Source organism: Streptomyces sp. ATexAB-D23 (assembly GCF_000373645.1).
Taxonomy (GTDB): Bacteria; Actinomycetota; Actinomycetes; order Streptomycetales; family Streptomycetaceae; genus Streptomyces; species Streptomyces castrisilvae.
Window position 1 is genome coordinate 173,015 of record NZ_KB892003.1, and the last position, 57,671, is coordinate 230,685.

At 72.3% G+C, this 57,671-nt stretch carries 44 protein-coding genes (1 of these 44 cut by a window edge); 27 read left to right on the forward strand and 17 right to left on the reverse strand.

All coding sequences use genetic code 11. The features are described from left to right. The 9 genes from B082_RS0105570 to B082_RS0105610 form a co-directional block, all read right to left on the reverse strand. On the reverse strand, positions 1-511 hold the start of the coding sequence (locus B082_RS0105570) for a phosphomannomutase/phosphoglucomutase (RefSeq protein ID WP_051094583.1). The gene continues 896 nt to the left of window position 1, outside the view; the window shows 511 of its 1,407 coding nt (coding positions 1-511); its start codon is at positions 509-511; its stop codon lies off the left edge, out of view. Next, positions 492-2,114, reverse strand: coding sequence for an alpha-amylase family glycosyl hydrolase (locus tag B082_RS0105575; RefSeq protein WP_018550817.1), 1,623 nt, complete (start codon positions 2,112-2,114; stop codon positions 492-494). The genes B082_RS0105570 and B082_RS0105575 overlap by 20 nt, the downstream gene beginning before the upstream one ends. Beyond that, complete coding sequence (locus tag B082_RS0105580) at positions 2,111-3,352, reverse strand: Gfo/Idh/MocA family protein (RefSeq protein ID WP_018550818.1); 1,242 nt, start codon at positions 3,350-3,352, stop codon at positions 2,111-2,113. Before B082_RS0105580 ends, B082_RS0105575 begins: the two co-directional genes overlap by 4 nt. Beyond that, positions 3,349-4,428: a glycosidase gene (locus tag B082_RS0105585; RefSeq protein ID WP_018550819.1), complete on the reverse strand. Its 1,080-nt coding sequence runs from the start codon at positions 4,426-4,428 to the stop codon at positions 3,349-3,351. The genes B082_RS0105580 and B082_RS0105585 overlap by 4 nt, the downstream gene beginning before the upstream one ends. 5 nt (positions 4,429-4,433) lie before the next feature. Continuing rightward, positions 4,434-5,291 (reverse strand): carbohydrate ABC transporter permease, encoded by an 858-nt coding sequence (locus tag B082_RS0105590; protein ID WP_018550820.1) that lies wholly within the window; start codon positions 5,289-5,291, stop codon positions 4,434-4,436. A gap of 1 nt (position 5,292) precedes the next feature. Beyond that, on the reverse strand, positions 5,293-6,228 hold the full coding sequence (locus B082_RS0105595; RefSeq protein WP_018550821.1) for a carbohydrate ABC transporter permease: 936 nt from the start codon (positions 6,226-6,228) through the stop codon (positions 5,293-5,295). After that, positions 6,225-7,517, reverse strand: a complete 1,293-nt coding sequence (locus B082_RS0105600) for an extracellular solute-binding protein (RefSeq protein ID WP_018550822.1) — start codon at positions 7,515-7,517, stop codon at positions 6,225-6,227. Before B082_RS0105600 ends, B082_RS0105595 begins: the two co-directional genes overlap by 4 nt. Positions 7,518-7,607: 90 nt before the next feature. Continuing rightward, positions 7,608-8,627 carry a LacI family DNA-binding transcriptional regulator gene (locus B082_RS0105605; RefSeq protein WP_018550823.1) on the reverse strand — a complete coding sequence of 340 codons (1,020 nt, stop codon included), beginning with the start codon at positions 8,625-8,627 and terminating at the stop codon, positions 7,608-7,610. Positions 8,628-8,860: 233 nt separating this feature from the next. After that, positions 8,861-9,559, reverse strand: coding sequence for a ScbR family autoregulator-binding transcription factor (locus B082_RS0105610; protein WP_026249455.1), 699 nt, complete (start codon positions 9,557-9,559; stop codon positions 8,861-8,863). A 551-nt stretch (positions 9,560-10,110) separates the two neighbouring features. Here B082_RS0105610 and B082_RS0105615 point away from each other — a divergent pair. Then, entirely contained in the window at positions 10,111-10,791 is a 681-nt protein-coding gene (locus B082_RS0105615; RefSeq protein WP_026249456.1) for an HAD family hydrolase, read from the forward strand. Between the two features lie 38 nt (positions 10,792-10,829). Here B082_RS0105615 and dhaL read toward each other — a convergent pair whose 3' ends face one another. The 3 genes from dhaL to B082_RS0105630 form a co-directional block, all read right to left on the reverse strand. Next, positions 10,830-11,492 (reverse strand): dihydroxyacetone kinase subunit DhaL, encoded by a 663-nt coding sequence (gene dhaL / locus B082_RS0105620; protein WP_018550826.1) that lies wholly within the window; start codon positions 11,490-11,492, stop codon positions 10,830-10,832. A gap of 55 nt (positions 11,493-11,547) precedes the next feature. Next, positions 11,548-12,546, reverse strand: a complete 999-nt coding sequence (locus B082_RS0105625; protein ID WP_018550827.1) for a dihydroxyacetone kinase subunit DhaK — start codon at positions 12,544-12,546, stop codon at positions 11,548-11,550. Between the two features lie 218 nt (positions 12,547-12,764). Continuing rightward, positions 12,765-13,709 carry an aldo/keto reductase gene (locus B082_RS0105630; RefSeq protein ID WP_018550828.1) on the reverse strand — a complete coding sequence of 315 codons (945 nt, stop codon included), beginning with the start codon at positions 13,707-13,709 and terminating at the stop codon, positions 12,765-12,767. Positions 13,710-14,078: 369 nt separating this feature from the next. Here B082_RS0105630 and B082_RS0105635 point away from each other — a divergent pair, with 369 nt between their 5' ends. From B082_RS0105635 to B082_RS0105650, 4 genes are all read left to right on the forward strand, one after another. Beyond that, positions 14,079-14,441 carry an ArsR/SmtB family transcription factor gene (locus B082_RS0105635; RefSeq protein ID WP_026249458.1) on the forward strand — a complete coding sequence of 121 codons (363 nt, stop codon included), beginning with the start codon at positions 14,079-14,081 and terminating at the stop codon, positions 14,439-14,441. A gap of 7 nt (positions 14,442-14,448) precedes the next feature. Then, positions 14,449-17,019 carry a magnesium-translocating P-type ATPase gene (gene mgtA / locus B082_RS0105640; RefSeq protein ID WP_234018117.1) on the forward strand — a complete coding sequence of 857 codons (2,571 nt, stop codon included), beginning with the start codon at positions 14,449-14,451 and terminating at the stop codon, positions 17,017-17,019. A 97-nt stretch (positions 17,020-17,116) separates the two neighbouring features. Next, positions 17,117-17,311: a Sec-independent protein translocase subunit TatA gene (gene tatA / locus B082_RS0105645; protein WP_018550831.1), complete on the forward strand. Its 195-nt coding sequence runs from the start codon at positions 17,117-17,119 to the stop codon at positions 17,309-17,311. A gap of 168 nt (positions 17,312-17,479) precedes the next feature. After that, a complete protein-coding gene (locus B082_RS0105650; RefSeq protein WP_026249460.1) occupies positions 17,480-18,550 on the forward strand; it encodes a glycoside hydrolase family 43 protein in 1,071 nt (356 codons plus the stop codon). A 76-nt stretch (positions 18,551-18,626) separates the two neighbouring features. Here B082_RS0105650 and B082_RS0105655 read toward each other — a convergent pair whose 3' ends face one another. Next, complete coding sequence (locus B082_RS0105655) at positions 18,627-19,121, reverse strand: NUDIX hydrolase (RefSeq protein ID WP_018550833.1); 495 nt, start codon at positions 19,119-19,121, stop codon at positions 18,627-18,629. Between the two features lie 129 nt (positions 19,122-19,250). On the opposite strand from B082_RS0105655, the gene B082_RS0105660 reads away from it, so the two are divergent. After that, positions 19,251-20,351 (forward strand): DUF5954 family protein, encoded by a 1,101-nt coding sequence (locus B082_RS0105660; protein ID WP_026249461.1) that lies wholly within the window; start codon positions 19,251-19,253, stop codon positions 20,349-20,351. Positions 20,352-20,411: 60 nt separating this feature from the next. On the opposite strand, the gene B082_RS0105665 is transcribed toward B082_RS0105660, so the two are convergent. Then, positions 20,412-23,303, reverse strand: coding sequence for an AfsR/SARP family transcriptional regulator (locus B082_RS0105665; RefSeq protein ID WP_018550835.1), 2,892 nt, complete (start codon positions 23,301-23,303; stop codon positions 20,412-20,414). 516 nt (positions 23,304-23,819) lie between these two features. On the opposite strand from B082_RS0105665, the gene B082_RS35650 reads away from it, so the two are divergent. From B082_RS35650 to B082_RS0105700, 7 genes are all read left to right on the forward strand, one after another. Further along, positions 23,820-24,674 (forward strand): ParB/RepB/Spo0J family partition protein, encoded by an 855-nt coding sequence (locus tag B082_RS35650; RefSeq protein ID WP_018550836.1) that lies wholly within the window; start codon positions 23,820-23,822, stop codon positions 24,672-24,674. A gap of 256 nt (positions 24,675-24,930) precedes the next feature. Beyond that, positions 24,931-26,196: an MFS transporter gene (locus tag B082_RS0105675; RefSeq protein ID WP_018550837.1), complete on the forward strand. Its 1,266-nt coding sequence runs from the start codon at positions 24,931-24,933 to the stop codon at positions 26,194-26,196. 16 nt (positions 26,197-26,212) lie between these two features. After that, positions 26,213-29,716: an AMP-binding protein gene (locus B082_RS0105680; RefSeq protein WP_018550838.1), complete on the forward strand. Its 3,504-nt coding sequence runs from the start codon at positions 26,213-26,215 to the stop codon at positions 29,714-29,716. Between the two features lie 80 nt (positions 29,717-29,796). After that, positions 29,797-31,581 carry a 2-isopropylmalate synthase gene (locus B082_RS0105685; protein WP_018550839.1) on the forward strand — a complete coding sequence of 595 codons (1,785 nt, stop codon included), beginning with the start codon at positions 29,797-29,799 and terminating at the stop codon, positions 31,579-31,581. Further along, the gene (locus tag B082_RS0105690; RefSeq protein WP_018550840.1) at positions 31,578-33,155 is read left to right on the forward strand and encodes a condensation domain-containing protein; all 1,578 of its coding nucleotides are present in this window, start codon (positions 31,578-31,580) and stop codon (positions 33,153-33,155) included. The genes B082_RS0105685 and B082_RS0105690 overlap by 4 nt, the downstream gene beginning before the upstream one ends. Then, a complete protein-coding gene (locus tag B082_RS35655) occupies positions 33,152-34,240 on the forward strand; it encodes a S66 family peptidase (RefSeq protein ID WP_018550841.1) in 1,089 nt (362 codons plus the stop codon). Before B082_RS0105690 ends, B082_RS35655 begins: the two co-directional genes overlap by 4 nt. Then, positions 34,237-36,186, forward strand: coding sequence for a hypothetical protein (locus B082_RS0105700; RefSeq protein ID WP_158688858.1), 1,950 nt, complete (start codon positions 34,237-34,239; stop codon positions 36,184-36,186). The genes B082_RS35655 and B082_RS0105700 overlap by 4 nt, the downstream gene beginning before the upstream one ends. Here the strand turns inward: B082_RS0105700 and B082_RS0105705 are convergent. Next, positions 36,146-37,165, reverse strand: a complete 1,020-nt coding sequence (locus B082_RS0105705; RefSeq protein ID WP_018550843.1) for a hypothetical protein — start codon at positions 37,163-37,165, stop codon at positions 36,146-36,148. The genes B082_RS0105700 and B082_RS0105705 overlap by 41 nt on opposite strands. Before the next feature lie 267 nt (positions 37,166-37,432). Here B082_RS0105705 and B082_RS38800 point away from each other — a divergent pair, with 267 nt between their 5' ends. From B082_RS38800 to alaS, 5 genes are all read left to right on the forward strand, one after another. Further along, positions 37,433-39,568, forward strand: a complete 2,136-nt coding sequence (locus tag B082_RS38800) for a hypothetical protein (protein ID WP_018550844.1) — start codon at positions 37,433-37,435, stop codon at positions 39,566-39,568. Beyond that, positions 39,565-40,737, forward strand: coding sequence for a cytochrome P450 (locus B082_RS0105715; protein WP_018550845.1), 1,173 nt, complete (start codon positions 39,565-39,567; stop codon positions 40,735-40,737). The genes B082_RS38800 and B082_RS0105715 overlap by 4 nt, the downstream gene beginning before the upstream one ends. 28 nt (positions 40,738-40,765) lie before the next feature. After that, positions 40,766-42,553, forward strand: a complete 1,788-nt coding sequence (locus B082_RS0105720; protein WP_018550846.1) for a B12-binding domain-containing radical SAM protein — start codon at positions 40,766-40,768, stop codon at positions 42,551-42,553. Next, the gene (locus B082_RS0105725) at positions 42,550-43,869 is read left to right on the forward strand and encodes a diaminopimelate decarboxylase family protein (protein ID WP_018550847.1); all 1,320 of its coding nucleotides are present in this window, start codon (positions 42,550-42,552) and stop codon (positions 43,867-43,869) included. Before B082_RS0105720 ends, B082_RS0105725 begins: the two co-directional genes overlap by 4 nt. A gap of 97 nt (positions 43,870-43,966) precedes the next feature. Continuing rightward, positions 43,967-46,549, forward strand: a complete 2,583-nt coding sequence (gene alaS / locus B082_RS35660) for an alanine--tRNA ligase (RefSeq protein WP_018550848.1) — start codon at positions 43,967-43,969, stop codon at positions 46,547-46,549. A gap of 51 nt (positions 46,550-46,600) precedes the next feature. Here the strand turns inward: alaS and B082_RS0105735 are convergent, their stop codons facing one another. Next, positions 46,601-47,512, reverse strand: coding sequence for a hypothetical protein (locus B082_RS0105735; protein WP_018550849.1), 912 nt, complete (start codon positions 47,510-47,512; stop codon positions 46,601-46,603). Positions 47,513-48,114: 602 nt separating this feature from the next. Between B082_RS0105735 and B082_RS0105740 the strand changes: the two genes are divergently transcribed. From B082_RS0105740 to B082_RS0105780, 9 genes are all read left to right on the forward strand, one after another. Next, entirely contained in the window at positions 48,115-48,663 is a 549-nt protein-coding gene (locus B082_RS0105740) for a hypothetical protein (protein ID WP_158688859.1), read from the forward strand. Positions 48,664-48,693: 30 nt separating this feature from the next. Then, the gene (locus B082_RS0105745; protein ID WP_018550851.1) at positions 48,694-49,500 is read left to right on the forward strand and encodes a class I SAM-dependent methyltransferase; all 807 of its coding nucleotides are present in this window, start codon (positions 48,694-48,696) and stop codon (positions 49,498-49,500) included. Positions 49,501-49,511: 11 nt separating this feature from the next. Continuing rightward, positions 49,512-50,429, forward strand: a complete 918-nt coding sequence (locus B082_RS38635; protein ID WP_018550852.1) for a hypothetical protein — start codon at positions 49,512-49,514, stop codon at positions 50,427-50,429. Beyond that, positions 50,426-51,466, forward strand: a complete 1,041-nt coding sequence (locus B082_RS0105755) for an amino acid--tRNA ligase-related protein (protein ID WP_018550853.1) — start codon at positions 50,426-50,428, stop codon at positions 51,464-51,466. The genes B082_RS38635 and B082_RS0105755 overlap by 4 nt, the downstream gene beginning before the upstream one ends. 22 nt (positions 51,467-51,488) lie before the next feature. Then, positions 51,489-53,138, forward strand: a complete 1,650-nt coding sequence (locus B082_RS35665) for a B12-binding domain-containing radical SAM protein (RefSeq protein ID WP_018550854.1) — start codon at positions 51,489-51,491, stop codon at positions 53,136-53,138. Next, positions 53,138-54,205 carry an NAD-dependent epimerase/dehydratase family protein gene (locus tag B082_RS35670; RefSeq protein WP_018550855.1) on the forward strand — a complete coding sequence of 356 codons (1,068 nt, stop codon included), beginning with the start codon at positions 53,138-53,140 and terminating at the stop codon, positions 54,203-54,205. The genes B082_RS35665 and B082_RS35670 overlap by 1 nt, the downstream gene beginning before the upstream one ends. Next, entirely contained in the window at positions 54,202-55,197 is a 996-nt protein-coding gene (locus tag B082_RS35675; RefSeq protein WP_018550856.1) for a phosphotransferase, read from the forward strand. The genes B082_RS35670 and B082_RS35675 overlap by 4 nt, the downstream gene beginning before the upstream one ends. Positions 55,198-55,279: 82 nt before the next feature. Further along, positions 55,280-55,858 (forward strand): TetR/AcrR family transcriptional regulator, encoded by a 579-nt coding sequence (locus B082_RS0105775; protein ID WP_018550857.1) that lies wholly within the window; start codon positions 55,280-55,282, stop codon positions 55,856-55,858. A 120-nt stretch (positions 55,859-55,978) separates the two neighbouring features. Beyond that, positions 55,979-56,836: an alpha/beta fold hydrolase gene (locus B082_RS0105780; protein WP_018550858.1), complete on the forward strand. Its 858-nt coding sequence runs from the start codon at positions 55,979-55,981 to the stop codon at positions 56,834-56,836. 98 nt (positions 56,837-56,934) lie between these two features. Here B082_RS0105780 and B082_RS0105785 read toward each other — a convergent pair whose 3' ends face one another. Continuing rightward, the gene (locus B082_RS0105785) at positions 56,935-57,519 is read right to left on the reverse strand and encodes an SMI1/KNR4 family protein (protein ID WP_018550859.1); all 585 of its coding nucleotides are present in this window, start codon (positions 57,517-57,519) and stop codon (positions 56,935-56,937) included. Positions 57,520-57,671: the final 152 nt, after the last annotated feature.

The window sequence follows — 57,671 nt, forward strand, 5'->3', positions numbered from 1 at the left end:
GGTACGCGGCGTAGCCCGCCAGGGTGTCCCGCGTGGTGACGGCACCCGCGCGGCCGGCCGGGGCCGGCGCCCCATGGTCCGACCACCGCTCGACCAGGGCGCGGATCTCGGCGAGACCGGTGTCCTGGCCCACCGGCTCCGCGCCGGCCCGGCACAGCTTGATGCCGTTGTACCGGGCGGGGTTGTGCGAGGCGGTGAACATCGCGCCGGGCAGCGAGAGCGAGCCCGAGGCGTAGTACAGCTGGTCCGTCGAACAGAGGCCGATCCGGGTGACGTCGGCGCCCTGCGCGGTGGCGCCACGGGCGAAGGCGTGGGCGAGACCCGGGGACGAGGGCCGCATGTCGTGGCCCGTCACGATCGCGTCCGCCCGCGTGACCCGGACGAAAGCGGCACCGAACAGTTCCGCCGTCGTCTCGTCCCACTGGTCGGGCACCACGCCGCGCACGTCGTACGCCTTGACGAGTCCGGACAGGTCGGTGCGGGGCGGCGGGTCAGTCACGGGCGTTGTCATCGGTGTCTCCTCGGGCGGGACGGGAAGGGGGCGCGGCAAGGAACCACGCGGCGGTGTCGGGCGGCAGCGCGTCGCCGTCGAGCGGACCACTGCTGAGCAGCGGACGGCCGGACACGCCGAGCGCGGCGGGACGTACGGGCTCGGAGCCCGCATTGACGACACACGTCAGCTCACCGCGCCGGAAAGCGATGACGGGTGCGTCCGGGGCCGAGAGCCAGACCGGCGGGGCCGCCGGGTCCGGCGCCGGATGGGCACGCCGCAGCCGCAGCGCCGCCCGGTAGAGGGAGAGCGTGGAACCGGGGTCCCGGTCCTGCGCGGCGACCGTGAGCCCGGCCCAGCCGGCGGGCTGCGGCAGCCAGGTGTCCTCGGGCGCCGCCGAGGTGAAGCCGTACGGCGGGTTTACACCGGACCACGGAAGGGGCACTCGCGCCCCGTCGCGGCCGGCCTCCGTGTGGCCCGAGCGCTCCCACAGCGGGTCGCGGACGCGGTCGGCGGGGACCTCGGCCTGGGGGAGGCCCAGCTCCTCTCCCTGGTAGAGGTACGCGGATCCGGGCAGCGCCAGCATCAGCAGCGCGGCCGCACGGGCGCGGGCCGTGGAGCCGTAGCGGGTGACGGGACGCACCGCGTCATGGCTGGAGAGCAGCCAGGTGACCGCGGCGCCCGGCACGGCGAACGAGCCGTCGATGACCCGGCGCAGCTCCGCCGCGTCCCAGGCCGCCTCCAGGAAAGCGAAGTTGAACGCCTGGTGCATCTCGTCGGGGCGGATGTAGCGGGCCAGCCGCGCCGGGTCGAAGACGGCCGACTCCGCGACCATCACCCGGTCGCGCGGGGCGACGGCCCCGGCCGGCGCCGGATGGGTATCGAGCAGCGCCCGCCACTCCCGGTAGAGCGGGTGCAGCTCCTCCTGGTCGTAGTACGGCATCAGGTGGTTGCGCAGGGGGTCGGTGTGCTGCCCGGGGCCGGCGTCCGGCAGCCCCTCCGCCTTGAACAGGGCGTGTGCCACATCCACCCGGAAGCCGTCCACGCCCCGGTCGAGCCAGTGGCGGAGGACTTCGGTGAAGGCGTCGCGCACCTCGGGGTTGCGCCAGTTCAGGTCGGGCTGCTCGGGCGCGTGGAGATGGCAGTACCACTCACCGTCCGCGACCCGTGTCCAGGCCGGTCCGCCGAAGGCCGACCGCCAGTCGTTGGGCGGGAGTTCACCCGCGGCGCCACGGCCGGCGCGGAACAGGTACATCTCCCGCTCGGCCGTCCCGGGGCCCGCCGCGAGCGCGTCGAGGAACCACGGGTGACGGTCGGAGGTGTGGTTCGGGACGAGATCGACGATCAGCTTGAGGCCCAGCTCGTGGGCGCGGGCGGTCAGCCGCCCGGCATCGGCGTCGGTCCCCAGATCCGCGGCCACCCCCGTGTGGTCGGAGATGTCGTAGCCGCCGTCGGCCAGCGGGGACGGGTAGAAGGGTGTGCACCACACGGCGTCCGCGCCCAGCTCGCTGATGTGCCCCAGGCGCGCGGTCAGCCCCGCCAGGTCACCGGTCCCGTCCCCGTCCCCGTCGGCGAAGGCCCGCGGGTGGACCTCGTAGCAGACCATGTCCTGCCACCAGCTCATGCCGGCACTCCTTCGGACGGGACCCGGCCGGCCGCGGCCAGGGCCGGTCCCGGGGCGAGGACGCTCTGTTCGGCGCCGGTCGCGGCGGCTACGGTGGCCGCCTCGGTGACCGCCACCGCGGCGAACCCGCTGACCGCGTCGGCCACCGGACGCGTGCCGTCGCGGGCCGCCCGGACCAGGTCGGCCATGGCCGCGCGCACGCTCTGCGCGTACACGTACGGCTTGCGGGCCTCGCCGCCGAGGTCGAGGACGGCACGCACGCGGTGCGGAACCGAGCGCTCCTCGCCCCGGCCCCGGGCCGGCGCGGCGGAGCCGGCGTTCCGCTCGACGCGGACGGCGATCCGTTCGCCGCCGTGCGGCCGGAACCCCTCGACGGCCAGCAACTCGTCCTGGAGTCCTGGGAGTTCCTCCCAGGCGCGGGCATCGTCCTCGTCGGCCCACGCAGTGATCTCCGCGTGGACGGGAATCCAGCCGCTGATCCGGGTCTCGGCGAACCCGTGGTCCAGGCGCATGAGCTGGCGCTCCGCGCGATGGGCATGGGTGAAGGAGTGCAGATGCGAGGCGAGCACACCTCCGGGGTGCACCACATCGGCACTCACCAGGTCGACCGGGCCGCCGGGGCGGCCGACGGCCGTGGCCCGCACGGAGACCGGGTCGGACCCCAGCAGCGCGCGGGCGGCGTCGAAGAAGTGGACGCCGTGCTCGATGAAGATGCCGCCGCTGTGCGCCTGGTCCCAGAACCAGTGGCCGGCCCCCAGATCCTCGTCCGACGCGTCGTTCTCGAAGAGGAACCGGCGAGGGCGCGCGAGCAGCCCCCGCCCGGTCAGCCGCTCCACGGCCCGCAACAGCGGGTTGTACCGCAGTACATGGTCCACGACCAGGGCCCGCCCGGCGAGCCGCGCCTCGTGGGCGACCGCCGACGCGTCCTCGGTCGTGGTGGCGAGCGGCTTCTCGCAGAAGACATGGCGCCCGGCCCGCAGCGCGGCTGTGGCCAGCGCTGCATGGGTGGCCGGCGGCGTGGCGATCAGCACGGCCGCCACGTCGTCCCGCTCCAGCAGCTCGCCGAGCGAGCCGAGTGCCGGGACGCCGTGCCGCGCCCCGAGCCGCCGGGCACGCGCCGGCGACGGGTCGGCGACGGCCGCCAGACGCAGACCGGGCAGACCGGCCACGGCGTCCAGGACGAACCCGGCGAACCCGCCGCAGCCGACCAGGCCGACACCCAGGGCGCCGCCGGTCACGCCGTGCGCTCCAGGAGGGCGACGCCGATGTGCGCGTCGGCCATCCCGTAGAACACGTACAGCAGGCCGTCGACCTCCTCGATGGCCGTCGGGAACACGACGTTCGGCACGGTGCCCGAGACCTCCTCCTCGGTCTCCGGCGCCATCAGCGGCTGGTCCGAACGGGCGATCACCCGCGAGGGGTCCGCAGGGTCGAGGATCATCGCGCCGGCCGCGTACGACACGCCCTGGTTCTGGGCCCACGGGTCCTCGATGGAGCCGGACACACCGTGGTGGATCAGCAGCCAGCCCTCGGGTACCCGGATCGGGGCGGGGCCGCCGCCGATCTTCAGGGACTCCCAGGGGAACTCCGAGAGCGCCAGCAGACGGTGGTCGCGCGGGCGGGTCAGGGCGCTGATGTCCGCCTCCACCTCGGCGACGGGCACGTAGCTGATCCAGATGCCGGGCCGCTCGTCGGTGACACCGGCGGGCAGGTGCACACCCTCACCCGGCCGGAACCAGCCCAGGTCCCACATCGGACGGTGCAGCATCGCGTACGCCATCCCGCCGTCCGGGCCCGGGACCGGCTCGGGGAAGTGGACGACGTCCTTGTTCGGGAAGAGGTTGAGGTCGGTGTCCAGATCCGGCTGGTACGCGAACTGGACCGGGCCGAGCCGCGTCCAGTCGGTGAGGTTCTCCGAGACGGCCAGCGCCGGCTTCGGGCCGAGCGGGCCGTAGGCGACGTAGCTCATCACGTGCTTGCCGAGTGAGGGGACCCAGGTGACGCGGGGGTCCTCGACCCCGGCGTTGTTCTTGCCGCGCTCCCAGCCCTCGTCGGGGGCGAGGACGGTGCCGCGCCGCTCGACGCCGCTGGGCACGCCCGCCTCGTCGAAGGCGACCTCGGCGAGGCCGACGCGGGAGACGTTGCCCTCGGCGACCAGGCGCGGCAGCAGGTGCAGCCTCCCGTCCGGGGTGCGGCCGGAGGCGGGGTTCAGCACACCCTCGACCTCGTTCGCCTCACCGGCCAGCGGGGACATGACCACACCCTTGCGCACCATGCGGTAGGGGATGAGGGTGGCGGTGGTGGTGTTGCTCATGGCTTTCAGCCCTTTACTCCGGAGTCGATGTCGGTAGAGGTGAAGTGGCGCTGGAACAGCAGGAACAGGACCACCGCGGGGAAGGCCAGCACACAGGCGCCGGCCAGCAGGGCACCGGCCGGGTTGGCCACCGTGCCCTGAAGATTGGAGAGGAAGCTCGCGAGGGAGACGGCCAGCGGCTGCATGTCCGCGTCCTTGGTGACCAGGAACGGCCACAGGAACTCGTTCCACGGACCGATGAATGTCAGCAGCAGCGCGGTCAGCACGGCGGGTCTGGCCATCGGCAACGCGATCCTCCACAGGATGCGCAGCTCGCTCGCGCCGTCGATCCGGGCCGCCTCGAACAGCGACTGCGGCATCTGGGCGAAGAACTGGCGGAAGAGGAACACCGCCGTCGAGTTGATCGCGAAGGGAAGGATCATGCCGAGGTAGTTGTCGCCGAGCCCGTAGTCGCGGACGACGAGGACGTACAGCGGCAGGGTCAGCAGCTGGAACGGGATCATCTGGACGAGGAGCAGGGCCGCGAAGACCGCCCCCTTGCCGCGGAAGCGCAGCTGCGCCAGCGCGTATCCGGCGAGCACCCCGAAGACGAGCGTGCAGATCAGCACGCCGATGGTCATGATCCCCGAGTTGAGCAGGGACCGGCCCAGCGAGATCGCGCTGTTGACCGCCGCGTAGTTGTCGCCGGTCAGGCCGGACGGGACGGCCGCGGACAGGTCGCCGACCGTCGTCCCGCGCAGCGAGCCGACGATCATGTAGTAGAAGGGGAACAGGAAGGCTACGGCTCCGAGCGACAGCAGGACGTAGCGGACCGCGCCGCCTGCCCGGAAGCGGCGGGCGGGCCGGGATGTGGTGGCGCTCATGTCAGTCGCCCCTCTCGGTGAGCTTGCGGGCGGCGAGCGACACGATCATCACGAAGGCGACGAGAACGACGCCGAGAGCGGCCGCGAAGTCGGGGTGGCCCTGCTCGATGCCCTTCTGATACATCAGCAGGACGGGCGAGGTGGAGGAGTGGTCCGGGCCGCCGCCCCCGGTCAGCAGATACGGCTCGCTGAACAGATTGGCGCCCGTGATGATCGCGTAGATCACGACGAGCGTGGTCGCCGGCCGCACGCCCGGCACCGTCACCGAGAAGAACTGCCGCACCCGCCCGGCGCCGTCCATGGCGGACGCCTCGTACAGCTCCTTGCCGACGTTCTGCAGCGAGGCCAGATACAGCATCACGAAGAATCCGAGCTGCTTCCAGGTCACGAAGACGGCGATCATCGGCATCGCGAGGTGCGAGTTCACCAGCCACGAAGGGTCCGGAGCGTGCGATCCCAGCAGGTGGTTGACGAACCCGTCCGAGCCGAAGAGGAACTGCCACACGGCCACCAGGGCGACGCTCGCCGTCACGTACGGGACGTAGAACGCCGCACGGAAGAACGAACGCCCCCGGATCTTCGCGTTCAGCGCGGTCGCCAGGACGAGCGAGAGGCCCACCGTCAGCGGCACGTTGATGACCAGGAAGACCAGGATGTTGAGGAACGCCTGGCCGACGACGGGATCGGTGAACACGTCCCGGTAGTTCGACAGACCCACCCAGGGCGAGTCGATCTTCGTGCCGGGCGCGGTGAAGTAGAAGCGGTGGAAGGAGATCCACACCGTGTAGACCAGCGGCACGGCGAAGACCACCACGATGAACAGCACGTACGGCGACACGAACAGCGCCCCGGCCCGGGAGAGACCGCGGTCCTTGCGGCGCGGGGCGGGCCCGCTCGTGCGCACGGCGCCGGGCGCCGCGTCCAGGTTCACGCTCATGACGGGTCCCCGTACTCGTTCAGCAGGTCGGTGATCTCGGACGAGGCGTTGCGCAGCCCGGCACGCGTCGACTCGCGGCCGAACACGACCGACTTCGTCCACTCGTCGCGGAAGGCCTGCCAGATGTCGATGGAACCCGGCACGTTCGGCACCTCGACGACGCGCTGCGCCTGGTCGGCGAAGGCCCGGTACGTCGGGTTCGCCTCGAAGTAGCCGGCGTACTCGGAGGTCAGGTCCTCGCGCATCGGCATCTGGCCGGTCGCTTCGAGGAACTTCCCGTCCTGCGCGGTGGAGGTCGCGAACTTCAGCACGTCCCAGGCGGTGGCCCGGTTCTCGCAGGAGCTGAACATCGCCGCGGACTTCTCGTCACTGAAGGAGTAGGTGCCGCTCCCGCCGTCGGCGGTCGGCACCGGCACGACACCGATGTCCACACTGTCCTTGTACGCGGCGACCGCCCAGGGTCCGACCGTCGCCATGGCGGCCTTGCCGTCGTTGAGCGAGTCGCCCGGATACGCCTCCTGGGGTGCCAGCTTCTGCGCGTACAGCGTCCGCCAGAACTCCGCGACCCGGTGGCCCGCCGCCGAGTCGAACTGCGGCTTGCCGTCCTCGATCAGCTGCTTGCCCCCGCTCTGCGCGGCGAACGCCGGATAGAAGTCGTACCAGGGCTGGAAGAAGTCGCTGCTCGGCGAGGGCCAGATCGCCGCCTTCGCGGCACCGCTGCGCACGAGCGTGCGGGACGTTTCGAGGAAGTCCTTGTAGGTCGCGAGCTTCGGGTGCTCGGGATCGAGGCCGGCTTTCGCGAACAGCTTCTTGTTGTAGAGGATCATGACCGGGTTGCTCTTCCACGGCAGCTGGTAGAACGCGCCGTCGGGGGAGCGGTACTGGCCGGTGAGGCCGCCGCCGCGCTCGGTGATGTACTTCTCGCCGTCCGGGAAGTCACTGAGGGAGACGAGCCCGTTCTGCTTCTGGAACGTCGGCACCGCCGCGGGCGAGGTGTTGAAGGCGAGACAGGCCGTCGTCCCCGCGATGATCGAGGCGCTGATGGCCTCCTCGGAGGTCTTGCCCGCCGGGATCTGCTGCGCCGTGACGTGCTGGCCGGGATGGCCCGCGTTCCACGCGGAGACCATCGCCTTGCCCCACTGCACCTCCTGCGCGTTGTTGGAAAGCCAGACCGTGATCGGGCCGCGCGCCTCGGCGGCGGTGGCCGGATCGGGAGCCGACCGGCCACAGGCCGTCGCCGTGCCCGCCAGAGCGAGCACGAGCAGCGCGTACGCCGTTCTCCTCAGCATGATTGATCTCCGAACTGTTCACGCATGGCCTCGTCGCCACACGGAATTCCCGGCCGTCGCCGGCACGACCGGTACGTTTTGCCCGGCGCGTCAGCGGCGGGGAGCGGGCCCCATCGAAGCGCGGGGCACGAACTGGGCCGGTGGCAGCCGCACATGATCGGCGACGCCCTCGGCGACGACCGCGTCCAGGGTGCGGGCCGCGGCCTCCCCCCAGCCCCGCGCGTCGGCACGCGCGGAGGCGAGCGGCGGGTAGCTGTACCGGGTCAGGGGTGCGTCGTCGTAGCCGACCAGCGACAGCTGACCGGGAACCCGGACACCCAGCTCCTGGGCGACCGAGAGCCCCGCCATGGCGGCGAGGTCGTTGCCGTAGACGATCGCGGTCGGCGGCTCGGCGGACGTCAGCAGCTGTCTGGTGGCCTGTGCGCCGCCCTCGGGGGTGAACCCTCCGGGCAGCACCGGCGCCTCGGGCAGGCCGAGTTCGCGCAGGGTCTGCTCCCAGGCGGTCCGGCGCCGGTGGGCGTGCAGCAGTTCCTGCGGCCCCTCGACGTGGGCGATGTGCCGGTGACCCAGCTCCGCGAGATGCCGGACGGCGGCCGTGTAGGCCGGCTCGTCGTCCAGACTCACCGCGGCCAGTCCGCCGCCCCACTCCGGCTGGCCGACCACGACGGCGGGCAGACCGAGCTCCCGCAGAAGGGCGGGGCGCGGATCGTCGCGGCGCAGGTCGGTCAGGAGGACCCCGTCCACCTGCTGCTCCGCGGCCAGCCGCCGGTAGACGCCCTGCTCCTGTCCGGGAGTGGTCACATGGACCATGAGCCCGTCGCCCCGCTGTCCGATGACGGCCTCGACGCCGGCGATGAACGCGGGGAAGAAGGGGTCGGCCCCGATCTGCTCCGGATCGCGCGCCAGAACGAGACCGAACGCGCCGGCCTTGCCGAGTGAGAGCGCCCTGGCCTTACGGCTGGGGGTCCAGCCGAGCTCCTGGGTGGCGGCGAGGATCCGCTGTTTCGTCTCCTCGGCGACACCGGGGCGGTCGTTCAGGGCGAAGGAGACGGTGGCACGCGAGACGCCTGCCCGACGGGCTACGTCCGCGATGGTGGGTTTGCGTGCCATGGCGCCTGAACTTTCCTGCCGGTGGACCGGTGACGGCCCGCCTTCAAACCGGTTTGACTTCTCGAACGAGGTCAACCAAACCGGTTTGAGGATGGGGCGTCAAGATGTCCGAGTGCGTGATGCGCGTCACGCGGATGGCGGTCCGGGGTGCGGGGCCGGACGCCGTACGGCAGGGTCCGGGGGCCGGCGCGGCTGCCGGTTCCGCTCTGCGGGCCGGCCCGGTGGCGGGTGGTTCAGGTGGCCGCTGCCGCGGCCGATTCCGGCGAGGGGGCCGCCGCCCTGCTCCGGTCCCGGGCGCTCGTCCGCGCGGGAATCCGGGCCCGTGCCCGGGTGAGCAGGGCCGCCGGGTCGGGATGCGCCTGCAAGGACGCGAGGACCAACTGCCACCACTGATCGAGCCGTTCGCGCCAGTCCCACCTGCCCGGCATCTCATCGGTCAGGGTGCAGTGTCCGTAGAACCCGCATACGAGCGTCACGGCTGCCGCCGACGGCTCGATGCCCTCGGCGAGTTCGCCTCGCGTACGGGCCTGGGCGAGGAGCCGGGTGGCGGCGAGGGCCCAGGCGCCGAAGGGTGTGGGCACCGGGGCCTCGATGGCGCGGCGCTCGGCCCACAACCGCGCGCCGGCCCGCGCCAGGACGTCCTCGCTGAGCGACTGCGCGACACCGAAGCTGAGGGCGACCAGCTTCTCCAGAGGAGGGACGCCCGGTGCGGCGTAGGCGGCGACGAGCTGCGGCCAGGTGGCGAACTGCTCCCTGACCACGGCGAGCGCGAGTTTTTCCTTGCTGGAGTAGTGGAAATAAATCGCTCCACTCGTCTTTCCCGAGTGATCACTTATGTCATTGACACTCGTTCCCGTATATCCGCGTTCGACAAATAGATGTGCCGCTGATTCCAGCAAAAGTTTGCGAGTTGCGCGCGCCCTGTCCTGCACCTGTTCCACCTTCGCTCAAACGTGCTAGCGCTGCGACGCGAAAGTTCATTCCACTCCTCCGCTGAGGGTGTAGTCGCATCGCGCGAAGATCCTATTATTCCTTGCGTGGTGCGCGTACGGGCGGCTCCGCACAATCTGACGCTATGTCGGAAGAAACGTTTCGGAAGGTGTGCTGAATCCGCCCCCGATCGAAGCGGAGACGAGCCCGAAAGCGCACTCCACCAGGTGCGTTGTTCATATGGCGGTCGTCGGCGCGCTCCCCTTCGCGGGTCTCTGCGGAGTGCGGCCGGCCGCGGCCGGGACTTTTCAATGCACTCGAATTGGTGATTGCGGAAAATGAAGTCGCCAAATTAACGTAACGACCATGATGTTTCGGACCGGCCGTTTCCACAGGCCTATGTCCGGCATGGCGTGATCAGCGGATCGAGCTGATCGCAGTAGCCGCAGGGCAGCGCCTGCATCCGATTCCCACCCCTCACGCGTGCCCGCTGGGCACCCGTCTGCGCCCCCGTCCCGAACCGGTCGGCGCAGCCTCCGAGAACGGCAGTTACATGACAGCTGATCAAATCCTTTCCTGGTCCCCGTCGGCCATCGTCTTCGACTGCGACGGAACCCTGATGGACACCGAACGACACTGGCAGGAGGCCCGGAACATCACCTTCCGGATCTTCGGGCTCAACCCGCCCCCCGGCTTCGCCGACCGCGCGAAGGGCGTGCACTACACCGAGTGCGGCGCGCTCATGGCGCAGGAGACCGGGAAACCGGACCTGGTGGACGACCTCGCCGGCACGCTGCTGAACACCTTCACCGCTCTGGTCGACCAGGACCCGGTGACCATGCCGGGCGCCGCCGCCCTGGTCCGGCTGGCCGCTCGCCACCGCCCGCTCGCGGTGGCGAGCAACTGCCCCCGCTCCATGGTGGAGTCGTGCCTCGCCCGCGCGGGGCTCCTCAGCTGCTTCCAGCACGTGGTGGTCCCGGGCGACGACGTACGGCCGAAACCGGAGCCGGACGTCTACAGAGCGGCCGCCCGCCTCTGCGGCGTGCCGCCGCAGGAGGCGCTGGCCGTGGAGGACTCGCTGACCGGCATGGAGTCGGCCCGCCGGGCGGGCCTGCGCGTGATCGGCATCGGAACGCGCCCGCCGGGCCCGGACGCCGAGCTGGCGGACCTCTGGGTCGCGAGCCTCGCCGACTCCGAACTGCTCACATGGGCCCGCAGCCGGCTCGGCGAATAGGCCCGGTCCGGCCCGGAACCGTCGGACAGGGCGCCCGGTCAGCCGTCGGTGAGGTGGGGTGCCAGAGACCGCACCGTCCCGGCGGCGGAGGCGAAGAACAGGGCCACGCCCACCGCCCCGGGATCCGGAACACCGGTCGCGCGCTCACCCAGATAGCTCGCCCGCCCCATGCGCGCCGCCTGTGACGCCGTCTCCCGCACGCCCAGCCACGCCCCGTCGGCAGCCGCCGCCAGAGCACTGGCGGGCGGTGCGTCCTGCGCCGTCCGCAGTGCGGCGGCGGCCGGGGCCAAGGCGTCGACCAGCGTCTTGTCCCCGGGCGCGGCGTCACCCACCCGGCGGATGGCGGCCAGACCCTGGGCGGCGCCGGTGGCGAGCGCGTCGGCCGTCAGTCCGGGCCCGGCACCGGCCGCCCGGCTCAACGCCTGGAACAGCAGGCCGAACAGAGGGCCGCTGGTTCCGCCCACCTCGTCGAGAAAGGCAGTGGCCATGGCGCCGAGATACTCCGCCGGACCGGCCGAATCCGCGGCCCGGTCGAGCAGCAGGCCGGCGGCCCCCACCCCGGCGGCGAGGTTGGCACCGAAGTCGCCGTCGCCCGCCTGCTGGTCGAGAGCGGTCAGTTCGGCCTCGGTGGCGTACACCGAGGCGGCGAAGCGCTCCGCCCATTCACGGGTCTGCGCGCCGTCGAGAGCGTTGCTCGTCATGGGCCCTCCTCGTGCTTCCGGTTCCGGGATGCCGGGAGCCCGGCCGGCCTGCCGCTCACCACCGCAGAGCCGGGGTATGGACCGGCGCATCGTAGAAATTCAGCGTGGCCTCGTCGGCGGCCATGAGAGTGAGGGAGAAACCCCGCATGTCCAGTGCCGTCACATAGTCACCGACCAGCTGCCGGGCGAGCCGCACCCCCCGGTCGTCCAGCACCCGGCCCAGCTCCCCGAAGATGCCGTACAACTCCAGGACGGTGACCGAACCGAGCCCGTTGACGAGGGCCACGACGCACTCCTCGGGGCCCGGCCGCACCGCGTCCAGCAGAGCGCCCGTCATCTCCTCCACCAGGTCGCCCACCTGACCCTGGTCCCGGGTCCGGGCGGCGCGCTCCCCGTGGATGCCCACCCCGTACTCCAGCTCACCGGCCGGCAGCACGAACGCGGGTTCCCCGGTGGCCGGGGAGTGATGGGCGGCCGAGGCTGCGGCAAGGGTGCGGCACCGTCCCGCCAGGGCGGTGCCGAGCTCCGCCAGCCGCTCGTGTCCCATGCCGGTGTCCGCGGCCGCGCCCAGCACCTTCTCCAGCAGCACCGTCGCACCCGTACCGCGGCGCCCGGCCGCGATGTTCTCGGACTCGGTGGCGAGGTCGTCGTCGACCAGAACCCGCGAACAGGTGATTCCCGCGTCGGCGAGACGTTCGGCCGCGATGCCGAAATTGATCCGGTCACCCGTGTAGTTCTTGACGATGTGCAGCACACCCTCCGGCCCCGCCACCGCGAGCGAGGCACGGAAGATCTGCCGGTTGTGCGGAGAGGCGAAGATCCGCCCGGGGCAGGCGGCGTCCAGCATGCCCGCTCCGACGTATCCGGCATGCAGCGGTTCGTGCCCGGACCCCCCGCCCGACAGCAGGCCCACCCGCCGTCCGGGCGACGTGTGCCGGGCGGTGACATATCCGTTGGCGGGGTCGTAACGGACGAGATCCGCGTGTGCGCGGGCGAAGCCGGACAGCGCGTCGGAGACGAGGTCACCGGTGCCGTTCTCGAAGTACCTGGCCATATGCCGCACCCATCCCGTCCCTGGCGGTGAGGCCGGACGAGCCGGACCCGGACGATACGTCCATGGTGCGGGTAACGGTCCGCATGCGGCAACTCGCGCTACGTGTGCTGCGCCGGCGAATTCGTCACGACCGGTGCTCGCGGTTCTCGGGGTGCGCAGGGTGGAGGGCGGGCGAAGGCGAAGACGGTATGGCGGGCCGGTGCCGACCGCGTGCGCCGCTACCGCGCCGCGGCGAAGCGCGCCATGTGCCCGTCATCGAGCCGCACACGGTGGGCGGCAAGTGCTTCCTCGACGTGTTCCACCCGGCTCGCGCCAACGATGGGATCGATTCCCTGGTGCATCAGCCACGCGAGGACCACATGGTTCCGTGTGGCCGACAGCTCGCCTGCGATGTCGTCCAGGACCGTGAGCACCCGAGCGGTCCCGGGGTGATCGTAGGTGGAGGGAAGCGGCTTGTCGGCGCGCACGTACGAACCCCACATCAGGGAGCTGTACGACCACACCGCGAGCCCCTCCGACCGCGCGAGGTCCAGATCCTCGGCGGTGAGCAGCCGGTGGCCGCCCTCCGCGAGAGGGGTGAGCGGGCGGGGCTGAACGAGTGAGTGACGCAGTTGCAGGGCCGTCCACGGCTCCACACCCCGCTCCCGCGCCAGCGACCGGCCGCGTTCGACCCGCCACGCGGCGTGGTTCGCCGCCCCGACCCGTACGGCCACGCCCTTCGCGGCCAACTCCCCGAAGGCGCCGACCGTTTCCTCCAGCGGAACACCACGGTCCTCCGCGTGCGCCCAGAGCAGATCGACGTGATCGACTCCCAGACGGCTCAGGCTTCCCTCCACACCCGAGTGAACGGCGCGCGCCGAGAGGCCTTCGGCGCTCTGCGGCGCGTGCGGGACGAGCGGGTTGTGCCGGACCTTCGTCGCGATCCGCACCGTGTCGCGCACACCGGGGCGGGCCCGGAGCCACGCGCCGATCACCCGCTCGCCGGCGCCGCCGACACCGCCGGGGTCGTTCCAGAAGGAGTAGCAGTTGGCGGTGTCGAGCCACACACCCCCACCCGCGACGAAGGAGTCGAGGACCGCGAAGGCCCGGTCGGGGGCGACGCGCGTGCCGAAATCCATGGTTCCCAGGACGACCTGGGGGCCGGTGATATCCATGCCCGTCATGGTGGGACGTGAAGTGCACTCCAGGTCAAGCGCTCCCGCGACAGGGGAGCCACGAGTGAGGCGACGCGGGACGATCCGCCGGGATCCGCTGTCCGACCGCGCGAAGAGGGCCGGCCGGAAGAGGCGCGGAAGACACCGGTCACCCTCGCGGCCGGCCATCCCCACGATTCCGCCCGTACCGGCCGGCCGTCGAGCACTGCGCCCAGGACCTCGACCGGACGGTGTGAACCGGAGCAGGCCGGGGCGGTCCGCTCCCGTGGCGGCCTCTCCCGGGCGCGTTCCGGGGCCGGGCCCCGCGCCTAGACTGGGCCGGTACCAGGGACGACCCGGCTGCCTGCCGGCGGTTGACAGGGGACAGGGGAGCTGGCTGTGACGGCACGGGCCGTAGGGGCGGATCGTTACGAGGAACCGTCCGGTGAGGTGCTCGGCCGCGCGGCCGAAGCCTTCGGCCTGCTCGCCGCTCCCGCGCGCCTGCACATCGTGTGGATCCTCGCTCAGGGGGAGTGCGATGTCAGCGGCCTGGCCGAACGCGTCGGCGGTGCGCTGCCGGCCGTCAGCCAGCATCTGACGAAGCTCAAGCTCGCGGGGTTGGTGGGATCCCGCCGGGAAGGGCGCCGACAGGTGTACTACGCCGATGACCCGCGTGTCGTGGCCGTCGTACGCCTGATGATCGGACAGCTCACCGAGCAGGAGGACGCGCCGCCGCGCCGGCTGCACGGGGCCGGTGCCTGATCGCGTCGTGGCCCGACCGGCGGGCCCTTTGCCCCCGCCCGGCCCGGTCGACCACGGGCTGACGCCGCTCCAGGTGCTGCGGACGCTGCACACCTCGCCGCGGGGCCTGACCGAGGACGACGCGGCGGTCCGTCTCGGACTGCACGGCCCCAACACACTGCCGGCGTCCCGGGCCACGCGGTGGCCCGTACGACTGGCGCGCGCCGCGCGTGACCCGTTCACAGGCGTACTGCTGGTCCTCGGCCTGGTCTCCGCCACCGTCGCTTCCTGGGGCACGGCCACCGTGATCGTCACGCTCGTCGCGGTCAGCTGCGCACTGCGCGCGCACGGAGAGCACCGCGCCGAACGGGCCATGGCCCGCCTCCGCGACCTGGTCGCCACGACGGTGAGCGTGCAGCGCAGGTCAGGACCGGAGTCCCGGCCCCGCGTACGCGAAGTACCCGCCGGCGACGTCGTACCCGGCGACGTCGTCCGGCTGGGCCCCGGCGACCTGGTCCCCGCCGACGTACGCCTGCTGCGCGCGCATCACCTGGCCGTCGACCAGTCGGCGCTGACCGGCGAATCGGCGCCCGTGCCCAAGGAGGCCCACGACCCGCCGGACGGCAACGACATGTCCTTCGCCCGCGAGGACCTCTGCTTCCAGGGCAGTACGGTCATCACCGGCAGCGCCGTGGGCGTCGTCGTCGCCACCGGGGCACACACCCGGTTCGCCACCGCGCACCTCCCGGCGGGCCCGCGCCCGCCGAGCGCCTTCGACCGCTCGGTGCACGGCATCGCCTGGGTGCTGATCCGCTTCATGCTCCTCACCCCACCACTGGTCCTCATGGCGAACGCGGCGCTGCGCGGCCGGGGCCTGGAGACGCTGCCGTTCGCGGTGGCGGTCGCGGTGGGGCTGACGCCGGAGATGCTTCCCGTGGTTGTCACCACCTGCCTGACCCGGGGCGCCGCCCTGCTGGCACGGACCCGTGAGGTGATCGTCCGCAGACCGCAGGCCCTGCACAACCTCGGCGCCATGGACGTGCTCTGCCTGGACAAGACAGGCACCCTCACACAGGACCGGCCCCAGGTCCTCGACGCCGTCGACGCCGAGGGCAGCCCGGCCCCCGACGTGCTGGCCTGGGCGACGGTCAACGCGTGGTGGACCCTGCAACTCGCCGACCTGCCCACGCCCGACGCGCTCGACGCCGCCCTCCTGGACACCGGCGACCCGGACGACGCCCTGGCGTACGAACCGGTGGCCGCCCTTCCCTTCGACTCCACGCGCCGGCTCTCCACGGCCGTCGTCCACGCCCCCGACGCCCTCGGGCGCCACATCCTGGTCGCCAAGGGCGCGGTGGAATCCGTACTCGAACGGTGCGCGCTCGGCGAGGCGGAGCGGGCGAAGCTCCTCGGAGACGCCGCACGGCTGGCGGCCACGGGCGTACGCCTCCTGGCCGTCGCCACCGCGGAGCGGGAGGCGCGCCACCGCCCCTACCGCCCTGCCGACGAGAGGGGCCTGGCGTTCCGGGGGTTCGTCACCTTCCGCGACGCCCTCGCGCCCAGTGCCGCCGAGGCCCTCGCCCGCTTCGCCGGCCACGGGGTCGCCGTCAGGATCCTCACCGGGGACCACCCCGCGACGACCGCGCGCGCCTGTCGCGACCTGGGTCTGGAGCCGGGCGATGTGGCCGACGCGCGAAGCCTCGACGCGCTCGACGACGGAGGGCTGGCCGACCTCGCCGACCACACCACGGTCTTCGCGCGCTGCGGGCCCGAGGACAAGGCACGGGTGGTGGCCGCACTGCGCGAGCGCGGCCACACGGTCGGCTTCCTCGGCGACGGCGTCAACGATCTGCCCGCGCTGCACGCCGCCGACGTCGGGATCTGCCCGGTCAGCGGTGTGGGCGTGGCGAGGGAGAGCGCGGACGTCGTTCTCGCGGACAAGAACCTCACGGCCATCGACGACGCGATCACGACGGGCCGTCACGCGGGCGGCAACATCGCCTCGTACCTGCGCATCACCCTCTCGTCCAACCTGGGCAACGTGATCGCGATGCTCACCGCGGGCGTGCTCCTGCCGTTCCTGCCCATGCTTCCCGCGCAGGTCCTCGTGCAGAACCTCTGCTTCGACGCGGCTCAGCTCGCCCTCGCGCACGACCGCCCGGCACCGGGCCTCCTGGCACGCCCCGTCGTCCTGCGCCCCGCGCCGTTCCTCCGTACGATCACCGGCTTCGGCCTGCTCGGCGCCGGGGCCGACCTGGCGACCTTCGCGACGCTGGCCGCGACCGCGTCCGCCGCGCACGACCAGGGCGCCTTCCACTCGGGCTGGTTCACCGAGAACCTGCTCACCCAGGCGCTGGTGATGCTCCTGCTGCGCACCGGATCCCGCCCCGCGCCCCGGCCCCTGCGCGTCGCCGCGGCGGCACTGGCGGCCGTGGGCGTCACGTTGCCGCTCACCGCCCTGGGAGCACGGTTCGGCCTGGAGCCGCTGCCGATGTCCTACTACCTGCTGCTCACGGCCGTCCTGACCGGCTACGCGGCGGCCCTCGCCTTCCTGACGCGACGAGGGCGCGCGGGCAGGTCCCCCGTGCACGCCGACTGACCAGGCTTGTACAGTTGCGCAAGGCAGCAACCGATGTCGGTGTGCGGGCGTCCCGGACGCACTCCACTGGCGACAACGACAACGGAAATGGGGTGGCGTGTTGCTCCGCAACGGCCTGGAACCGTGGCACCTGCTCATCGTGGCGCTCGTGGTCATCATGGTGTTCGGCTCGAAGAAGCTTCCCGATATGGCGCGCTCGCTGGGCAAGTCCGCCCGCATCCTCAAGAGTGAGGCCAAGGCGATGAAGGCCGACGCGGGGGCCGATCCCGCCGCGTCGTCGGAGCACTCGTGACCCCGTGACCCGGCCCCGCGGAGCCGCCTCGGACGGGGGGCGGCTCCGCGGGGCCTCGTCACCCACTCCGCGTTGACATGAGCACTACAATCCACCATGCTGCTGTGCGTACGTTCTTACATCGATGTAATCGAGCCGAAGCGGAGACGAACCGATGGACCGCCGATGATGAAGCTCGCCCACCGCGTTTCCGGCCTCACCGCCTTCGCGCTGTCAGGTCTCCTGGCCGTGGCACTGTCCTTGTTCTCCGCCGGGCCCGCGCAGGCGGGCCAGACCACGCACCGCGCGGCGGATCCCAGCGTGCTGCGCGTGGGATCGACCTACATCTCGGTGGAGTCCTCCGGCGGCGGTGTCGCGGTGCGCCAGGCGTCGTCGACCGCGGGCCTGGCCGACGCGCCCGCCCGGCAGGTGTGGTCGGACACCCAGGACCGCGGTGAGGTCTGGGCCCCGGAGATCGTGCGGGACGGGGGCCGCTACTACATCTACTTCTCCGCGGGCCGCGCGGCGGCACACCGGATGTACGTCATCAGCTCGGCCGGCCCCGACAGCGGCTACACGGCGGAGACGAAGCTGGCCCTGCCCGACGACAAGTGGGCCATCGACGGCACGATGTTCACCTTCGGCGGCACCCGCTGGTTCGTCTGGTCCGGCTGGGCGGGCGACACCAACGTCGAGCAGAACCTCTACATCTCCCGGATGAGCTCCCCGACGACCCCGACCGGCGGGCGGTACGTGATCTCGCAGCCGCGCGAGAGCTGGGAGCGGGTCGTCGGCAACCCGTTCATCAATGAGGCCCCGGAAGCGATCATGGATCCGAACGGGCAGCTGCACATCGTCTATTCGGCCAACGGGAGCTGGAGCGACCAGTACTGCCTGGCCGAGCTGAGGCTGCGGGCAGGCGGAGACCCGACGTACGTGTGGGACTGGTACAAGTCGAACGGCTGCCTGTTCGGTTCCAACCGGGCCACGATGATGCAGGGCTGGGACCCGACCCTGTACGTCAACGGCCCCGGCCACCACACATTCGTCCTGCTCGACGGCGACATAGCCACCAGCCCACCCGCCGGCCCCACGTTTCCGCTGATGTTCCACGCGGTCCCGAAGGGAACGCCGTACTCCTGGGCGAACCGGTACTGGTACACCGGCTCGTTCTGCTGGTGGGGCAACACCACCTACAGCCGGGCCAACGTCCCCGGCCCGAACACCGACATCGGCTGGAGCCTGAAGTTCTTCGAGTAGGCGGCACCCCGCAGCCCTGCGGCGGGCCGGTCGCTCACGAGCCCTGACCGCTTCCCGGCACACCCCGGCGGCCCGCTCACAGGCCCAGCAGCACCGGTTCGGCCGGGACGCCGAAGGCGGTCAACGCCCGCAGAGGGCTTGCGAGATCGCGAGGGGAGAAGAGGTCGGATCCGGTGTAGGAAGCGATGTCACGCGGGTGCCACCACTTCAGGCCGCTGATGTGCTCGGCGGCGAGCCGCTCGTCGGACAAGGTCCCGCGCGCGGTGAACGAAGCGGTGCGCACCAGGAAGTAGTCGTTGACGACGCCGTCGTAGCCCGCGGCATGTCCACGGGCTACGACCTCCTGGTGCCACACGTGCGGCGGATCGGTCCCGACCGGCAGGCCGACCTCCTCCAGCAGTTCACGGCGGAGCGCGTCAAGAGGCGTCTCGCCCGGCTCGATTCCTCCGCCGGGCGCCGCCCACACCACCGTGCCCGCCGGTTCCGGAATCGTGAACCGGCACAGGAGTACGCGGTCGTCCTCGTCGAGGACGACCGCCCGGACCGAATGACGCAGGCGCACGGACGACATCCGGACACGTTAGCCGCCCGCGGCCGGGCCGTAGGCATACGGCGTCACAACCTCCCGCGCACCGCCCGAAGGGGTGGACGATCCGGTAAAGGCTTTATGCGCGGCGTTGGCTGGATCCAGGATGGGTGCATGAGCGAAGAAAGCGCAGTACCGGTCGGGCGGCCAGTAGTGGTGCGGGTGCCGGTGGAGCCGGTCGAGTCCGCAGTGGAGGCCGACGCCCTCGACGCGGCGGTCCGCAGCCGCGGAATCGCCGTGCGGGGGCCGTTGTTCGGCGTGGCCACGCAGACCGGGGGCGAGCGGTGGCGGGTGGTGGTCCCGGTCACCCACGGCTGCCCGCAGCAGGCGCGTGACGAACTGAACTCCGCGCTGTGGTTCCGGGCCAAGGACGCCGCGGAGGACCGGGCCGAACGGCGGGCACTGCTGGCGGCGGTCGCACGGCTGGAGACCGAGAGCCTCAGCGAGCTCACCGTGCTCGACACCCGCTACCGGGTGGTGCGCGCCGACGAGTACGCGGACCTGGACAAGGAGGGTGGCCTGGAGACACCCCGGCCCACCGACCCCGAGCCCCTCGACCCCGACTGGAGCCGTGGCGCCGGTCGCGCACGGGTCGACGAGGGCCTGGTCCTGAACCCGGACGCGCCGCTCTCTCCCATGCAGGCCAGTGAACGGCTGGCCATGCGCTCCCTGGCCTACTCCGGGGCCCGATTCCCCCGCGCCGTACTGCGCGACTCCGCACGCGCCCTGGAAACGCACCCCGACATCCTCTTCCTGCCGACCGCGTTCGCGATCGTGGAGCGCTCCGGCAAGGGCGGCGGGTGGACCGTCGGCAGCGGCCTGCACGCCAGCCCCCACGACGCGCGACGGTCCCTGGACTTCTCCCTGACCTGGCTGGGGCCCCGCGAGCGCGGCCTGATCGCGCTCGACGCCCCGGGCGATGCCGACGCGCGCGGCGTCCTCGCGCAGGGGGGCGGCGCCCATGACGCGGAACTGACCGAGCTCGTCCGGACCTCGGACGAACTCCGGGCGGGCCGGCTCAACCAGGTCGAGGCCCACGGCACCACCTTCCGGATCGCCCGGACCCGCCGCCTGGTGCGCTGGGGCCCCGACGGGCCGGAGGGCCCGCGCCCGTCCGACGTCAGCATGACGACCCCCATCGCCATGCACCCGCGCCTCGACGAGGACGGCGTCGTGCACTTCGACGAGTCCACGCAGGAGGATGCCGCCTCATGACCGTATGACCGTGGGGAGAGGCGCGGGTGCGCGCCCCACCGGGCGACGGCGGCGGACGTGTCAGTTACCCCGGTCGGCCGGGGCGTGGTCCAGGCGGGCCAGCCGGTCGTGGGCGTCCCGTGCGGTCGCGTCGCCGAGCTCGTCCAGAATGACGGCCGCCTCGCGCCAGGCCTCCCGCGCGGCGGCGGGGTTCTCCGTGGCCAGCAGGGTGTCCCCGAGCCTCAGCAGTGTCTCGGCCTCGTGGTAGCGGTCGGCAGTGACACGGAACAGGCCGATGGCCTCCTCGTAACGCCGGACGGCCTCCCCGTGCCGGCCCAACCGGTCGAGGGCGTAGCCGATGCTGTCAAGGGTGGCGGCCCGGCCGTTGTCGTCCGTGCCGGGAGGCTGGTGCGTCAGCGCCTCGGAGCAGCGGGCGAGGGCCGGCCCGTAGTCGCCGGCGGTGGCGTGCACCCAGCCGATCGCGTTGAGGGTGCGGGCCTCGCCGGACCGGTTGCCGCCCCGCCTGTGCAGCGGCAGCGCCTCGTCGCCGTAGGCGATCGCCTGGTCCAGGAGCCCCTGGACGTAGCAGACCTCCATGAGGTTGTGCAGGGTCTGCGCCTGGCCGGCCGGGTCGTCCAGCTCCCGGTGGAAGGCGAGCGCCCGGGTCAGCAGCTCCTCGGCCGAGACCAGGTCGCCGAGGCGGGTGTACGCGCGGGCGAGCAACCGGTGCGTGACGGCCCGGCCGGTCAGGTCACCGGTACGATCCGCGGCGGCCAGGGCCAGTTGCTGGACCTCCTTCTGACGCTGCCACAGACCGCGCGGTGCGAGGAAGGTGGTCAGGGCCCAGGCCAGTTGCCAGGCGTAGGCCTCGAAGCCGGAGTCCATGGCGGCCGCCACCAGACGCGGCAGGACTTCCTGCTCCGCCGTGAACCACGCGGCGGCCGCCTCGGGATCGGCGGGCGGGGCGGCGGTGGGCTCCGCCAGACGCGCGACCGGCGCGAAGGACTGCCACTGCGGCTGGAGCAGGACGCCCGCCGGGTGAGCGACGTGCAGACAGTGGTCGAACAGCCGGTGGAGCGCCGCGGCGCGGTCCTTCGCGTACTCCGGGAGGGCGGCGAGTTCGGCGGCGTAGGCCCGCAGCAGATCGTGAAAGGCGTACCGGCCCGGAGCCTGCTCGGTCAGCAGATGCAGCCGGGTCAGTTCGCGCAGCTTCGGCGCGACGCCGGGCACCGTGGTGCCGGCCAGCGCGGCAGCCGCCGCCACGGTGAGACCGGGCCCGGGGTGCAGCCCGAGCAGACGGAAGAGACGGGCCGCCTGCTCACTGAGCGCCAGGTACGACCACGAGAAGACCTGACGGGCCTCCCCCTCGTCGAGAGCGTCCAGCGGCCCGGAGGCCCCGCACAGCTCGTCCGCGAAAGCCTTCAGGGGGAAGCCGGGCTGCTCCGAGATCCGGGCCGCGACAATGGCGAGCGCGAGCGGGAGCCCGCCGGTCGCGCGGACGATCGCGTCGGCGGCGTCCGGATCGGTGCCGAGCCGGTCCACGCCCATCCGGGAGCCCAGCAGGGCGTGCGCCTCGCGCGGGGCAAGCACCCCCAGCACCAGGGGCCGGGCGCCGTTCCTGACCACCAGGCCCGTGAGGCGGTCCCGGCTGGTCACCACCGCCACACACGAACCAGGACCGGGCAGCAGCGGACGTACCTGCTCGGCGTCGCGGCAGTTGTCCAGGACGATCAGCAGGCGCCGGGTGGAGATCAGGCTGCGGAAGAGCGCGGCCCGGCCCTTCAGATCGGGCGGAATCCGGTTCTGCGGAACGTGCAGCGCCTCCAGGAACCCGCGCAGCGCGTCCTCCGGCGGCAGCACGCCGCCGGTGTTGTAACCCCGCAGATCCACGTAGAGCTGACCGTCGGGGAACCGGTCGGCCACCCGGTGCGCCCAGTGCAGGGCGAGCGAGGTCTTGCCCACCCCCGCCATCCCGGACACGGCCGCGATCATCGGCGTGCCCGGGGGAGCCAAGGCCTGGTCGAGCCACCGGTCGAGCCGGGTGACGTCCTGGTCGCGCCCCTGGAAGTCCTGGAGCGCCGAAGGAAGCTGACGGGGCTTCAGGCTGCTGGTCGGATCGGGCGGAGGGGTGTGCGGATCCGGTGGGGCGTCCGGGGCGGTCGCGGCCGGCGTGCCGGTACCGGCGGCGGACGGCTGAGGGCCTCCGCGCGGGCCGGCCAGATGGGGGCGGTGGTGCAGGATGTCGTCGTGCAGCGCGGTCAGCTCGGGCCGCGGGTCCACTCCCGACTGCTGCCGGAGCGACTGCCGGGCCCGGCGGTAGGCGTCCAGGGCCGCGGCGACATTGCCCACGCGATACTGCCCGAGCATCAGCTGCGCCCAGGCGCGCTGGCGCAGCGGATGGCGTTCGAGCAGCGGCCCGATACGCCGTACGGCTTCGGCGGCGGACCCCAGGGCGAGCAGGGTCTCGGCGTGTTCCTCCTCGACGGTGAGCCACAGGTCGGTGATGGGCGCCACGCGTCTGGCGAGCAGCGGGGTGAGCGGCAGCCCGGACAGCGGCTCCGGGCCGGACACCAGGTCGAGCGCCTTCCTGAACTCGGCCCGCGCGGCGGCCGGGCCGGCCGTTGCCAGAGCCTCACGACCGCGCTCCGAAGCGGCTTCGAAGCGGTCCACGTCCCGTTCGAGCGGCCCGACCCTTAACCGGTAGCCACCGGGGGAGTGACCCAGCCGGTCCCCCTCGTCCGGCCCGAAGGCCCGCCGCAGCCCCCGTACGTACGTGCGCAGATTGGCGTGCGCGGAAGGGGGCGGGTCGTCGTGCCACAGAGCCTCCAGAAGGGTGGCGTGCGGCACCGTCTGGTTGCTGTGGAGCAGGAGGGCGACGAGCAGCAGCCGGGCCTTCCCCGGACCCGGATCGATGGGCCGCCCCGCAGCGCTCACCGTGAGCTGTCCGAGGAGTTCGAATTGCACGGGCACCATCCGGGGCGAGACTCGTGTGCTGCCCACCGCCCGTGACACGGACAGGCGGGCAGGGCGGAACACGGCGTTGCTGAGACCGAGTCTCGGCAAGGCCGGAAAACACCTCTGAAAGTGCGCGTGATCATAGTGCACCGAGAGCGGATCTGTCTGCGGTCCCGTCCTGCGGAAAGAGAACCGGCCGCGCCGCGGAGCGGCCTCGGCCGCGCGGCCCCAGCGACCGGTCGCGCGACGGGGCTCCAGGCATGGCCGATGGGCTCAACACCCTTGCCAGCAGGGCGAATACGTGAATGTACGCGCTATGTACGGCATGTGTACGCCGTCGCGGAACGACCCTCGTATCTTCTCTGCGCAACGGTCCCGAACTCCTGGGAGGCAGTTGTGCTCACGACGTCCCGAACCAGCCGCGGCGAACCCGCTGAGCGGACACCCGCAGGCCGGCCGGCAGGGGCCGGCGAGAGCCGGGTCTGGCTGGATGTCGCCGCTCTGCGCGGTGGCCTGTCGCCCAGGGTCAACGGGGTGAACACCGCCTACGTCCGGCAGCTCGCCGAACTGGCACAGGAACTGCCTCCCATCGTCGTGCACCGGGACACCCTGCGGGTGGTGGACGGGACGCACCGGCTGGAGGCCGCCCGCGCGCGGGGCGACCAACGGGTCCGCGTCGTCTTCTTCGACGGGACGGACAGCGAGGCGTTCGTCGCGGCCGTCCGGATGAACAGCGCGCACGGCAGGCCGCTCGCCCCCGCCGACCGGACGGCCGCCGTCGAAAGAATCCTCGCCTCGGAGCCCGAGCGCTCGGACCGGTGGATCGCCACGGTCTGCGGAGTGGCGCCGAGGACCGTCGCGGCGCTGCGCCGCCGTTCAACCGCTGACGGGGCGCGGTTGAACACCCGGATCGGCAAGGACGGGAGACGGCGCCCGGTCTCCGCCGCGGAGGGCCGCAGGACGGCGGCGGCCATCCTGTCGGGCAGCCCGGCGACCAGCCTGCGCGAGGTCGCCCGGCGTGCGGACATCTCGGTCGGCACCGCCCTGGACGTCCGCCGCTCACTGGCCGCGGGCAAGGAGGAGAAGACCCTCGCGCACCGTACGGCCCCTGCCCCCGCCGTGACCGTGCGCGCCACCCTGCCGGCCGGGGAGCCGGACGGAACCAGCGCCCGCAAACGGCTCGAAGCCCTCCAGCGGGACCCGTCGCTCCAGTACACCGAACGAGGCCGCGCCCTGCTCCAGCTGGTCTCCGCGACGCTCGGCTTCCTCGACCAGGCGGGGGAGGTGGCCGACACGGCACCGGCCCACTGCCGGGAGGCCCTGCGGACCGTGGTGCTGGCGTGTGCCGACGGATGGAGGGGACTGGGTGAGCAGCTCGACGCGCGGTGAGGCCCCGTGCGCCGCCGTGCGGGCACCCGGCCGGAACGGTCCGGAATCTGAGACGGATCGGCGGCGAGTCGTCTGTCCGCCACGTCCGGTGTTCGCCGCTGCCGCGCATGGATCAAGGATCACGCCATGGCCATCATCGCTGTGTGGAACGGGACTGAAGGGGTGTGAGCAGTGCGGATGAGATCGCGCATCAACGGTTGGTGGTAGGAGCCTGCGGCCCCACGGGGGACGCGGCACGGTCGTGGACGGAGTTGCGGTGACGGTGACGGCGCAGCGGAACGAGGGCCGAAAGAGCCACGATTTCCGCCTGTTCGTGCTGGGGCAGTGCGCCACCGCGCTGGGCTCCTCCTTCACCGCGTTCGCCCTGCCCCTGCTCCTCTACAGGCAGACCGGATCGCCGGCCGTCATGGGCGCCGGCTTCGCCGTGGGGTTCCTTCCCTACCTTCTGTTCGGACTGCTGGTCGGGGCGCTCGCCGACCGGTACGAACGCCGCCGTCTGATGGCGTTCGCCAATGTGTGCTCCTGCCTGGTGCTGCTGGCAGCGCCGGTGATGACGCTGTTCGGTCCGGTACCGGTCGGTGTCTACCTCGCCATGGGCTTCCTGCTCACCACGTTCCGGATCGTCACCGGCACCGGCACCGTCACGGTCGTCGCCACCCTCGCGGGCAAGGACGACCTGGTCCGCGCCAACGGCCGTCTCCAGGCCGGGACATCGGCCATGGACATGCTGGGGCCGGTCATCGCCGGCACCGCCGTGGCGGTGGTGCCCGCCGTGGACCTGCTGCTGGTCGACGCGACCGCGTTCATCCTGTCGGCCGTGACCCTGCTGCTGATCCGGACGCCGCTCACCCCCGACCGGGAACAGCCCGGCCAGGCGGCCGGAGACCTGCGCGGCCGGATGCGTGAACTCGGCGGAGAGATCGGCGAAGGACTGCGCTTCGTCCTGGGCCACCGGGTGCTCCGCTCCGTCTCGGCGCTGATGGTGCTGGTGAACTTCGTCTACGCCGGAGCCCCCAGCCAGCTCGTGGTGCTCGCCAAGACCCACCTCGACGCCGGAGACCGGCAACTCGCCTGGCTCTACGCGGCGGGCAGCGCGGGCATCGTCGTGATGTCCCTGTGCGCCGCCCGCATCAGTGAACGCGCCAGGTTCCCCGTGCTCACCCTCGGCTCCCTCTCGGTGGTCGGCCTGTGCACGGCGGCACTCGGCCTGGTACCGCACTACACCGCGGCGCTGTTCGCCTGGGCGGGCGTCGCCGCGTTCAGCGCGCTGTTCAACATCAACGCGCTGTCACTGCGTCAGCGCATCGTCCCCGACCGGCTCCTCGGCCGGGTCACCACCACCTCGATGGTCCTCGCCTGGTGCGCGGTGCCGCTCGGCGGCATGGCGGGTGGCCTGGTCGTCGAAGGCCCCGCCGGAGTCGGCGCGTTCTACACCGGCATGGGGGTCCTCCTGGTGCTGCTCGCGCTGGGATTCGTTTTCTCGCCGCTCGGCTCGGTGAAGAAGGTGTCCGAGATTGTCTGAAGGAGTGACCACGTCAATGGAGCGCGGAGCGGCTGTGCAGGCGGACGTGGAGCCGCTTGTCGATACGGCGGAAGGGCTGCTGGGCGTCCCCGCGGCGCAGTGGGAGGGCCGCGGCTTCGCGGCGCTCGGCGGCAGCTCACTGGACGCGGTCCGGCTCGCCCGCGCCCTGCGCCGCGAACACCGCACCCGCGTCACCGCTCCCGCCCTGCTGAGGGCGGACGATCTCGCCGAGACCCTGCGCACCCTGGCCGGTTCCCCGCGGACGGACGAGCCGGCCGCCGGGACCGGCGCCGCGCCCCCGGCCGGCCGCGCGGACGCCCCGGTGCCGCTCAGCTGGCAGCAACGCGTCGTCTGGTACCAGTCGGTCCTGGACCCGGACTCACCCCGCTACCACTTCCACGCCGTGTTCCGCTTCACCCAGGCACCCGCCCCCCACCAGCTGGAAGCCGTACTGGGCTCCCTGCTCGACCGGCACCCGGCGCTGCGCACCCGGGTGGACGGCGTGGACGGGGTGCCGGTGCAGCGCGTCGGGGCCCGGGAAACGCCCAGGGTCCGGGTCGTGGACACCGAGCGGCAGTCCCTGCCGGGCCCCGAGTGCCTGCTGCTGGCCGACGCGAACCGGCCGTTCGACCTCGCGGAGGACCTGCCGCTGCGCTGGACCCTGATCCGCCGGCCGGACGGCGGCGGCATCCTGGTCCACACCGAGCACCACCTGGTCCACGACGGGGAGTCCTTCAACCTCATCCTGGCCGGGCTGGACGGCTCCGCACCGGCCGGCACGGACGACGGCTACCTGGACTACGCCGCCCGGCAGATCGCGCCCTCGGCCAAGGACGTGGCCGCCGCCGCCGACAACTTCACCCACGACTTCCCCGAGCTGTTCGCCGCCCCCGACGCGGCCGTGCCGGCGCCCGGCGGGGACACCGGCCTGCGGCTGCCCCTGCCGCAGCGGGTGACCGAGGCCGTCCGCACCCGGGCCCGGGAACGCGGCCTGACCCTCTTCACCGTGCTCTTCGGCGCCTACGCGCAGGCGTTGGGCGAGGCCACCGGGAACCGTTCGCTGGTGCTCGGCACCGCCGTCGCCAACCGCCCGGAGAACCTGGCGGACACGGTCGGCATGTTCGTCGCCACCGCGCTCGTCCCCCTCGACCTCGGGGCCCGCGCCGACCGGGAGGGCGCCTACGACCACGTCGACGCGCAGTTGCGCCGCGCCGTCGAATCGGTCACCGATCTGACCGAACTGGTCGAGGAACTGCGCAGGCGCGGAGTGCGGGGAGCCTCCCACCCCGGAGCCGCCTTCAGCATGTACGAGCAGTCGGCACGGACCGTACGGCTGGGCGGCCGGACGGCGGACGTCGAGGCCGGGATCTTCAGCGGCGCGGCGAAGTTCCCCGTCAACGCCATCGCCGTGGTCCACCCCGGGGCCGAGGGCCGCGTCGAGCTGCTGCTGGAGGGCCAGGCGCACATCGTCGACGAGGACGGGCTGTGGCGGCTGTGGACGCTGTTCGTCCGGGAACTCTGCGATTTCGCGGGGCTCCCGGAGCCCGCGGCGGACCTGGGGGAGCCGACCCGCTCCGTCCCCGAACTCATCCGTGAGACCGCCACGTCGCACGGCGGCCTGCCGGCCCTGACCGACCGCGACGAGAGCTTCGACTACGCCGACCTGGCCCGGCTCGGCGACGAGGCGCGCGCCGCGGGACTCGCCGGGGAGGTCGTCGGCCTGCTGAGCGGGGTCCGGGCACGGTACTGGGCCTACGCCGCGGCGCTGATGGACGCCGGAGCGGCCTATCTGCCCCTGGACACCGCCCAGCCCGTCGAACGCCTGGTCTCCATGCTCCGCCAGACCGGCTGTGTCCGGGTGGTCGATCTCACCGGGCCCGAGCACCCCACCCTCGCGGCGGAGCTGAGCCGGGCGGCCCCGGACACCGCGGTCACCGACTGGCAGGGGCTGCTGACCGCGCCACGGACCGCCCCCGCCGCGCCCGTGACATGGCCGGAGCCGCCCGCGTACGTGCTGTTCACCTCCGGCAGCACGGGACAGCCCAAGGGCGTGGCGGTCGGACACCGCTCGCTCACCGCGGTCTGCGAGTGGAGCGTCGGGCAGTTCCGGCTCACCCGGGGCACCGTCGTCAGCCAGCAGATGAGCGTCGGATTCGACTACTCCGGGCTCGAAGTGTGGCCCGCGCTCACCGTCGGCGGAGACGTCCGGGTGGTGCCCACCGACGTACGGCTGGACGCGGAGGACTTCGTCGCCTGGCTGAACCGCCAGCGGGTCGAGGTCGCCTGCGCGCCGACCCCGGTCGCCGAACTGCTCCTGGAGGCCGACTGGCCCGCCGGGACCGTCCTGAGGACGCTGCTGCCCGGCGGCGACCGGCTGCACCCGCTGCCCCGCAGGGTGCCGTTCGACGTGGTGAACCTGTACGGGCCCACCGAGTGCACCATCGTGGCCACGGGCATCCGGGTCGACCAGGACAGTGCGGAACTGCCCCCCATCGGCCGGGCCCTGGACTGCGGCCGCCACCGGGTCGTCGACGCGTCCGGCCGCCCCGTCGGGCCCGGGACGGCCGGAGAGCTGTGGCTCGGCGGCGGCAACCTCGCCCTCGGCTACTGGGGCCGCCCCGAGGCGACCGCCCAGCGCTTCGTGCCCGACCCGTGGAGCCCCGGGGGCGACCTCGTCTACCGGACCGGCGACATCGTCAAGGAGGACCCCGACGGCGTACTCCACTACATCGGCCGCGCCGACCGGCAGATCAAGGTCTCCGGCGCGCGGGTGGAACTCGGCGAGGTGGAGGCGGCGGCCATGCGGCGGCCCGGCGTGAAGTCGGCCGTCGCGGCGACGGTCCGGCGCACGGACGCGGGCACGGCCCTGGAGCTGTACGCCGTACCGGAACGGGGCGCCGACCACGCCGCGCTGGCGGCCGGCATCCGCGACGCGCTGCCCTCCTACATCCGCCACACCCGGGTGGTCCTTGTGGACCGCCTCCCTCTCAACGCCAACGGAAAGGTCGACCTGGCCATGCTCACCGCCACGGGCGGCTCCGACGACGCCGTCGAAACCCCCGACGCCCGTCCGCTGCTCGACGCGGCGCGCGCCTTCCTCCTGGACGAGGACCTGGACAAGAGCTGGTTCGAGCTGGGCGGTTCCTCCCTGGACGCCGCCCAGCTGGTCAGCCGGCTCCGTAGCAGGGGACTGGCGGAGATCGAGCTGCGGGACCTCCTGCTGACGTCCTCGGTCGAGGAGTACCTCACCAGCAGGGCCGGCACGGCGACCCCGCCCCCGGCGGAGGGGGTCACCACCCCCACACCCGCCCCGGCCCCTCTGCCGGCCCCGGCGCCCGCTCACGCCCCCGCCCCGGCGGCCGTCCCGCCCCCAGCGGCCCCCGCCCCGGTCCGGGCGGTGCGGGCACCCGCCGCGACCACCGCCGCGTCCGTGCTGTGGCCCGCGCTCGAAGCCCTGGAACCGCATGAGCAGCTCGACCTCGCGCAGCGGCTCATCGCCGAGGCGAGAGCCCGGCTCTGACCCGAGGCCGGAGCCCGTCGCCACCCCCGGCAGGCTCCCGCGACGGGTTCCCCGCCCACAGACATCCGGAGTGATCACCCATGGTCCGTTTCGATTCGTCCGGCATCCCCCCGGCGGCCCGGCTCCGTACTCCCTGCGCCCTCGCCCCGGCGGAGCAGCCCGCCTGGAACCCGCAACTCGGCTCCTCCATGCCGGCGCGCCGCTACACGCGCCCCAGTACGGAGATACCCGCCCTGCCGCACCGCGACTGGCCGTCGAACTCCCTCACCCGCGCGCCGCTGTGGTCCTCCGTCGACCTGAGGGACGGCAACCAGGCGCTCCCGGAACCGATGGACCCCCGCCGCAAGACCGCCTTCTTCGATCTCCTGCTCACCATGGGGTTCAAGGACATCGAAGTCGGCTACCCGTCCGCGAGCCGGGACGACTTCGACTTCGTACGCCATCTCGTCCGCAGCGACCTCATTCCCGACGACGTCACCATCTCCGTCTTCACCCCCGCCAGGCCCGACCTGATCGACCGGACCTTCGAAGCCATCGCCGGCGCCCGCCGCGCCATGGTGCACCTGTGCAACGCCACCGCACCCCGCTGGCGCGACACCGTCTTCGGCATGACCCGGCAGGAAGTGGCCCGGTTCGCCACCCGGGCCGCCACCCGGGTGCTCCGCCGGGCCGACGAACTCACCGGAACCACCCTGCGCTTCGAATACTCCCCGGAAACCTTCAACAACACCGAGCCGGAGTACGCACTGGAGGTCTGCGACAGCGTCACCGCCCTGTGGGACGCGGCCCCGGACCGGCCGGTCACCATCAACCTCCCGGCCACCGTGGAGACCCACACCCCCAACCTCTTCGCCGACCAGGTGGAATGGATGCACCGCAACCTCGCCCGACGCGACTCGGTGATCCTCTCGGTCCACCCGCACAACGACCGGGGAACCGCCGTCGCCGCCACCGAACTGGCCCTGCTGGCGGGCGCGGACCGGGTCGAGGGGACCCTCTTCGGCAACGGTGAGCGCACCGGCAACGTATGCCTGGCGACGCTGGCGCTGAACCTCTTCTCCACAGGCGTCGACCCGCAACTCGACCTCTCCGACATCGACGGCGTCCGGCGGACCGTGGAATGGTGCACCCGCATGCCGGTGCACCCCCGCCACCCCTACGTCGGCGACCTGGTGTACACGGCGTTCTCCGGCACCCACCAGGACGCGGTGAAGAAGGGGCTGGAGGCCATGGACCGGGCCGCCGGCACCTCCGGCACGGCCGCGGGCGAGGAACCCTGGCAGGTGCCCTACCTGCCGGTGGACCCCGCCGACCTCGGCCGCTCCTACGAGGCCGTGGTACGCATCAACAGCCAGTCGGGAAAGAGCGGCGTCGCCTACGTCCTGAAGACACGCTACGGCTTCGACCTGCCCCGCTCGTTCCAGGCCGAACTCGCCGCAGAGGTCCAGGAGACCGTCGACGCGGAAGGCACCGAGATCGGCGCGCCGGAACTCTGGACGGTCTTCTCCGGGGCCTTCCTCCACACCGGCGAACCCCTGAACGTCGTCGCCCACCACCCCGGGAACGAGGCAACCGTGGAACTGGAACGGACCGTCGGCTCCGAGAGGATCCGCGGCCAGGGCACGGGCCCCGACGCCACGGCGGCCTTCCTCCGGGCCCTCTCCCGCTGCGGCGTCTTCGCCAAACTGCTGGACAGCGGCGAACATCCGGGCAGCGAGGGGACGGTGGCCTACCGGCGGCTGGAGGTCGGCGGCGTCCCCCGCTGGGGCGCGGGCACCGGCGGGAGCGACACCGAAGCGGAACTCCGGGCACTCACCGCCGCGGCCTGCCGGGCGCTGCGCGCCAGTGCGGCGGTCGCCCCGTGAGCACCCGCGTCCCGTGCACCCCCTACCAGTGGATGCAACTCCTGGGCACCCGCCTCTCGGCCGACCCCTACAGCGGCTTCCTCGGCCGGGCACTGGACCTCGGACCCGGCTTGAGCGTCGCGGACGGACGCCTGATCGCGGAACGGCTGCTGCGCCGCCACGCCGCGCTGCGCGTCCGATTCCTCGACGAGGAGGGGCACATCGCCCAGGACGTGCGGCCCTGGTCCGCGCTCCCCGCCGGGCTCTCGGCCCCGGACCCGCTGCCGGGACCGCCCGTCGCCGCGGTGCCCGGACTCCCGCTCCAGAGCGTCTTCCCCGAGCCGCCCGACCCCTTCGGCGACCACCCGGCCCAGGCCCGCCTGGTCACCGACACCGCGGGCCACCTCTGGCTCTGCCTGCTGGTGCACCACGCCCAGGTCGACGCCCACTCCATGGGACGGCTCGTCGCCTCGGCGGCCGAGGAGGTGGCCGCGGTGGCGACGACGCCCGGACCGGCCCCCGTCTCGGTGGCCGAGAGCACGGCCACCGAGGCCTACACCACCGCGGTACGCGCACTGAACGCCCGCAGCGCCGAGGACTGCGCGGGCGCCGCGGAGTACTGGCGCGAACAGTACGGCCACCACACCCGCTTCGCCGACATGTCGGCGCCGGGCCCGGCCCCCCGGGGCCCCGCCCGCGCCGCACTCTCCGCCGACGACGTCCGGGCCCTCATGGACGCGGGACGCCGGCTGAACGCCACACCGACGATGCTCGCGCACACGGCGCTGGTCGCGCTGGCCCACCGTCACCTGCCCGACGCGGTGGTGCCCGTGGGCGTACCGATGTCCCTCCGCGACCTGGACGGTGTCGGCTTCGACGACGTCGGGCTCTGCATCAACGTACTGCCCGCCGTCGTGCCCGTACCGGAAGGCGCCTCGCTCACCGCCCTGCTCGCCGCCGTGCGCCGCAAGATCGTCGAACTCCAGGAGTTCAAGTACCTCCCCCTCTGGCGCACCATCGAACTCAGCGGGCTGCGCCGCTCCGACCTGGCACACCGGCAGACCACGATGTTCGCGGTCACCCTGGCGGTGCACATCCGCCGCACCGACGCGGTGAGCGAGACCGCCGCCACACTGGTCAGCGAGGCGCCGCCCGTCCCCGGGATGCACCTGGACGTCTCGCTCGCACCCGGCGGCGGCACCGTCGCGCTGGCCTGGCGGCCGGACAGCCCGCCCCTGCGCCCGCCGGACGAACTGCTGGCCGAGTACGTCGCGGTCCTCCGGCAGCTGGCAGCCGACGCCACCGCCCCCGTCGCCGCCCTCCCGGCCGGACCCGGCGCGCCCCCCGACTTCGCCGACCGGGAGACCGTGCTGGCCGCCGTGCTCGCCGGGGTCGAGGAGGTGACCGGCGCCCCGGCCGACGCGGAGCGCAGCTTCTTCGACGCCGGAGGCAACTCCATGACCGTCGCACGCCTCGCCGCCCTGCTGCGCCGGAAGGGACTGCGCCTGAAAGTGCGCGACATCTTCGAGCAGCCCGTACCGGAAGATCTGTCGGCCGTGCTCGCCGAGCGCCACGCGGCCCGGACACCCGCATGAGCACCCACACCGCGCCACCCCCGCTGCTGCCCTTCGCCCCGGCCGGAGGCGCGGCCGTCGGGGTGCTCTCCCCCTCGTCCGACGAGGCCGGCCGCTTCCCCCGCCGCCGCGACCGGGCGGTCGCCCAACTGGAGGCACTGGGACACCCCGTACGGTTCGGCCCGCACGCCCTGGACACCGGCGGCCACACCGCCGCATCCGCCGAGGACCGGGTGAAGGACCTGCACGCCCTGTTCACCGACCCCGGCGTCGGCGCCGTCCTGACCGCCATCGGCGGAAACAACACCAACGACATGCTCGACCTGGTCGACTACGGCCTTCTCGCCGCGCACCCCAAGCCACTGATCGGGTACAGCGACGCCACCGCCCTGCTCACCGCGGTCTGGAAACACACCGGCCTGGTCACCGTGATGGGACCACAACTCCTGCCACAGTTCGGCGAACCCGGCGGTTGCCTGGCCTACACCCGTGAATCCTGGCAGCGGGTCCTGGGCGGGACGGCCCCGGGACCGCTCGCCCACTCCACCCACTGGACCGACGAGTTCCTGGCCTGGGACGAGACGGACGACCGGGCACGCGTCCTGCGGCCCAACCCGGGCCCCACCATCCTGCGTGAAGGCGTCGCCGAAGGCCCCCTGTACGGCGCGAACCTGGAGACCCTGCTGCGGCTCGCCGGAACCCGGCACTGGCCCACGACAGCCGGACACCTGCTGCTCCTGGAGACCTCACCCGGCATCACCCCGTCCCAGCTGGCGGCGTACCTGACCCAGCTGCGCCAGACCGGTGCGCTCGCCGGGGCCGCCGCCGTGGGCTTCGGCAGATTCGCACAGGCGGGGCCAGGTGACGAGGCACTGAACGAGGTGCTCGCCGAGGGACTGCTCGGAACCGGTCACGGCCCCGTCGTCCGGGACCTCGACATCGGCCACACCGACCCCATGTTCTGTGTCCCGTACGGCGTCCGGGCCGGGCTCACCGCCCAGGACGGCACCTGCCTGCTCACCCTGCCGGACCCGGCCACGCGTCCGTCGCCCACCCCGTTGACCGCGACCAGCCGAGAGCGAGTTCCATGTCCCCCCACCCGATGAACGAGACGGACCATGACGCGGGTGCGCTGCTCCACGACGAGATCGCCGAAGTGCGCGCCGCCGCCGCCCGATGGCGCCCCGGTGACGCCTTCCCACTGCTCTGCGGAGACACCGTCGAGCGCTACCGGCGGCTGGTGGCCGGCGACGGGTACTGGCCCCGGACGGCCGAGACGCGGTGGCCGGGCGTCGTGCTGTCCGTCGCGGGAGCGGGTGCAGGTGCGGGTCTGGGTGCGGGAGCGGACGCCGAGGCCGCGGCACGGATGCTGGCGGCCGCCACCGGCCGCCCCCACCAGCACCTGCCGCTCACCGCACTGCCCGGGGCCGTGCGCCGCCACGCCGACGGGCCGGTCGCCGTGGTGGGCCTCGCCGACGACCTGGCCGGACTCGACGACTGGCCGGGCATGCTCGCCCCCCGGCTCGGCGTCCTCACCGCACGCGATCCCGCCGCGCTCTACGCGCTGGTGTACCGGACGCTGACGGCCCACGCCGTGCCCGCCACCCGCGATCTCCTGGTCAGCCACCCCTTCCAGGCGGACGCCCGGGAGGCCGACGCGGTGGGCCTCGACGAGTTGGAGGAGCTGGTCAGGGAGCCCAGCCGGAGGCTCGTCGTGCGGTCCTTCGGCCGGGAGTGCTGCGTCAACCTGCCCGACGGAGTCATCTGCGGACGATCCGAGCCGCTCATGGCCGGCGCGGCGGCCACCGGCAGCGCGGGTCTCGGCCGGGTGCCGTCCTGCATGCGCGGCGGCGGCTGCTTCCGGGTGGACCTCGAACCCTCGCAGCGGGTGGCCGCATCGGACATCGACGCCCGCACGGTCTTCCTGCACACCTGCTCCTCCATCGCCGTCGGCAACCAGGTGTTCCCGCCCTCGGCCAACCTCGGGGTCGGTTTCCTGTCGGGGACGGCGGTTGCGGTCTTCGGGGCCGTGGGCGTCCACGCCGCACACCTCGAACTCCGGCACGAATTCGAGCGCGCCCAGGCGGAAGGGCTGCCGGCCGGTGACGTCCTGGAGCGGATGAACGTCCTGGGCCACCGGATGCACGGTGACATGGGCCGCTTCGGCCTCCTGGGCGACCCCGCCCTGGCGCTTCCCACGGATTCGGCCACCGCCCCGGCGACGGACGACGCGCCCGTGACCCGCACCGCCCCGGTCCCGGACACCCGGCCCGGCCGGGGAGTGCCCGCGGCGGACCCCGCGGCCCTGGAACGCCTGCGGCACTGGCACGGCGTGGTGCTGCCGGGGCTGCTGCGCCTGCGCTGGCTGGACGTGCCCGTGGACGAGCGGCGGCTGCTCGACCTGTCCGACCGGCTGAGGCAAGTGGCCCTCGCACAGTTCTCGCCGGGCACCGGGGCGGAAGGCGCGGCGCTGGAGGCCGAACTGGGCACGGTGCACGGCCGGACCATGGAGCTGCTGGTCGAGCACGCCCACACCAGCTGGTGGGACTTCACCGACAGCGCCCTGCCCGCCCTGCGGCAGGAGGCCTCCCGGCCCTGCGACTGTCCGGGCTGCGGCCGGCCGACGGCCACGGCGATCCGTTACGCGCACCGGGTGGACCGCAGCCTCACCCTGCGGGTCGTCCGGTGCCGCAGGTGCGGGATGGTCCGCCAGTCCACCGGCGGCCCGACCGCCCCGCGCGTCGACTGCGCGGGCCTGGTGCAGGCCCGGAGGGGCACGGTCCTGGATTTCAACGGCACCCTGGTCAACCCCGGTCCGCGGCCGGGGCCCGGGGCCATCGGCCACGCCTTCCTCGCCGGAGCCCACACCGGACTCCCGGCGGGGCGCGGTGAGCCGGTGGACCTCGCGGCCCACGAGGAGCGGGCGGTCTCCTGGCAGGTGGACCTCACCCGCACCGGGGCCAGGCCGCACGAGCACGAACTCGCCGTCTTCGCGCTCGGCGGGAAGGACCTCACAGTGACGACGGCGTGGCTCGGGCTTCTTCCGGAGTGACGCCCTCCAGCAGATTGAGCTGAGCGGCCTTCATCCCCGCCTGGAAGCGGGTGCTGACCTGGAGTTCGTCGAACAGCGTGGCCATCACCCGGCTGAGCGAGCGCGCGGACATGCCGAGCTGGCGGGCGATGACCTCGTCCTTCATGCCGACGGCCAGCATCCGCGCCACGGCCCGCTGCTGCGGGCCCAGCAGCATGGCCCGGTGCCGCCCCTCCCGCGCCGTGAGGCTCTGCAGCGGCAGCGCCACCGCCCAGATGTGGTCGAACACCGCCTGGTACGAGCGCACCAGGGTCCGGCCGAAGAGAGCGACCGCACCGAGCGAGGAGTCCTCCGGGGAGAGCGGCACAACAGCCACGTCGTCGTCGAGGATGAGCAGGCGCAGCGGCAGCGAGGGCGCCAGCCGGATGTCGATGCCGGCCTGCGCGGCGTCCAGCAGGTAGTCGCGTACGTAATCCACCTCGGCCATGTGCTGGGTGTACAGCACCCGGATGCGCACGCCCCTGCTGACGACCTCCGAGTCCCGCAGCATCATCTCGTCGATCACCTCGACGGGAGGGGCCGAGCCGGGGTGCATCACGCACTCGTGCAGCCGTATCCGGCTCACCGCGTCGTCCAGGAAGTGATTGACCTCCGCCGCGCCGTGCAGCGTCCGCGCCTGAACGGTGTCCTGATGAGCGGCCTGGAGAGCCTGGAAGTTCTCCGTCAGGTCGAGCACCGCGGCCCGCGTCCGGGACACCTCCCGCCGGAACCGGTCGACCCGCTCGGCCTCCGCCGTGAACAGCCGGGTGAGGGCCGCCGCCGGATCGGTCACCCGGAAGCCCGCGGCGGTGTCCGGGACCAGCAGCCCCATCTCCTCCAGCCGGCTCAGGACCTCTTCCGCCTCGGACACAGTGATCCCCGCGTGAGCGGCGAGATCCGCGAGGTCTTTGACGCCGTGTTCCCGGGCCCGCTGGTATAGCCGGTGAAAGCTGTCGTCCATAGCCGGAACCATACGACTGAAAAACCACCCCGGAGAGCGAATGCCGGGCATCGCAACCGGCGAACCGAGGCGCCGGCCGCCCCCGTTGGAGGGCGCGCCGTCTCAATGGGCGGGACGGCGGCGGCGCCCGGCGGTCTTCGGACGTGGCGTCTGGCCGCACGTGACGCGCATGGACCCGCGCCCACAGAACGGAAATGATCGACGTGTTCGACCGTCGGACACCGTACCGGTGCGTCGTACCCACCCGGACCGCCGATTGGAACTGCTTTGGCCGACGAGATTTTCCGTGACTGCCATGACACGGACGACTTCGTCCGTCGGCTGGCCCGGTGGCGGCCCGGTACGGCTGTCCCCCTGATCCAGCCGGAGAGCAAGGAAGCCTGCGAGGCCGTCCGCTCCCTCACCCACCCTGCCGCGTCCCGCACCGTCCCCGACCCGGCCGGCGCCCTGATCGCGGCACCCCGCGGCTCGGCGTGCGCGCCGCTCGCCCGAGCACTCGCCGCCGCCGTCGGCGGCCGGTACGAGGAGTTCGGCTCACCGGGCGACATCGCACGCGCGGCCGTGCGGCAGGACACCCGGTGGGTGGTGCCGGTGGCCCTGGCCTCGGAGCTGACCGAACGCGACGTGACCGGGCTGCACGACGCACTGTGGGAAGCCGCCCGGGACGGCTCCTTCAAGGGGCACACCGGACTCCTCGTCGGCGGAACCGTCCCCGACGTGTGCTGGCAGATCACCAAGGGCCTCGCCCTGCCCCACCGCCGGCCGCCGCAGGAGGAGCACGTGCGGCTCTGGCCCGGAGTGGACGGCACACCGCACCGGTTCGGACAGGGGCCCCTCCTGCTCCGCGACGCCGCAACCGAGGCCACCGTCCGCCCGCTGCTGACCGGCGGCCACACCGGAGTCCTGTCCGTGATCGCCCACGGCCGCGACGACGTCATCCATCTGCACGACACGGTCATCTGCAAGGGCCCCGACCAACTGCCCGGCCCCCTCGACGACCGGGCCCACCTCCCGGTGTGCGCGTACACCGGCCAGTGCTTCCGGGGCGACGTGGAGCCCTCCCGGGTGCTGCGCGCCGAAACACTCGTCGTGGACACCGTCTTCGTCAACGCATGCATGACCTGGCGGATCGCCGACGGCCTCTTCCCGCACCCCTACCTGCTGCCGCACGCCTTCCTCGCAGGAACGGCCGCCGCCTACGTCGGCGTACCGAACCTCGTGAACGGCACGGCCAAGCTCAACGACCTGTTCCACCACGCCTGCGCCACCGGCCTCTCGGTGGGCGAGGCCGTGAGCCTCGTCAACGACCACCTCCGCCGCGAACGCACGGACCTGCCGTACTTCACGGTCCTCGGACTGCCCTGGACCACCCCCGCGACGCCCGCCCCGGCAACCGGGCCCGCGGACACCACGGCCCCCTTCGCCACCGTCCGGGAGAGCGACGCCGACGCGGACGGCGGCACCCTCACCGCCGCGGCCCGCGCCCTCGCCGAGTCGCGGGACCGGGGAACCCCCACCCACCTCGTCCACCTCTCACCCCGCTCCGCCCCCGCCCTGGCCGGCGCCGTCCCCGCCCGGTCCGGCCTGGCCGACGCCGAACGCATCAGGGACGAACTGCGGGCACTGGGAGCCGCGATGACCGCCCTGGAGGCCGTACCGCTCCTCGGCTTCCGCTACTCCCGGCAGGGCAACCTCATGGTGAACCTCCGCGAGCGCATCGCGGCCGTCACCACGGCGCTGCGCCGGGCCGTCTCCACCGGCGACCCGGCACGGACCGGCCGCAGGATCGACGGTCTGCGCGAGGCGGTCCGCAACGCCGAGGCCGGACTCGCCGCCGCCCTCTACGAGCGCGGCACTACCAGCTTCGTCAACTTCGACGACCTGTGGGGCGAAGTACTGGAACAGGGCCCGCCCACATCCGCCGGGGCCGACTGCCGCTACTGCGCCCGGCCGCTGGTGCGCACCGACGCGGTCCACCCGCTGTTCACGCACATCCGACGCACCGGACTCGTCTGCGCCCGGTGCTGCATGGTCCAGGACCTCGACCCCGCCTCACCCGTGGCCGACATCGCCCTGGACTGCGCCGAGGAATGGCGGCGGGGGAGCAGCGTGAAGGTCACCCTGGCGGTGCGCACCGCCGCGGCCACCACCACCCCCGTCGACGCGTTCGTCGCCGTCCACACCGAGGCCTGCGAACGCAACCACGTCGGCTACCCGCCGCCACGCCGGGTGCTTCTCGCGCCGGGCGGGGCCGTGACAGAGGTCGCCTTCGACGCCGACGTCACCGACCGGGCGCACATGCACGTGGAGTCCCTGCGCGGCTTCGCCGTCGCCCGCGGCACGCTCTCCTTCGGTACCCGGCCCGTCTGGGTCCGCCCCTCGGGAGCGGAGCGCAGCGGATGAGTTTCGCCCCGGCCGAGCTGCTCTCCGACTCCTTCGCCACCGACCCCCACCCCGTCTACCACCGGATGCGCGGGGTGGCCCCGGTCCTCTGGCACGAGCCGACCGCCGGCTGGTACGTCACCGGCCACCGCGAGGTGGGGGCTCTGCTGCGGGAACCCACCCTGTCCGCACGGCCGGGCGACGGATTCACCGACCGGCTGACCGGCACCGACCGGGCGGCGGGCGACCGGGTGGAGGACTTCTTCGACCGGTGGATGGTGTTCTCCGACGCACCGGCCCACACCCGGCTGCGCACCGCGGCGTCGGCCCTGTGCGCGCCCAGGGCCGCAGAGGCGTGGCGCGACGCGGCGAGCCGCGACGCGAACACCCTGCTCGCGGACCTGGACCTGAACACCGCCGACTTCGCCCATGACTTCGCGCTCCCGCTGGCGACGGCCGTGACCTGCGACTTCCTCGGCGTGCCGGCGGACGACCGGGAACAGCTCGGCGTGTGGTCGGACGCCCTCATGGCGTACCTCGCCGCCCAGTGGGCCGAGCCCGCTACGACACGGCAGGCCGACCGCGCCCTCGCACAGCTGCGCGCCTACCTCACCGCCCGGACAGCGGCCCGCCCCCGCGACGCCCCCTCGCCCTGCCTGGACATGCTGGCGGCCGTGGGCCCCGACAACGCCCCCGCGCTCTTCGCCCAGCTGCTCACCGGCGGCATCGAACCGGTCGCCGCCTGCCTGGCGACGGCGATCGCCGAGACGGCGGCCGGCCCCGGCCCCGTCCTGGAGGCTGACACCGCGGACCTGGTCGAGGAGGCGCTGCGCTTCGACGCGCCGTTCCACATCGTGCCCAGGACCGCCACCGCGGAACTGGTGGTGGCGGGCAGCCGCCTGCGTCCCGGCGACCGGGTCGTCCTGGTGATCGCCGCCGCCAACCGTGACCCGCTCGTCCACCGGGACCCGGACCGCTTCACGCCCGGCCGCCCGGCGGCCGGGCGGCACCTCGCGTTCGGCGCGGGGCAGCACTACTGCCTCGGGGCGCCCCTGGCCAGGACCGTTCTGACGGCCGGCCTGGAAGCCGTACGGCAGCGCCTGCGTTCGGCCGCCGTACGCGGAGTGACCGCGGAGCGCGAGCCACGCGTCGGCGCGACCGTCTGGCGCCGCGTGGCGCTCATGGCCTGAGTGATTCCTTCTACCGAAACGAGGACCCGTGGTCCACCCGGCAGCGGGCGTCGACGTCCTGCTCTTCAACTACACCGGCTACCCCGACTACACCAGCTACTTCCTGGCGGACAACGGCCTGGCCTACCTCGCCGCCTGTCTCCGCGCCGCCGGGCACCGCCCGGTCATCCGCGACTACGTGACCATGGACACCGCGGAACGCCTCCACGACCCCGCCCTCTTCGTCCGGGTCCGCGAGATGCGCGACCGGGTCCGCGCCGAGATCCTCGACGCGGGCGCCCCGGACCCCCGGACCGTGGAACAGGCCCTCGCCCTCGACGCCGACGTCGACCTCCTCAACCGCAGGGTTGCCCTGGAGATCGCCGACGAACTGGTTCTGGAGATCCAGCGCCGCGACGTGCGCATGCTCGCCGTCAAACTGTGGTCCCAGCCCGCGCTCAGGGACGTACGGGCGATTCTGGAGTCGGTCCGGGCCCGATGTCCCGAGGTCAGGATCATCGCCGGCGGCGGCCACGTGGACTACTTCGAAGGCAGGGTGCTCACCGACATCGCCGCGCTCGACGCGGCCGCCGCGGGGGACGGTGAAACGGCCCTCGTCGGATACGCGGACTGGGTGGCCGGCCGGCTGCCGGAACTCGGCGAGGTACCCAACCTCTTCTACCGCCGCGACGGACGCGTCGAGGCCACCGCCCGCCGCGAGAGCCTCACCTTCCGGACGGACTCCCACACACCGCTGTACGGTTCCGACGTGTACCCCGCGGTACACGCCCCGGCCTCGAAGATGCTGACCATCGGCTTCGAGGACAGCAGGGGCTGCCAGTTCGCCTGCGGCTTCTGCGCGCACCCGCTCAAGAGCGGCGGGCTCAGACTGCGCCCCGTGGACAGCGTGCTGGAGGAGCTCGCCTCGCTCAACCGCGACCACGGCTTCGTCAACTTCGCCGGCTCCGGCTCCAACACGCCGTACCTGCACGCCAGCCGCCTGTACCAGGGCATGCAGGACCGAGGGCTCGACCTGGCGGTCAACTTCTTCCAGTCGCTGCGCGACTTCCGGGTCCACAAGGCCGACGTCCTGCGCTCGGCGCACATCCCCCTCCTGTGGGTGGGCATCGAGACGGCCGACCAGGACCTGCTCATCGGGACGTACGACAAGCGCCGCAACATGGAGAAGACCAAGGAGATCTGCGAGTTCCTCAACGAGAACCGGATCGGCTACATCATGAGCCTGATCTACCCCTCACTCGGCGAGGACGAGGACTCGACCCGCAACACGGTGGAGTTCGTCCAGCAGGTCGGGCTCGGACACGTCGTGATCTACCCCCCGCTCCTCCAGCCCCGCACCCCGTGGATGGACGACCAGCACGTCACCTGGCTCGACCGGGAGGAGTTCCTGCGGATCAGCCAGTACGGACTGGAGGAGACCGAGAACAAGGTCCTGCCCCCGATGCTCGGCTCCTCGGCCCTGAACGGCTCGGTGCTGCTCAACGGCCGCACCTACAGCGAGATCTACTGCCAGAACGTCCGCTTCCGCGCCGAACTCGACCGCGTCTGCGGCGGCACGCGCGGACACCAGCGCAACATCGGATTCACCGACGAGCTCGCCCCCTTCATGCGCCAGCTGAACCGCACCTTCGCCCAGACCGACCGCAGCCTTGCCAACGGCGACTTCGCGTCGGCCCGCAAGGAGATGACCCGGTTCAACGAACTGGCCACCGCCGGCTCGGTGGCCCGCACCCGCACGCTGGCCACCGGCTGGGACGCCCCGGCCGACCCCGTCGCGGCCCCCTCCTTCCAGATGCGCACCGGGGGACCCGCGTGACCGCGCCGGGACACGCGGAAGCGGACTGGACCGGCCTCAGCGCCTCCCTGGACCGCGCACCCGACGGCTGCCTCATGATCGAGGGGGAACGGGCCGACCGGCTGGCCGGCCGGCTGGGCACCCCGGCACTCGTCGTGCTCCCCGCGCGGGTCCGCGCCAACGTCCGGGAGATCACCGACGCCTTCGCCCGGCGGCTGCCGAGGGTGCGCACCTACTTCGCGCTCAAGTCCTGCTACCTGGAACCCGTGGTGTCCGCGGCCCTGGAGGCCGGCGCCGGCCTGGAGGTGATGAGCCCCCTGGAACTGGACATCGCGCAGGCGATGGGCGTACGCGAAGCCGACCTGCTGGTCAACGGCTTCGGCCACACCCCGGCCTTCGCGAAGCGCGCGGTGGACCAGCAACCCGCCCTGTTCACCCTCGACTCCTTCGAGGACATCGAAACCGTCTCCCGGGCCGCCCGCGCATCCGGTGCCGAGGTGTCCGTGGGCCTGCGCGTCTCCCTGCCGGCCACCGGCCCGGGCATGCTCGACGACGACACCAAACTCGGATTCACCTGGCAGGACGGCCAGTTCACACGCGCCCTGGCCCGGGTCGACGCCGATCCCGCGCTCCGGGTCACCGGGCTGCTCACCCACCAGCTCAGCCACTGCGTCTCCCCGGCGGTGTTCGGCGCCCACCTGCGCAACGTGGCCGACTGCCTGGCCAGGACGCAGCGGGACACCGGCATCAGGTTCCCGGTCCTGGACGTGGGCGGCGGATTCGAGAGCAGGCTCCTCCTCGCCGCGCAGGGGGTCACCGCCGACGACTTCGCCGTGGAGGCCGCGACCGCCCTCGCCGCGCTGCCCTACCCGGTGACCATCTACCTCGAACCCGGCCGGTACGTCGCGGCCGACGCCGCCGTCGGCCTGACCCGCGTCGTCGCGAGCAAAGCGCGCACCGGAGGGGACTGGCTGATCACCGATCTGGGCACCAACTCCCTGATCCCGGTGCCGGGCGCGCGCTTTCCCGTGATCCCCGTGCACGGCGCGGACAGGGACCGGAAGCCGGCCCGGATCGCCGACCGGACCTGCGCCCCCGCGGTGATCGACGCCCACGCGGCACTGCCCGCCGGCGCCGGCACGCTCGCCGTCCTCAACGCAGGCGCCTACACCGTCGCCCTCAGCCACATCTGGGGCCCGGAGCTGCCCCGGGTGGTGTCCCTGGACCACGGAGCCGACCGCACACTGACCGACGCGGACAGCTACCGCCGGGCCTTCACCCATCTGTACGGATACAGCGTGGTCCGCCCCAAAACACCGGCAGCGCCCCTGAGTTAAGGCGAAACCGGCCACATCCGCAGGGCGGTGCCGTCATAGACTGACCCGTCCCCGACCCCTGCGTCTCCTCCCCGCACACCGAGAGCCTGAGGACCCCATGCACGTCTCCAGCGAGTCCATCCGTGAGACCTTCCTGTCGTTCTTCGAACGCAATGGACATCTCCGCATCGACGGGGCCTCGGTCCGGCCCCGGAACGACCCCACGCTCCTGTACGTCAACTCGGGCATGGCGCCGCTCAAGCGGTATTTCACGGGTGCGGAGACACCGCCGGCCAAAGACCTCTGCAACATCCAGTCCTGCATCCGCACCAAGGACATCGAAGACGTGGGGGACCGCCACCACCTCACCTTCTTCGAGATGATGGGCAGCTGGTCGATCGGGAACTACTTCAAGGAACGCGCGGTGGAGCTTGCCTTCGCCCTGCTGACCGAGGGGTTCGGGCTCAGGCCGGAGCAGCTCTACGTCACGGTGTTCGAGGGCGACAAGGAACTGGGACTCCCCGCCGACGAGGAGTCCGCCCGCGCCTGGGAACGGGTCGGAATGTCCCGCGACCGCATCGTGCCGCAGCCCACCGCGGACAACTTCTGGGGCCCCGCGGGAAATTCCGGCCCCTGCGGGCCCTGCACCGAGGTCTTCCTCGACACCGGAGACGCCTACGGCCCGGCCTACGTACCCGGCGGAGAGTTCGACACCACGCGCCGCTACATCGAGATCTGGAACGCCGGCGTCTTCATGCAGTTCGACAAGGGCCTCGACGGAACGATCCGTCCGCTGCCCTTCACCAGCGTCGACACCGGCTCCGGCCTGGAACGCATCTGCCTGGCGCTCAACGGCCTGGACAGCGTCTACCAGTCCGACCTGCTCAGCCCCGTGGTGAACGTCGCGCAGGAGATCCTCGGCGAGTCCGGCACCCCCGAGACCCGCCATCTCGTCATCGCCGACCACATGCGCGCCGCGGTCAAGATCCTCGCCGACGGAGTGCTGCCCAGCAACGAGGGCGCCGGCTACATCCCCCGCCGGCTCATCCGCAAATCCATGACGGTCGCCCTGCGCCAGGGCGCGGACAGCTTCCGGTTCCAGCCGCTGGCCGACGTCATCGTGGACACCCTCAAGGACCACCACCCGGGCCTCCTCGGCCGCAAGGACGCCGTCCTGGCGGCGCTCGACGCCGAGTGCCGGGAGTTCGGCACAGCGGTCCGACGCGGCCTGGACCGTGTCTCCACGCTCATCGAGAGCGGCGGCACGGTCTCCGGAGCCGACGCCTTCCGCCTCTTCTCGACCTACGGCCTGCCCGTGGAGATCACCCGAGACCTCGTCGCCGAGCGCGGCGCCGCGGTCTCCATGGAGGAGTACGCGGCCGAGTACGAGCGCCACCAGCGGCTCAGCCGGGGCGGCGAACGCACCGACCGCCGCCTCCGCGTCGACGACGTGCTGCCGGCCTCCCTGTCCGGCGCGCCCGTCACCGAGTTCGTCGGTTACGAGCACACGGAGGCCGAAGCGCGGGTCGTGGGCCTCTTCGAGGAAGGTGCCCTGGCCGAAGCGGTCGGCGAGGGCGGCGAGGCCGACCTCATCGTGGACCGCAGCCCCTTCTACGCCGAGGGCGGCGGGCAGGTCGGCGACCACGGCGTCCTCACCGGCGCAGACGGACTGCGCGGCGAGATCCTCGACACCGTCCGGCACAGCAGCGGACACCACCTGCACCGGGTCAGGGTCAGCGCGGGCGAGCTGCGCGCCGGCGCCTCGCTGCGCCTGGAGGTGGACCGGGAGAGCCGTCGCGACACCATGGCCAACCACAGCGGCACCCACCTCCTCAACGCCGCGCTGCGGACCGTCCTGGGCGACCATGTGCGCCAGGCGGGATCGCTGGTCGACCCCCGGCGGCTGCGCTTCGACTTCACCCACCCCAAGCCGATGACCGCCCAGGAACTCGCCGCCGTCGAGGCACTGGTCGGCGAGTGGATCCTGCGCGACGAGGAACGGCGCGTCGAGGTCACCAGCCCCGAGACCGCGAAGAGCGCCGGAGCCCTCTCCCTGGACGGCGAGACCTACGCCGACGAGGTCCGGGTGGTGAGCTTCGGCGACGCCTCGAAGGAGCTGTGCGGCGGAACCCACGTCCCGCACACGTCCTTCATCGGCTCGTTCCGCATCACCGCCGAACAGAGCGTCGCCTCGGGCGTACGCCGCATCACCGCCGTCACCCGCGGGGAAGCCGCGCGCTACTCGCTGAACCAGGGCACCGAACTGGCCGCCGTGGCCCGCCTCCTGCACAGCAGCCCCGCCGAGGTCGTCACCGCGGCCGAGCGTGTGGTGAAGCAGGCCGCCGCGAAGAAGGTCCGGAGCGGGGGAGACGCACACGCCGAAGTGACCCGCGGCGAATCGGGCAGCGGGGTGAAGGCGGCCGTCGTGTCCGGCCCCCAGGACGTCGCCGGCCTGCGCACAGCCGTACAGCGGGTGACGGAGCAGGAGAGCCGGGCGACCCTCGGATACGGCGGAGAGACCCGGCTCAACGTGGTGCTCGCCGTGCCCGGTGACAGCGGCCGCAGCGCGTCGAAGCTGCTGAAGGAACTGCTCGCGGGGTTCGGCGGCAACGGCGGCGGCAACGACCGCATCGCCCAGGGCGCGGTCTCCGGCGCCGACGGCGACGCCCTGAACCGCCGCTTCCTGGAACTGCTCGGCTGAGCCGTGCCCGCAACCCGGCCGGCCCGGCGACATCCCGGGCCGGCCGGTGGCTCACTCCGCCGCCGGTGACGACGCGGCCGCCAGCACCTCCTGCGCGTCCTCGGCGCTGAGCCCGAACGTCCCCCGCAGTTCGTCCCGCCCGACCGGCCGCCCGCTCCCGGCGCGACGCCGCACCAGGCGCGCGGCCGACCGCACCGACCGCTCACGCGAGGTCTCCCGCCGCAGCCCCTCGTCCCGGAGCAGTCCGGTGACCACCGGACCGAGCGAACAGCGCTCCACGCCCGCGCCCCAGTCGCCGCCGCCCCCGGTGACCAGGTCGAAGGCGCTCTTGACCATGTCCCGCATGACATGTCCCGGCCCGCGGCCCGACGGCCGGGCACCGTCCCGGTGCAGCCGCTCCAGCACCCGCCGCAGGTTGACGACCTGGCGCGCACGGGCATCGGAATACCCGAGGGCCACCAGCCGCGCACGCTCGCGGGCCAGCTCCGGCAGCGCGTACAGATCACCGCCGTGCGCGAGAGCACGTACCGACTCGACCCCGAACGCGGTCTCCACATAGGACCGCCGGGCACCCCTGACCAGGATGATGTTGCCGATCTCCTGCACGCGCCCGCAGTCGCAGCCCGGCCCGCACTCCGCGGAGCAGCGCGGACGGCCCCGCACCGGCGCCACCAGGGTGCAGCCGCGCCCCTCCAGCGGATAGCCGTCACCGTACTGCCAGCACGTCAGATCGGGCCGGTCCGCAACCTCCCGCAGCCGGACCCCGGCGTCCCGCAGCAACCGGTGAAGACCGGTGTCGGCGGGGTCGGTGAGGGCCGCCAGCTCCTTCGGGGCTATCCACGGCGCCGCCGCGAGCAGCGCCTCGACCGTGTGCCCGATCACCGCCGCACGGTCGGCGTGGTCACCGAGCGCGCCGACCATGTCGAAGGTGTAGAGCCACGGCTCGTGACCGTGGGCGCGCACACACGGCTGGACATGGCACAGGGAACCCAGATCCTCCCCGGCCCCGAGGGCGTCCTTGAACGGCGTCAGCGTGGCATTGACAAAGCTGACGGTCCGGTCGCCGGCCGAAACGGGGCACGGAGGAGTGAGCCGAAGCCCCCTTCTCGTCAGCACTTCCAGAAAATTCGCGGTGAAGCACTCGGTGCCTGTTTCCGCGTTCCGTACGGAATATTCCATGAGTCATCCCCCGGCAGGTTGTCGCACGTAATTCAGGCGAAACGGTCGGGCGTACCGCGCTGTTCGCGCGTGCAGCGTAGGGCTGTTCACCGCGGGAGAGGAAGAGCTCAAAGGCGTCTCGGAATGTGGACTGCCCCGGGTGCGTGGCGTCGTCCGGACGTGGCGTACCGGCGCACTCGGCATGCCTGGACCGGCTCGTGACGCGCTCGGCATAATCGGCGCAACGGCGTTCACCGCGAATGCCGGATTCATTTATCACCGTTCTCACCGGAAGACCTGTCCCGTCTTCCCGTCGCCCGGCCGGTTTTCGTGCGAGTTCGAGGAGTTGTGCCGAATTGGTCAGGAAAACGGTCTCGGAGAGAGGTGCCTGGACCGCTCTCGTGGCGGTGAGCGCCGCATATCTGGGTGTTCAGATCCGGCAGACCTTCAAGGACCGCAATGCCTGGCCGTTCTGCGCGTACAACATGTTCAACTACTACCTGACGGACTGCTTCCAGCAGGCCCGGGTGGTGCTGATCACGGACCGCGGCCACCTGGTCGGCCCGGCCGACCCCTGGGCACTGCTCCCCCTTGAGTTCTTCCGCGTCATCTCCGTCATCGAGCGCGTCTTCATCACCTGCGAGGACCCACACGTCCGGGACGACTTCTGCCGCAAGGCACTGCACCGCCTCAACACGCGACCGTGGCGTGACTGGGACGAGATCCGCGGTTCCTTCCGGCCCCCGGCGGGCCGGCGCTTCGTGGGCGTCGAACTCCACCTGGTGGAAGTCGACTTCACCCGCTGCGACCCCACCGACCGGTCCCAGGTGACGAGCGTCGAGCTGATGCACCGGTACGACCCCGAGGGCGCGTTCGCCCGAGCCGGAGACCAGGACCTGTGGCGGCTCCTCGAACCCGCCGCCACCCCGGCCGCCTCCGGCCACCCCCGTCCCTGACCTTGCAATCCGCGCCGCAGGAGGCACCCGATGACCCCGACCGCCGAACGGGTTCGGCAGACCCCGTACGTGGAGCTCCTCGCGATGCTCGGCGAGTCCAACCTGCCACCGGGCGGTCTGGCGACCGTACGCACCCTCGCGCAGAACCTGCACCTGAGACCAGGAATCCGCGCCCTGCACGCCGGCTGCAACGCCGGCTTCCTCAGCCGTGAGATGGCACGCCGTACCGGCGTCGAGGTCGTCGGGGTGGACATCTCCCCGGCGATGGCGGAAGCGGCCCGGCTGCGCGCCAAGGAGGAGGACCTGCACCATCTGGTCAGCCACGAGTGCCAGGACATGCGCCGGCTCACCTTCGCCGACGAAACCTTCGACGTGGTGTTCTCCGGCGGAGCCCTCGCCTTCGTACGCGGGCACGACCAGGCCGTCGCCGAGATGATCCGGGTCACCAAACAGTTCGGCCTCATAGGCGACACGCAGTTGTACTACGCCGAGGAACCGCCCGCCGGGCTGCTGGACCGGGTCTCGGAGATCATCGAGGTGCCGGTGCCGCAGTACAGCCGCGAATACTGGACGGACCTCTACCGCACCGACCTGCTCCAGCCGTACTGGCGGGAGGACACCGAGGCGGGGAGCGTCGACGACGCCGACGTCGAGGCCTACGCCCGCCGCATGACCGGATCACGCGCCGCCGACTGGTCCGAAGAGGCCCAGGAAGCGCTGTACACCCGGCTGCTGCACATCTTCCGCACCTTCAACGAGAACATGAAGTACCTGCGCTGCACCAACTATGCCTACCGGCGGCTGCGCGCGGACAGCGAGCCCGCCCTGTTCGTGTGAGGCCCGCGACCATGACCAGCATCACCGAGACCATCGCCGGCGGATTCAGCAGGATCTGGCGGGACCAGCCCGACGCCGTACAGCGGCTCCGGCTGGCCCGGTACACCACCGGCGCCGCGATCCTGCGCACCGTCTGGCACATGCCGTCCGGCACGGTCGTCGCGGAGCAGCGGGAACTCCTCGAAAGCGCCGGACAGGAGCCCTCCGGCTTCCAGCTGAGCCCCGCCCAGTACGAAGCGGTACGCGGCGTGGCCCTCGTGTCCGCCGCCGCCTGGGCCCTGGGCAACGACCGCCCCGAAGTCAAGATCACGGCCAACCTGAGCTTCCTCGCCCTGCAGAGGCACCAGGTGGCCATGCACCAGGACCTGTACAGCTACACCTCACACCTGAACACCTTCCTCCTGCTGCTCTGCCTGGTGGACGCCGAGGCGGCCGGACCCGACGCCACCCACGGACGCACCCCGCCGGACCGGCTGGCCTCCGCCGCGCTCGCCGCCATGCAGTCCTACTACGCCCTGGTCTACCTCCAGTCAGGCATCTCCAAGCTGCGCGTCACCGGCGTGAAATGGCTGGACGGGCGCACACTGCGCGGCAGCCTCGCCGAGCTGGGGACCCCGCTGGGCAAACGCCTCAGCCGGCAGGACCTGCGGCTGCTGGCCGCCGCCGGCACCGCCGCCGTCGGGTTCGAACTGGCCTTCCTGCCCGGCCTCCTGGCCGGCTGGCGGCACAAGCAGGTCTTCGGCCTGCTGTCGCTCGGCTTCCACACCTCGATCAAAGCCACCATGAACATCTCCTTCTGGCACTTCGCCTGGTTCGCCCTGCCCCTCTTCGTGCTGCCCGCCGAAACGGAGCAGAGGATCGGCGCCGCGCTGAAGGGGTTCCGCCGCCGGCTGTCCGGCACTCCGCACCGATCCGGGAGACTCTCGTGACCGAGACGATCGCGTCGTCCCAGCTGGCCGTGTCACCCCCGCACTCATGGCGGATCCCGGACACACACTTCGAAGAGGTACTGAAACACCCCTGGTACCGCGCCGTCGTCGAACTGACCGACGTCTTCCACTTCGCGACCGTCGACTTCTGGCGGCAGCGCGGCGTGCGCGCGATGTACCTCCCGATCACCACCGGATCCGTCTCCAGCCCCATGGGCCTCGGCAGTGACTCCAGCCCCGTCAAGGTCTCCGTCGAAGGGGTTCCCACCTACCTGGCCGACTCCATGCAGTTCCTGCTGGAGTACGGCTGCCGGCTGGCCGAGGGCGGCTGCTACTACGTGATGCCCTCGTTCCGTGGCGAAGCGATGGACGAACGCCACCTCTGCCAGTTCTTCCACAGCGAGGCCGAGATCGTCGGCGACCTGGACGACGTCAAGACCGTGGTCCAGGACTACCTGCGCCACCTGGCCCGCGCGCTCCTCGAACACTGCCCCGACACCGTCCGCGACGCCGCGGGCGGCACCGGTCACCTCACCGCCCTGGCCGAGGACGACGTCTTCACCTCCCTCACCTTCCGGGACGCCGTCAAGCTCCTCGGGGACGACCCGAGGTACGTGACCGAGGTGGCACCCGGCAGCCGATGTCTCACCCACGCGGGCGAACGCGAGATCATGGCCCGGCTCGGAGAGTTCACCTGGGTCACCCACCACGACCTGCTCTCCGTCCCCTTCTACCAGGCGACCGCACAGGACGACCCCGGCGCGGCACGCAACGGCGACCTGCTCTTCGGCATCGGTGAGACCGTCGGCTGCGGCGAACGGCACGCCACCGCCGACGCCGTGCGCGAGGCCCTGCGCCTCCACCAGGTCGAGGAGTCCGAGTACGCCTGGTACCTGCGGATGCGGGAACTGCGCCCCCTGCGCACCTCCGGCTTCGGTCTCGGCGTCGAACGGTTCCTGCTCTGGGCACTGCGCCACGACGACATCCGCGACCTCCCGCTGCTCCTGCGCATCAACGGACAACAGGTCAACCCGTGACCCGCGAGCCGGAGGAATGACCATGCGGGTACTTCTGGTGGCCGGACTCGGGCCCACCTTCAAGAACTCCACCTACCTGAACGGCACCCTGCTCGACCGGGAGAACGGCGACGCGAACGCCGCGGACTACCTCCGCGGCACCGAACTCGCCGGCCTCCGGCTCGGCCGCCTGGGATTCCGCCACGGCGGCGTGGACTATCCGCTGCTCCGCCCCCGGCGGACCACCGTGCCACACCTGACCACCTTCACCCTCGAACGCATCCTGGAACAGGCCGGCGCCGGCTACGACCACTTCGACACCCTCAACCTGTGGGACCAGGACGACCCCCAGCCGCCGGGAGGCGACTACGAGGCCGTCCTGCTCTCCACCAGCTACATCTGGAACAACGCCGCGCTGCGGACCGCCGTCAACTGGATCGGACGCCACTTCCCCGGCGTACCGCTCCTCCTCGGCGGCCAGTACAGCAACCTCAAGTACGCCTCCGTGATGCGGGACTTCCCCACGGTCGACATCATCGTGCGCGGCGACTCGGAGGAGGCTCTGCCGGCACTGCTCCACGCACTGGCCGCCCGCGCACCCCTGGACGGCATCCCCAACCTGGTCCTGCGCCCCGACCCCGCCACCCGCGGCGCGGAACCGGGCCGCCCCGGCTGGTACGCCACCGGGTTCGAGTACATCGACCTGGACGCACACCCCTCACCGATGCCGCGCGGACGGTTCCCCGTCATCCCGTACGAGTCCATGCGGGGCTGCCCGTTCACCTGCAAGTTCTGCTCGTTCCCCGCCGCCAGCCCCAAGTGGCGCTACAAGTCCGCACAGAAGATCCACGACGACTGGGCGGCCTACGCCGAACAGTGCGGGGCCGGCTTCATCAAGGCCATGGACTCCACCTTCACCGTGCCGCCCACCCGGCTGCGGGAACTGCTGACACTGCTGCCGGGGCTCGGCGTAGAGTGGGAGGGCTACAGCAGGGCCAACGTCATCAAGACCCCCGAACTCGTCGACCAGCTCGCCGCCGCACACTGCCGCTTCCTGTCGCTCGGCTTCGAGTCGATGAGCGACAACACCCTGAAGTACATGGACAAGAAGGTCAACCGGAAGCAGAACCTCCAGGCCTTCCGGCTCCTCAGCTCCGGCGGACTCGGCTACCGCTGCTCCTTCATGGCGGGATACCCGGGGGAGACCCCCGATGACTACGCCCAGACCCACGCGTTCCTCACCGAGGAGTACCGGGGCCACTTCATGCTCAGCGTGTTCAGCATCTCGGACGAGACGATGCCGCTGTGGCAGGACCGCGAACGGCTCCGGATCGAGGTCCACGACCCGCACGACCCCGACTACTCCTGGTCGCACATCGGCATGGACGTACACGAGGCGAGAAGCCTGAACCACCGCACGCTGACAGACGTCCGCCGGAAGAACGACGGTGCCGTACTCATGCTGTGGCAGGCCGACTTCGAACACTGGCTGGTACCCCACCTGGGCACGCCGGAGAACCTGGCCATCGAGAAGAGCGTGGAGCGCATCGGCATGGCTCCCGTCGACCACCCGGACCCCGCGGGAGGCGCGGCGGCGATCAGGGAGAACCTCTCCCGTCTGGCGCGCTACGGCGTCCACCTCTACCCCGAGGGTGTGCTCCGGGGCCGTTCCCTGCTGGAGGCCCGCGTCTGATGGGCATGGCCATTCTCGTCATCGGCGGCGGTGTCTTCATCGGCCGCCACCTCGTCCAGGAGGCGGTGAGGCGCGGACACCGGGTCACCGTACTGAACCGGGGCCTCAGCACCGGCCCCCTGCCGCCCGGGGTGACCTGGCTGCGCGGCGACCGGGCCGACGGCTTCGACGCGGTGCGCTCCACCCGGTGGGACACGGTCGTCGACACCTGCGCCTACCAGCCCGACCAGGTCGAGCGCAGCGCCCGGGAACTGGACTGCGGCGTCTATGCGTTGATCTCCACGATCTCCGTGTACCGGGATTTCAGCGCCCCCACACCCGAGACCGCCCCCACGGTGCCCGCCCGGAGGACCGGCCTTCTGGACGGGGCCTCGTACGGGGAGCTCAAGGCGGGGTGCGAGGCGGCCCTCACCGCTGCGCGGGGGAGCGGACGCAGCCTGGTGGTCCGGCCGGGCCTGGTGGCCGGTCCGCACGACGTGTCCAGCAGACGCCGCTACGGGAACCCGGCCCGGCCCTCGCCCACTCATCTGCACTACGACCGCTTCGCGGGCCGCTTCCCCTACTGGCCCTGGCGTTTCGCGCGGGGCGGCGACGTCGTGCTCCCGGGAACGCCGGACGACCCGTTCCAGGTGCTGGACGTGCGGGACCTCGCGGAGTGGACGACGGACCTGGTGGAGGACGGCACGACCGGCGTGTTCAACGCGGTCGGGCCGCAGAGCACCTGGGGCGCACTCGCGCGGGCGTGCGCCCGCCGCGGCCCCGGCCGGCCCGTCTGGGTGCCCGAGGACAGCCTCGTCGCCGCCGGGGTGGCGCCCCACACGGGCCTGCCGATGTGGGCGCCCACCGGCACCGGCACGGCCTGGTTCTCCCGGGTGCCCGCCGGCGAACGCCCCGCGGCGAAGCGGTCCCTGGACGAGACCGTGGGCTCGGTCGCCGACTGGCTCGACGAGGCGGCACCGGACCCGGAGCAGTTCCTCGGCGGCGGAGAGATCGACATGACGACGGAACGACTCCTGCTGGAGAGCGCCCGCACGGGAGCGGCGACCGGTACGGGAGGTACGCGATGACCCGCCTGGTGTGGGACGGCCTTCCCGACGCGGTGCGCAGGCGCGTGGCCGGGCGGATAGGGTCCGAGATCGTGCACGAGGCACCGGCCGTCGGCGGGTTCTCGCCCGGCATGGCCTCGGTGCTCACCGGCGCGGACGGGCGCTCGGCCTTCGTCAAGGCGGTGTCCGCCGAACAGAACAGCTACAGCCCGGAGCTCTACCGGCGCGAAGCCGCACTCCACGCCGGCCTTCCCCGGGGCCTGCCCGCACCCACTCTCATGTGGTCCTTCGACTACGAGGACTGGTCGGTGCTGGCCTTCGCCCCCGTCCACGGCGCTGTTCCGCCGCTGCCGTGGAAGCGCGCACACCTGCTGGCGGTCCTCGACACCGTACGCGGCCTGACCACGCCGGACCCGGACTCCCCGCTGCCCGGCGTGGACGAACTGTTCCGCGAGGAGCTGACGGGCTGGCGCAGCCTGGCCGCGGCGGAGGCCGTCGCCGGCACGCACCGTCCCACCGGCACACCCGGCTTCGTGGCCGATGACCCGTGGCTGCGCCGCCACCTCGACCGCCTGATACGCCTGGAGGAGAGCTGGGAGGACGCCGCGAGAGGCCATGGCCTGCTGCACGCGGACCTCCGGGCCGACAACGTGCTGCTGACGGAGGCCGAAGACCGGCCCTCCGCCGTCACGGGGAGTTCCGAGGGGAGCGTGGTGCTGGTCGACTGGGCCTACGCCTGCCGGGGCGCCACCGTCTTCGACCTCGTCTACCTCCTGCTGGGCGCCGTGGAAGCGGGCGGCTGCCGTCCCGAGGACGTCCTGTCCGCCGGTTCCGGGCTGCTGCGCAAGGACGAGCACGATGCCGCCGCGGTGCTGCTCGCCGCCTTCACGGGCTGGTTCACCTGGCTCAAGACCCTCCCCCCGGTACCGGGCCTGCCGGCCCTGCGCCCGTTCCAGGCCCGCATGGCGGCAGCGGGCCGCAGCTGCCTCACCGCTTCGGGGGTCATCCACTGACGACGCGAGCGGTGGGTCCGGGCCCTGCCGCCCCGCACGTTTTATTGACTTGTAGGTCAAGAACGCGTGCTACGTTTGCGCCATGGGCAGGCCGAAGCAGTTCGATCCCGACACGGCGGTGGAGCGCGCGATGGGCGTGTTCTGGCGGAAGGGGTACGCGGCAACCACACCGCAGGACCTCGTGGACGAGATCGGTATCGGCAAGGGCAGCCTCTACCACACCTTCGGCAGCAAACACGCGCTGTTCGAGCGGGCGTTGACCCGCTACCGCGAATCGCAGACTGCCTGGCTGGCCGAACTCCTCGATCACCCCGGTTCCGCGAGGGACCGGCTGCGCGGTGCGCTGGAGGCCTTGGTCGAGCTGGACCTGGGTGACGAGGGCCGGCGCGGCTGTATGGCGGTCAACGCCGCCGCCGAACTGGCCCCCGCGGACAAGGAGACGGCCGACGCCGTGCGCAAGATGTTCGCCCGCACGGAGGGCGCGTTCCGGGCGGTGGTCGAGGAAGGTCAGCGGGCGGGCGAGATCGACGGCGGGCGGGAAGCCGGGGCGGTGGCCGCCTGGCTGCTCGCCACCGTGATCGGCATGCGTGTCATGGCGAAAACCGCTGAAGACGCCACGCAGCTGGGGCGCGTTGTGGACGCGGCGATGGCGGCGCTGTAGTCGCCCCCCGTACTCCATGGCGCGGTGCGCCGCAGGGGGTGGCATTTTCGCGCCGTGTTTCTTTACCCGCCCTTTCCCCTCCAGGATTACAGTAGAACGATCTATCAAATAGGAGCTGGGATGCCGAAGATCGAGTTGTCGGCCGGACCCATCGACTACCAGGACACCGGCGGTGACGGGCCCGTGCTGGTGTTCGGCCACGGTCTGCCGATGAACGAGACCCAGTGGCGCAAGGTGGTCCCACTCCTGGACGGCTACCGCTGCGTCCTGCCCACGCTGCCCCTGGGCGGTCACCGGCAGCCGATGAACCCGGATGCCGACCTGTCCCAGCGCGGTGTCGCCCGGCTCCTGGGCGAGTTCATCGAGGCGCTCGGCCCGGGCCCGGTGACCCTCGTACTCAATGACTGGGGCGGAGGCCAGTTCCTGGTCTCCGAAGGACAGGACCAGCACATCGCACGCCTGGTACTGGTCGCCTGCGAGGCCTTCGACAACTTCCCCCCAGGACCGGCCAAGGCCATGGCGCAGGTGTGCAGGGTCCCCGGCGGCGTCTGGCTCCTGACGCGGCTCATGCGCGTACCCGCCTTCCGTCACAACCGGGGCGGGTACGGCGGGATGAGCCTGCGCGGGGTCCCCGACGAGATCATGGACGACTGGTTCGCTCCCGCCACCCGCAGCAGGGCCATCCGCAGGGACTTCGCCAAATTCGCGACCGGGGCACCCGGACGCAGGACCCTGCTCGCCTGGAGCGAGCGACTGTCCGACTTCGACCGCCCGGTACTGGTCGTCTGGGCGACCGAGGACCGGCTGATGCCGCGCGACCACGGCCGGCGGCTGGCCGACCTGTACCCGCAGGGCCGGCTGATCGAGATCGCCGACTCGGCCACCCTCGTCCCCGAGGACCAGCCCGAACGACTCGCCGAGGCCCTGACCGAGTTCCTGATCCGAACCGGAGCCGCACCGGTCCGGCACGCCCCCTGAACCCGAGGACGCCGGCGGACCGCCACAGCCACCCCCCCCGCCGGAAGCGAAGGACAGCGGCCCGCCCCCCCCCGGGGCGGACCGGGGACGCTGCTCCGTTACGCGCCGGACGACAGCCGGCTCGCGGCCTGGCCCCACGGCTGGGGCTCGACGGTGTCGTCCCCGTCGTAGGCGTCGTCCTCGAACCAGCCCGTCCCCGCGAGCCACGTCTCCAGCCACGCCGCGAGGCCGGGGGAGTCGAGGAACCAACACTGCTCCCACGATCCGCCGCTGTACGCGTTCGGCTCGAAGAGCAGGACCTGCCCCTCTCCGCTGAGACAGTCAACGCCTGCGTACATCGCACAGCCCCAGGTCAGGATGGGTACAACGCCTGCGGGCCACTCCGGGTGCTCCGCCCCGGCGGACGCCTCACGCCACGTCAGGTATTCCCCGACGACACTGCCCGGCCCGAGCAGCGGCAGCAACCGGTAGTCAGGACCGAACCCGCCATCGGCAACCTCGCGATACAGGCGCGCAAGCAGAGGATGCAGCGCGCAGCCCAACTGCCTCTCGGCCTCCGCGACCTGGGCCCCGCTGACAGGCTCGGGAAGGCGCTTGCTGTCCGATGCGGCCCGCCGGGCGACGCGTTGCACGAGGTCATCGAAGTCGGTCACGGCCGTGATGCTGTCAGAGCCCACTGACATGACGACCGTCAGGGGCCCACCGGGCGGACAGCCGAGCGCCGGAGAGCCGCGAGAACCCCCGCCCCCGCCCGGACCGACCCGGCCCACGGCCAAGGCGGCCGCCCGACACCAGGAACAACCTGCCCGACGGCCCTGCCCAAGCCCCCGGCTCT

Excerpts from the sequence above, each read along its gene's own strand:
- B082_RS0105660 (WP_026249461.1), top strand. The coding sequence starts at position 19,251 with ATGAGCGAAGAAAGCGCAGTACCGGTCGGGCGGCCAGTAGTGGTGCGG.
- B082_RS0105780 (WP_018550858.1), top strand. The coding sequence starts at position 55,979 with ATGCCGAAGATCGAGTTGTCGGCCGGACCCATCGACTACCAGGACACC.
- B082_RS0105775 (WP_018550857.1), top strand. The coding sequence starts at position 55,280 with ATGGGCAGGCCGAAGCAGTTCGATCCCGACACGGCGGTGGAGCGCGCG.
- B082_RS0105605 (WP_018550823.1), bottom strand. The coding sequence starts at position 8,627 with ATGGCACGCAAACCCACCATCGCGGACGTAGCCCGTCGGGCAGGCGTC.
- B082_RS0105785 (WP_018550859.1), bottom strand. The coding sequence starts at position 57,519 with ATGTCAGTGGGCTCTGACAGCATCACGGCCGTGACCGACTTCGATGAC.
- B082_RS0105665 (WP_018550835.1), bottom strand. The coding sequence starts at position 23,303 with ATGGTGCCCGTGCAATTCGAACTCCTCGGACAGCTCACGGTGAGCGCT.
- B082_RS0105600 (WP_018550822.1), bottom strand. The coding sequence starts at position 7,517 with ATGCTGAGGAGAACGGCGTACGCGCTGCTCGTGCTCGCTCTGGCGGGC.
- B082_RS0105615 (WP_026249456.1), top strand. The coding sequence starts at position 10,111 with ATGACAGCTGATCAAATCCTTTCCTGGTCCCCGTCGGCCATCGTCTTC.
- alaS (WP_018550848.1), top strand. The coding sequence starts at position 43,967 with ATGCACGTCTCCAGCGAGTCCATCCGTGAGACCTTCCTGTCGTTCTTC.
- B082_RS0105745 (WP_018550851.1), top strand. The coding sequence starts at position 48,694 with ATGACCCCGACCGCCGAACGGGTTCGGCAGACCCCGTACGTGGAGCTC.
- B082_RS35665 (WP_018550854.1), top strand. The coding sequence starts at position 51,489 with ATGCGGGTACTTCTGGTGGCCGGACTCGGGCCCACCTTCAAGAACTCC.
- B082_RS0105650 (WP_026249460.1), top strand. The coding sequence starts at position 17,480 with ATGAAGCTCGCCCACCGCGTTTCCGGCCTCACCGCCTTCGCGCTGTCA.
- B082_RS35655 (WP_018550841.1), top strand. The coding sequence starts at position 33,152 with ATGAGCACCCACACCGCGCCACCCCCGCTGCTGCCCTTCGCCCCGGCC.
- B082_RS0105655 (WP_018550833.1), bottom strand. The coding sequence starts at position 19,121 with ATGTCGTCCGTGCGCCTGCGTCATTCGGTCCGGGCGGTCGTCCTCGAC.
- B082_RS0105685 (WP_018550839.1), top strand. The coding sequence starts at position 29,797 with ATGGTCCGTTTCGATTCGTCCGGCATCCCCCCGGCGGCCCGGCTCCGT.
- B082_RS0105575 (WP_018550817.1), bottom strand. The coding sequence starts at position 2,114 with ATGAGCTGGTGGCAGGACATGGTCTGCTACGAGGTCCACCCGCGGGCC.
- B082_RS0105700 (WP_158688858.1), top strand. The coding sequence starts at position 34,237 with ATGAACGAGACGGACCATGACGCGGGTGCGCTGCTCCACGACGAGATC.
- dhaL (WP_018550826.1), bottom strand. The coding sequence starts at position 11,492 with ATGACGAGCAACGCTCTCGACGGCGCGCAGACCCGTGAATGGGCGGAG.
- B082_RS0105590 (WP_018550820.1), bottom strand. The coding sequence starts at position 5,291 with ATGAGCGCCACCACATCCCGGCCCGCCCGCCGCTTCCGGGCAGGCGGC.
- B082_RS0105585 (WP_018550819.1), bottom strand. The coding sequence starts at position 4,428 with ATGAGCAACACCACCACCGCCACCCTCATCCCCTACCGCATGGTGCGC.
- B082_RS0105630 (WP_018550828.1), bottom strand. The coding sequence starts at position 13,709 with ATGACGGGCATGGATATCACCGGCCCCCAGGTCGTCCTGGGAACCATG.
- B082_RS0105625 (WP_018550827.1), bottom strand. The coding sequence starts at position 12,546 with ATGGCCAGGTACTTCGAGAACGGCACCGGTGACCTCGTCTCCGACGCG.
- B082_RS0105715 (WP_018550845.1), top strand. The coding sequence starts at position 39,565 with ATGAGTTTCGCCCCGGCCGAGCTGCTCTCCGACTCCTTCGCCACCGAC.
- B082_RS35675 (WP_018550856.1), top strand. The coding sequence starts at position 54,202 with ATGACCCGCCTGGTGTGGGACGGCCTTCCCGACGCGGTGCGCAGGCGC.
- B082_RS0105680 (WP_018550838.1), top strand. The coding sequence starts at position 26,213 with ATGGAGCGCGGAGCGGCTGTGCAGGCGGACGTGGAGCCGCTTGTCGAT.
- B082_RS38635 (WP_018550852.1), top strand. The coding sequence starts at position 49,512 with ATGACCAGCATCACCGAGACCATCGCCGGCGGATTCAGCAGGATCTGG.
- B082_RS35670 (WP_018550855.1), top strand. The coding sequence starts at position 53,138 with ATGGGCATGGCCATTCTCGTCATCGGCGGCGGTGTCTTCATCGGCCGC.
- B082_RS0105705 (WP_018550843.1), bottom strand. The coding sequence starts at position 37,165 with ATGGACGACAGCTTTCACCGGCTATACCAGCGGGCCCGGGAACACGGC.
- B082_RS0105595 (WP_018550821.1), bottom strand. The coding sequence starts at position 6,228 with ATGAGCGTGAACCTGGACGCGGCGCCCGGCGCCGTGCGCACGAGCGGG.